General features: G+C 52.9%; 39 protein-coding genes and 1 pseudogene (1 of these 40 running past the window's edge). 38 read left to right on the top strand and 2 right to left on the bottom strand.

Annotated features, from left to right (window positions below):
* The 13 genes from BMX45_RS27995 to BMX45_RS27935 all read left to right on the top strand — a co-directional run.
* A protein-coding gene (locus BMX45_RS27995) for an ABC transporter substrate-binding protein (RefSeq protein ID WP_090913727.1) crosses the window boundary here: on the top strand, window positions 1-574 show its 3' end. The gene continues 818 nt to the left of window position 1, outside the view; only the last 574 of its 1,392 coding nucleotides appear in the window; its start codon lies beyond the left edge, outside the window; its stop codon occupies window positions 572-574.
* 96 nt (window positions 575-670) lie between these two features.
* Window positions 671-3,562 carry an extracellular solute-binding protein gene (locus tag BMX45_RS27990; protein ID WP_090913726.1) on the top strand — a complete coding sequence of 964 codons (2,892 nt, stop codon included), beginning with the start codon at window positions 671-673 and terminating at the stop codon, window positions 3,560-3,562.
* Between the two features lie 98 nt (window positions 3,563-3,660).
* A complete protein-coding gene (locus tag BMX45_RS27985) occupies window positions 3,661-4,542 on the top strand; it encodes a carbohydrate ABC transporter permease (RefSeq protein ID WP_254778330.1) in 882 nt (293 codons plus the stop codon).
* 14 nt (window positions 4,543-4,556) lie between these two features.
* Window positions 4,557-5,420, top strand: a complete 864-nt coding sequence (locus BMX45_RS27980; protein WP_175495229.1) for a carbohydrate ABC transporter permease — start codon at window positions 4,557-4,559, stop codon at window positions 5,418-5,420.
* Between the two features lie 18 nt (window positions 5,421-5,438).
* Entirely contained in the window at window positions 5,439-6,899 is a 1,461-nt protein-coding gene (locus BMX45_RS27975) for a hypothetical protein (protein ID WP_090913723.1), read from the top strand.
* Window positions 6,896-7,522, top strand: coding sequence for a YIP1 family protein (locus BMX45_RS27970; protein ID WP_090913722.1), 627 nt, complete (start codon window positions 6,896-6,898; stop codon window positions 7,520-7,522). The genes BMX45_RS27975 and BMX45_RS27970 overlap by 4 nt, the downstream gene beginning before the upstream one ends.
* 12 nt (window positions 7,523-7,534) lie before the next feature.
* Window positions 7,535-10,093 (top strand): DUF5696 domain-containing protein, encoded by a 2,559-nt coding sequence (locus BMX45_RS27965; RefSeq protein ID WP_090913721.1) that lies wholly within the window; start codon window positions 7,535-7,537, stop codon window positions 10,091-10,093.
* Entirely contained in the window at window positions 10,090-11,007 is a 918-nt protein-coding gene (locus BMX45_RS27960; protein ID WP_090913719.1) for a carbohydrate ABC transporter permease, read from the top strand. Before BMX45_RS27965 ends, BMX45_RS27960 begins: the two co-directional genes overlap by 4 nt.
* 15 nt (window positions 11,008-11,022) lie before the next feature.
* Window positions 11,023-11,967, top strand: a complete 945-nt coding sequence (locus BMX45_RS27955) for a carbohydrate ABC transporter permease (protein WP_090913717.1) — start codon at window positions 11,023-11,025, stop codon at window positions 11,965-11,967.
* A 166-nt stretch (window positions 11,968-12,133) separates the two neighbouring features.
* Window positions 12,134-13,819, top strand: coding sequence for an extracellular solute-binding protein (locus BMX45_RS27950; RefSeq protein WP_090913874.1), 1,686 nt, complete (start codon window positions 12,134-12,136; stop codon window positions 13,817-13,819).
* Window positions 13,820-13,906: 87 nt separating this feature from the next.
* A complete protein-coding gene (locus BMX45_RS27945) occupies window positions 13,907-15,658 on the top strand; it encodes a sensor histidine kinase (RefSeq protein WP_090913715.1) in 1,752 nt (583 codons plus the stop codon).
* On the top strand, window positions 15,651-17,273 hold the full coding sequence (locus tag BMX45_RS27940; RefSeq protein WP_090913712.1) for a response regulator: 1,623 nt from the start codon (window positions 15,651-15,653) through the stop codon (window positions 17,271-17,273). The genes BMX45_RS27945 and BMX45_RS27940 overlap by 8 nt, the downstream gene beginning before the upstream one ends.
* Window positions 17,274-17,428: 155 nt before the next feature.
* Window positions 17,429-19,093 (top strand): glycoside hydrolase family 43 protein, encoded by a 1,665-nt coding sequence (locus BMX45_RS27935; protein ID WP_090913710.1) that lies wholly within the window; start codon window positions 17,429-17,431, stop codon window positions 19,091-19,093.
* Window positions 19,094-19,198: 105 nt separating this feature from the next.
* Here BMX45_RS27935 and BMX45_RS27930 read toward each other — a convergent pair whose 3' ends face one another.
* The gene (locus BMX45_RS27930; RefSeq protein ID WP_090913708.1) at window positions 19,199-19,972 is read right to left on the bottom strand and encodes a helix-turn-helix domain-containing protein; all 774 of its coding nucleotides are present in this window, start codon (window positions 19,970-19,972) and stop codon (window positions 19,199-19,201) included.
* 320 nt (window positions 19,973-20,292) lie between these two features.
* Here BMX45_RS27930 and BMX45_RS27925 point away from each other — a divergent pair, with 320 nt between their 5' ends.
* The 13 genes and pseudogenes from BMX45_RS27925 to BMX45_RS27870 all read left to right on the top strand — a co-directional run bounded on the left by BMX45_RS27925 (window position 20,293) and on the right by BMX45_RS27870 (window position 38,860).
* Window positions 20,293-21,579: an endo-1,4-beta-xylanase gene (locus tag BMX45_RS27925; RefSeq protein WP_368087185.1), complete on the top strand. Its 1,287-nt coding sequence runs from the start codon at window positions 20,293-20,295 to the stop codon at window positions 21,577-21,579.
* A gap of 95 nt (window positions 21,580-21,674) precedes the next feature.
* Window positions 21,675-22,712, top strand: a complete 1,038-nt coding sequence (locus BMX45_RS27920; protein WP_090913704.1) for an endo-1,4-beta-xylanase — start codon at window positions 21,675-21,677, stop codon at window positions 22,710-22,712.
* A 49-nt stretch (window positions 22,713-22,761) separates the two neighbouring features.
* On the top strand, window positions 22,762-24,282 hold the full coding sequence (locus BMX45_RS27915; RefSeq protein WP_090913702.1) for a glycoside hydrolase family 43 protein: 1,521 nt from the start codon (window positions 22,762-22,764) through the stop codon (window positions 24,280-24,282).
* Between the two features lie 19 nt (window positions 24,283-24,301).
* A complete protein-coding gene (locus BMX45_RS27910; RefSeq protein WP_090913700.1) occupies window positions 24,302-26,044 on the top strand; it encodes an SGNH/GDSL hydrolase family protein in 1,743 nt (580 codons plus the stop codon).
* A gap of 87 nt (window positions 26,045-26,131) precedes the next feature.
* Window positions 26,132-26,905 (top strand): alpha/beta hydrolase, encoded by a 774-nt coding sequence (locus tag BMX45_RS27905; protein ID WP_090913698.1) that lies wholly within the window; start codon window positions 26,132-26,134, stop codon window positions 26,903-26,905.
* A 72-nt stretch (window positions 26,906-26,977) separates the two neighbouring features.
* A complete protein-coding gene (locus tag BMX45_RS27900; protein ID WP_090913696.1) occupies window positions 26,978-29,275 on the top strand; it encodes an ABC transporter transmembrane domain-containing protein in 2,298 nt (765 codons plus the stop codon).
* Window positions 29,272-29,799: a DUF1854 domain-containing protein gene (locus tag BMX45_RS27895; RefSeq protein ID WP_090913694.1), complete on the top strand. Its 528-nt coding sequence runs from the start codon at window positions 29,272-29,274 to the stop codon at window positions 29,797-29,799. Before BMX45_RS27900 ends, BMX45_RS27895 begins: the two co-directional genes overlap by 4 nt.
* A 23-nt stretch (window positions 29,800-29,822) precedes the next feature.
* Window positions 29,823-32,036 (top strand): ABC transporter ATP-binding protein, encoded by a 2,214-nt coding sequence (locus BMX45_RS27890; RefSeq protein WP_090913692.1) that lies wholly within the window; start codon window positions 29,823-29,825, stop codon window positions 32,034-32,036.
* 724 nt (window positions 32,037-32,760) lie between these two features.
* Window positions 32,761-32,901 (top strand): annotated as a pseudogene (locus BMX45_RS32025) (sugar ABC transporter permease); the annotation flags it as partial.
* Between the two features lie 11 nt (window positions 32,902-32,912).
* Window positions 32,913-33,128: an ABC transporter permease family protein gene (locus BMX45_RS32020; RefSeq protein WP_254778320.1), complete on the top strand. Its 216-nt coding sequence runs from the start codon at window positions 32,913-32,915 to the stop codon at window positions 33,126-33,128.
* Window positions 33,129-33,165: 37 nt separating this feature from the next.
* The gene (locus tag BMX45_RS27880; RefSeq protein WP_090913690.1) at window positions 33,166-35,034 is read left to right on the top strand and encodes a beta-L-arabinofuranosidase domain-containing protein; all 1,869 of its coding nucleotides are present in this window, start codon (window positions 33,166-33,168) and stop codon (window positions 35,032-35,034) included.
* Window positions 35,035-35,229: 195 nt separating this feature from the next.
* Window positions 35,230-37,116, top strand: coding sequence for a family 43 glycosylhydrolase (locus BMX45_RS27875; RefSeq protein ID WP_254778318.1), 1,887 nt, complete (start codon window positions 35,230-35,232; stop codon window positions 37,114-37,116).
* A 352-nt stretch (window positions 37,117-37,468) separates the two neighbouring features.
* Window positions 37,469-38,860: an ABC transporter substrate-binding protein gene (locus tag BMX45_RS27870; protein WP_090913688.1), complete on the top strand. Its 1,392-nt coding sequence runs from the start codon at window positions 37,469-37,471 to the stop codon at window positions 38,858-38,860.
* Between the two features lie 97 nt (window positions 38,861-38,957).
* Here BMX45_RS27870 and BMX45_RS27865 read toward each other — a convergent pair whose 3' ends face one another.
* Entirely contained in the window at window positions 38,958-39,740 is a 783-nt protein-coding gene (locus tag BMX45_RS27865) for an AraC family transcriptional regulator (protein WP_090913686.1), read from the bottom strand.
* 133 nt (window positions 39,741-39,873) lie between these two features.
* Here BMX45_RS27865 and BMX45_RS27860 point away from each other — a divergent pair, with 133 nt between their 5' ends.
* The 12 genes from BMX45_RS27860 (at window position 39,874) to BMX45_RS27805 (ending at window position 57,515) form a co-directional block, all read left to right on the top strand.
* A complete protein-coding gene (locus tag BMX45_RS27860) occupies window positions 39,874-40,698 on the top strand; it encodes a sugar phosphate isomerase/epimerase family protein (RefSeq protein ID WP_090913684.1) in 825 nt (274 codons plus the stop codon).
* Between the two features lie 70 nt (window positions 40,699-40,768).
* On the top strand, window positions 40,769-42,049 hold the full coding sequence (locus BMX45_RS27855; protein WP_254778317.1) for a glucuronoarabinoxylan endo-1,4-beta-xylanase XynC: 1,281 nt from the start codon (window positions 40,769-40,771) through the stop codon (window positions 42,047-42,049).
* A 346-nt stretch (window positions 42,050-42,395) separates the two neighbouring features.
* Window positions 42,396-44,711: a helix-turn-helix domain-containing protein gene (locus BMX45_RS27850; protein ID WP_090913682.1), complete on the top strand. Its 2,316-nt coding sequence runs from the start codon at window positions 42,396-42,398 to the stop codon at window positions 44,709-44,711.
* Between the two features lie 270 nt (window positions 44,712-44,981).
* Window positions 44,982-45,956, top strand: a complete 975-nt coding sequence (locus tag BMX45_RS27845; RefSeq protein ID WP_175495225.1) for an ABC transporter permease — start codon at window positions 44,982-44,984, stop codon at window positions 45,954-45,956.
* A 23-nt stretch (window positions 45,957-45,979) separates the two neighbouring features.
* Complete coding sequence (locus BMX45_RS27840; protein ID WP_090913680.1) at window positions 45,980-46,906, top strand: carbohydrate ABC transporter permease; 927 nt, start codon at window positions 45,980-45,982, stop codon at window positions 46,904-46,906.
* A gap of 53 nt (window positions 46,907-46,959) precedes the next feature.
* On the top strand, window positions 46,960-48,618 hold the full coding sequence (locus BMX45_RS27835) for an ABC transporter substrate-binding protein (RefSeq protein WP_090913866.1): 1,659 nt from the start codon (window positions 46,960-46,962) through the stop codon (window positions 48,616-48,618).
* A 32-nt stretch (window positions 48,619-48,650) separates the two neighbouring features.
* Window positions 48,651-51,035, top strand: coding sequence for a glycoside hydrolase family 95 protein (locus tag BMX45_RS27830; RefSeq protein WP_090913678.1), 2,385 nt, complete (start codon window positions 48,651-48,653; stop codon window positions 51,033-51,035).
* A gap of 200 nt (window positions 51,036-51,235) precedes the next feature.
* Window positions 51,236-52,075 (top strand): amidohydrolase family protein, encoded by an 840-nt coding sequence (locus BMX45_RS27825; protein WP_090913676.1) that lies wholly within the window; start codon window positions 51,236-51,238, stop codon window positions 52,073-52,075.
* 18 nt (window positions 52,076-52,093) lie between these two features.
* Window positions 52,094-53,056, top strand: a complete 963-nt coding sequence (locus BMX45_RS27820) for an aldo/keto reductase (protein WP_090913674.1) — start codon at window positions 52,094-52,096, stop codon at window positions 53,054-53,056.
* Entirely contained in the window at window positions 53,056-54,075 is a 1,020-nt protein-coding gene (locus BMX45_RS27815) for a zinc-binding alcohol dehydrogenase family protein (protein ID WP_090913672.1), read from the top strand. Before BMX45_RS27820 ends, BMX45_RS27815 begins: the two co-directional genes overlap by 1 nt.
* A gap of 32 nt (window positions 54,076-54,107) precedes the next feature.
* Window positions 54,108-56,381 carry a glycoside hydrolase family 95 protein gene (locus BMX45_RS27810; protein ID WP_090913670.1) on the top strand — a complete coding sequence of 758 codons (2,274 nt, stop codon included), beginning with the start codon at window positions 54,108-54,110 and terminating at the stop codon, window positions 56,379-56,381.
* Window positions 56,382-56,630: 249 nt separating this feature from the next.
* Window positions 56,631-57,515 (top strand): sugar phosphate isomerase/epimerase family protein, encoded by an 885-nt coding sequence (locus BMX45_RS27805; protein ID WP_175495228.1) that lies wholly within the window; start codon window positions 56,631-56,633, stop codon window positions 57,513-57,515.
* Window positions 57,516-57,671 lie beyond the last annotated feature (156 nt).

The following is a 57,671-nucleotide window of genomic DNA, read 5'->3' as shown; positions in this document are numbered from 1 at the left end:
AAATCTCGATGATCCTGCAACATTGGATGCACTTCAATTCATTTCTCGTATTGCTACCGAGAAAATAGCAAGACCGACCGAGGGCGGCGACTGGACGGAGCCAGGGCAATTTTTTCGTAAAGGCAATACATTAATGTACGCCGGTGCCCTCTATGAGATGAGCGGCTTGCAGACGGATATGCCGGATTACGACATCGGTTTCGTACCTTTTCCAAAAGGGCCGAACGCAACGGAATACCACTCTGCCGAAGCACTCTTCCAGGCGCTTACCATTCCGAAAGCAGTCGAAAATCCGGAACAGTTGCTGTATATCTGGGAAAAAATCAACGACATTGATTCCGTATACGATTATCCGGACCAAGGTTGGTACGAAACGATATTCTCGAATGAAGACGACTTGAACAACGCCAAAATGGTGGCACCTAACATGATTATTCTTGACCATAATACATTCCCGAATTTGAAGTACTACGATTTTGTCGGCGAACTGAACGAGGGAATCTCCGTTTCCACCGTTGTCGAGAAATATAAGTCAACGTTTCAAGCGGCCATCGACGAAGTATATGGTCCTTGACCTTGAAAATTAGCCGAAGACCGATCGTCCCTGCGGAGCTCATAGCTGCGGCAGGGACGGTCATTGGATGGATTAACCGTGTGGGAGGGAGAGAAATTGAACACCCGGAATAAGCGTTTCGGCAGCGTCATACTCGTCATCGTCCTATTTTTTTTGTCTCTATGGGCTTTCTACCCTTCGAAATCGTCACACCATGGCTTCGTTCAAGCTACTGCCGACTTTGAAGCGATCACGGATACGGAAGGGCAGGAAGGGTACAGCCAGTATTTAGAAACTTATGCGTCGGCAAACCGGCCGGATCGTATCGTGCGCATCGAAGGCGAGTCCTATGCCATAACCGATGGGGAGGGATTCGAGATCGCCGAGAACTTGCACGGGGCTGAAGGAAAAGCCGTGATTACGCCGGAAACGGGTTCCATCTCTTGGGATGTGAACGTGGAAGAACCGGGTTTATACCATATTCGGATCCACTATTATCCGATTGAAGGGAAGAGTTCGGCGATCGAACGAGAGTTTTCCATTAATGGGGAAGTGCCTTTCAAGGGCGCGGATATCGTGCTGTTCGACAGGGTATGGGGAAACCGGGATGAAGAAATCAGGCAGGATAACCGCGGGAACGATCTGCGGCCAAGGCAGATCGAGCAGCCGGCGTGGCAGCTTGCGTCAATCTCCGATAGGTATGGTTACTTTGACGAGCCGTTTTCCTTTTATTTTGAGAAGGGCAAGCAGATACTTACGCTCACGTCCTTGCGGGAGCCGATGGCCATTGATTATATCGAGCTGTACCAGGATCATGCCTTGAAAACGTACGAGGAACTGGCGAATGACTATGAATCCGAAGGTTTGGAACCGGCCCGGGATCAGTACATTCTGATCCAGGCGGAAGACGCCAAGCGGAAATCGTCGCCGACCTTGTATCCAACCTCCGACAGATCCAGCCCGACCGTGGAGCCTTACGACGTTTCCAAAATCAGAATCAACACCATCGGAGGCGTCAACTGGAAGCTGCCGGGGCAATGGATCGAATTGGAGTTCGAGGTGGAAGAAGACGGTTTATACCAAATTGCCTTAAAGCAAAAGCAGGACCAGCTCCGCGGCGTGTTTGCCACCCGCAGCCTCATGATTGACGGGGAGTTTCCTTTTCAGGAAATGAAACGAATCCGCTTTCATTATGACCGCGATTGGCAGATGAACGTGCTGAGCGGGGAAGAACCTTATTTATTCCATTTCACCAAAGGCACGCATCGGATTCGGATGATGGTGTCGCTCGGCGAGATCGCGCCGCTCTTGCAGACGATTGAGTCCAGCGTGCTGGAACTGAATGAAATGTACCGCAAAATATTGATGATCACCTCCAATACGCCGGATCCGTTCCGGGATTATCAATTGGAGAAGCGGATCCCGGATATGGTGGAGGTGTTCACCGAGCAAGCCGAAATCATTCAAAGCGTGGCCGATTACCTGGAAGAGGCGACGGGCGAGCGAAGCGACAAGGTGGCCGTTTTGCATTCGATGGTACACCAGCTGAACGAACTCGCCGAGAACCCCGAAACCGTGGCCAAGCGCATGGATACGTATAAGGTGAACGTTGGCGGTCTGGGAACCTGGATGCTGCAGATTAAGGAACAGCCCATCTCGCTCGATTATCTTGTCATTCACTCGCCGGATCGCAAGCTGCCGAAGCCGGACGCATCGTTTCTCAAGGCCGCAGGCCATGAGGTTGGCGCTTACGTGGCTTCATACACGGAAGACTATGACACGATCGGCAATGCCGGCGACGAAGAAGACGCCATTACGGTTTGGGTTACGACCGGACGCGATCAGGCGCAAGTATTAAAAGCGTTGATCGACGACACGTTTACGCCTGATTCGGGCATCCCGGTGCATCTTCGCCTTGTTCCGGGAAATATTCTTCTGCCTGCCACGCTTGCCGGGGAAGGGCCGGATGTCGCCATGCAGATCGGCGAGGACGTGCCGGTCAATTACGCGATGAGGGGCGCCGCGGCCGATTTGTCGAAATTCGATGATTTCGAGCAGGTGGTCACCCGGTTCCGCGATAGCGGGCTGGAGCCTTACAAATATAACGGCGGGGTGTACGCTTTGCCAGAGCAGCAAACCTTTCCGATGTTGTTCTATCGCAAAGATGTTCTGGAGGAACTTGGTTTGGAGCCACCCGCGACCTGGCAAGAAATCTATAACATGATTTCTGTGCTTCAGAAACACAACATGGAGTTTTATTTGCCGCTGGAAGCCACCAATGCAAGCCTGGTGCCGAATGCGACCTTCGCGATGCTGCTCTACCAGAACGGCGGACAGTTCTACCGCGATAACGACACGAAGAGCGCGCTCGATTCCGACATCTCCATGGAAGCCTTCAAGAAGTGGACGCAGTTCTATACCAGCTACAAATTCCCGCTCCAAGCGGATTTCCCGAACCGTTTCCGGACCGGAGAGATGCCGATCGGCATTGCGGATTACACGACGTATAACATGCTGACGGTCATGGCTCCAGAGATTAAGGGACTGTGGGATTTCACGATCGTGCCGGGCACCGAAAGCGAAGACGGCACCGTGAACCACCAAGTTGCCAGCCATACGACCGCGGTCATGCTGCTTCAGAATTCGAAGAGCAAAGAGGCCGCCTGGGAATTTCTGAAATGGTGGACCGACAAAGAGACGCAAATTGCGTACGGGCGAGAGATGGAGGGCTTGATGGGAGAGGCGGCCCGCTATCCGACGGCAAACATCGAAGCGCTGGAGGAACTGCCTTGGCCGATGAAGGATTACCGTAATCTGGAGAACCAATGGCAGTGGGTGCGCGGCATTCCGCAAGTGCCTGGGGGGTATTTCACGGGCAGGCATTTGGACAATGCCTTCCGGAAAGTGGTCAATGCCAGCGAAAATCCGCGCGAGGCCTTGTCCGATTATATTTTGTACATTAACGACGAAATCGAGATCAAGCGGAAGGAGTTCAATTTGACATATTAACAGGGAAGGTGCGGTAGTCGATGCAAGGAGAACCTGTAATTCAAACCGTGAAGAGCCCCAAAGCGAATGTGCAGAAGAACAGCCGCTTTGTCTCCTTCATGCATGAGTTGAAACGCAATAGGCACTACTATGTGCTGATGAGCCCGTATATGATTATTTTCTTTCTGTTTACGGTCATTCCGGTGGTCTTTTCGTTTGCCTTGAGTTTCTTCTACTTTAACATGCTGGAATTTCCAAGATTCGTCGGATGGCAAAACTACTCCAGGCTGTTTCTGAACGACGATATCTTTATGATCGCCTTGAAAAACACCTTGATGTTTGCGGTCATAACCGGTCCTATCAGTTATATCGCCTGCTTTGTGTTTGCATGGATCATCAATGAACTGTCGCCTAAAGTGCGAGCCTTCATGACGTTGGTCTTCTATGCGCCTTCCATTTCGGGGAACGTCTACTTCATTTGGCTGATCCTCTTTTCCGGGGACAGCTATGGGTATTTGAACGGATTTCTCATGAAAGCCGGCTTTATCCTGGAACCGATTCAATGGCTGCTGAATGAAAACTATATTCTATGGATCGTTATCGTCGTACAACTATGGCTAAGTCTCGGCACCAGCTTTCTGGCTTTTATCGCCGGCCTGCAAACGATTGACAAGTCGCTGATCGAAGCCGGGGCGATGGACGGCATCAAAAATCGTTGGCAGGAGCTCTGGTACATTACGCTGCCGTCCATGAGGCCGCAGCTGATGTTCGGTGCCGTCATGCAGATCACGACCGCGTTTGCGGTTGCGGATATCTCCATCGCGCTCGCCGGGTTTCCAAGCGTGAACTATGCGGCGCACACGATCGTTACCCATCTCATGGATTTCGGCACGATCCGTTTTGAGCTCGGCTACGCATCGGCCATTGCAACGTTCTTGTTCTTGCTGATGGTAGGGACCAACAAATTGACGCAAAAAATGTTGAGAAAGATAGGTGAGTAACGTTGGCTGCAAAAATGATTCGATATTTCCGGCTGCCGAGAACGCTGAACCGTTCTTTGCCCGTAAGCATTTTGCTGTTTGCGCTGCTCGCCTTGTTCGGAGCCTTTATGGCATTGCCCTTGATTTACGCGGTGAACAACGCCTTCAAGCCGCTGGACGAATTGTTCATATTCCCTCCGCGGTTTTTCGTAAACAATCCGACGATGGATAATTTTCTGGATTTGATGGTGCTAATGGGGAATTCCTGGGTGCCGCTATCGCGATATTTCGCAAACACGCTATTGATCACCATCATCGGAACGGCCGGACATATCTTGCTGGCGTCCGCAGCAGCCTATCCGCTAGCAAAATATCGATTTCCCGGCTCAAAAGCGCTGTTTTCCATCGTGGTGCTCGCCTTGATGTTTTCCCCTCATGTGACGGCGATCCCCAACTATATGGTCATGTCTTGGCTGGGGTGGATTAATACGCATGCTTCCATCATCGTACCTTCCTTGGCTTTTCCGCTCGGGCTGTTCCTGATGAAGCAATTCATGGAGCAAATTCCCGATGCGCTGCTTGAGGCGGCCAAAATCGACGGGGCCAGCGAGTATCGGATTTACTGGTCCATTGTGATGCCGAACGTGAAGCCTGCCTGGCTGACGCTAATGATTTTGCAATTTCCGGCGCTTTGGGGCAGCGATGGCGGCAGTTTTATTTACAGTGAGCATCTGAAGACCTTGCACTTCGCATTGGGACAGATCACGGAAGGCGGAATAGCAAGAGCCGGCGTTGGCGCTGCCGTTGCGTTGCTCCTGATGATCGTTCCCATTACGCTCTTCATCATCTCCCAGAGCAGCGTCATGCAGACGATGGCCACCTCAGGGATGAAGGATTAGAAAGGAGGCATGACCCGATTGAAAAACAGCTTGCGCAAACTGAAAACGCCTCTCCTGATGATGATTTGCTGCTTATTGGGGGTTGGCGCCGGAGCGGGCAACGTAAGCGCCGAGGGCGCCTCAAATTCCTACAATTATTCCTACTGGGGCGATGCGGTCGCTGCGCCGGCCGCTTATGTGGCAACCGAATTGTTTACCGGCCCGGATCTGGGGACCGGGCCGTTCCAGGAACCGAACGATCTTCACGTCACCGCCGACAATCGCGTGTATGTGCTGGATTCCGGCAACAATCGGATCGTCGTGCTGGACCATGATCTGAAGCTTATAACCACCGTGGATTCCTTCACGAGCGAAGGTGGGCCGGACACGTTCCTTAACCCGCAAGGGATCTTCGTGACCGAAGACGGCGAGGTGCTCGTAGCGGATACGGGCAACAAGCGGGTAGTTCATCTGGATTCGGATTTTCAACTGGTCAAGCTCATCGATTCGCCGGAGTCGGAGCTTTTGCAGGATACGTTTTCCTTCGAACCCGTGCGCGTTGTGATGGACCAGGCGCAGCGAATTTATGTGATGGCGGGGGGCGTGTTTGACGGGTTCATGGAATTTAACGCCGAAGGGTCGTTTACGTCCTTCATCGGCGCGAACCGCGTCTATATCGATCCGATCGAATATTTCTGGAAGCAAATCTCCACCAAAGCGCAGCGCAGCCAGATGGTCATGTTTACGCCTACGGAGTTCACGAATCTGGATATGGATCCGGAAGGGTTCATTTATGCCACGAATGGAGACCAGTGGGGGGATAACATTAAGAAGCTTAACGCGCAAGGCAACGATATTTTGAGAAGAACGGGGTATTTCGACCCGCAGGGAGACATTCTTTACATGAGCAGCGAAGGCCCTTCCAGATTGATCGACATCGATGTGGCGGACAGCGAGATTTACTCTGTTCTCGATGCCAAGCGAGGCCGGGTGTTCACTTACAACGGTGACGGTCACCTGATGTACGTATTCGGCGGGCTTGGCAACCAAATGGGCCAGTTTCATACGCCGGCAGCCATCGATCGAATCGGCGAGGATTTTCTTGTGCTGGATAAAGCGCTGGGCGAAATCACCGTCTTCCGAACGACCGAATACGGGCGAACGTTGAATGAAGCGGTCAAGAGTTATTATCGCGGCGAGGAAATGGCGGCTTACGAGTTGTTTCATCGAACGATCGCCATGAATGCCAACCTGGAGTTCGCTTATGCCGGGATCGGCAAGGCTTTGCTGCGGCAGGGTGATTATAACGAGGCCATGCAGCATTTTAATCGCAGTTTGGATCAGAACAACTATTCCAAAGCGTTCCTGCTCTATCGCAAAGAAGTGATGAGGGAACATTTCCCGTTGATCATGACTTTGTTGGTTGTGGCCGTAATCGGTATTTTTGCCGCGGCAAGGATTCGGAACAAGACGAAACGAAGAAAGGGGGCTTCCGCATGAGCAGGGAATGGCTAAGATTACCCCTCAATCTCATCGTTCATCCGTTCGAGGGATATTGGGACCTGAAGTACGATCGCAGCCGAAAGTTTACGCTGATCATTTCGTTTTGCGTTTTGTTCCTTGTAGCGGCTACGAACATTTTGGGGAGCCAGTATAGCGGTTTTCTAGTCCATGTGTACAATCCCGAGACCATGAACAGCGTCATGGAAATCGTATATGTGATCGTGCCGGTGTTGTTCTGGTGCGTGGCCAACTGGTCGCTTACGACCTTGATGGACGGAGAAGGCAAGTTCGTTGAAATTTTCACCTCGACCTGCTTTGCGCTCCTGCCGCTCGTGATCATTCAATTTCCATGGATATGGCTCAGCAATCTCGTTTCGCTGCAAGAGACTGCCTTCTATTATTTTTCCAATTCCGTTGCGGCCCTCTGGTTCGTATATCTGCTGTTCGTCGGCAATATGACGGTGCATCAGTTTACCCCGTCCAAAACGATCGGAATTATGCTGCTGACCCTGGTTGCCATGGGGTTCATGGCATTTATCAGTTTGCTGTTTTTCAGCTTGGTCCAACAGATCGTGGCCTTTATATCCATCATTTATCAAGAATTGGTCATGAGAACTTAAGGAGGAGGAAAGATGGGCAATTTCGCTAGATACTTGCTGCTTGCTGCCAGTGTAATGACAGCGCTATTCATGGCCGGATGTACGGATATAGGACCCCATGAGGCAGCGGGCGACGATGGCAACAGGCGCACCGAAACTTTGGCGCCCGGACAGCCCCTTAAGGCATCTTTCGTCATTCCGGGCGTCGAAGGCATGAAAGGCATCGCAAAGAACGAGCAGCTGCAGCTCCTTGCGGACGATCAGACGGGGGCGATCGCCGTCGTGCATAAGGCAAGCGGTGAAGTTTGGCACAGCAACCCCCCTGGCCGCGAGTCGGATCCGCTGGCTGCGGGCGTGAATAAAAGTTTGTTGTCCTCGCAGTTGAGGCTCGATTTCTATAACAGTTTCGGACAGATCAACGCCGTCAATTCGCACGCCGATAGCGCGGCCTACAAGCAAATCGGCATGGAGCAAATCGCGAATGGCGTTCGTGTAAACTACCGGTTCGGCACGGACAAAAAAACGATCGACGACATGCCTATGAAAATCAGCAAGCCCCGCTTCGAACAGAACCTGTTAAGCAAACTGGACAGTGCGGGGCAGCGAACGCTGAAGATCGCTTACACCGAGGATGCCGAACAGGGGGTGTATGTCCGGTCCGACGGCGCGCTCAAAGGGCTTCAGCTTGAGCGGGCGCTGCAAGCCCTTGAAGATGCCGGATATACAGAGGAAGATTTGCTGATCGACATCGAGGAGAACCATCTGGATCAGGTTAAACCTGAACCGCTAGTGTTTCATGCTTCGATTGAATACACGCTGGACGGCGATAGCCTGCTCGCTAAGATTCCAGTTTCCAGCATCGATTTCCCGGCGGAATATCCGGTGAACACGATTTCGTTCCTGAGCTTTTTCGGTGCCGGGGGGATGGAAGACAAGGGCTCGATCCTCGTTCCGGACGGTTCGGGGGCGCTGATCCATTTTAATAACGGCAAGACCCGTTATCCCTCCTACCAGCAGAACGTGTACGGAATGGACCGAACCATGAGCCGGATTGAAACGGCGGACAGCAGCCAATCAGTCAGGCTGCCGGTGTTCGGTATGATCAGGGAAAGCGGGGCGTTTATCGGCATCATCGAGGAAGGGGCTCCGGTGGCGACGATCAATGCCGATGTCAGCGGCAGGCTGAACAGTTATAACTACGTCTACCCGACGTTCACGGTGATCAACAAGGGCGACTTAAGCCTGGATGCCAACGGTCAGCAGCGCTCGCTCCCGAAATTCCAGGAACATCCGATGCGAAGCGATTTTACGGTCCGCTATGCATTCGTGGGTAAGCAAGCGGCTTCCTATCAAGGACTCGCCGAGTATTATCGGCACTATTTGGAGCAGCATGGCGGGCTCCCCCAATTCACCGAGAAGAACGGAGGAGATATGCCGTTCTATCTGCAGCTCGTAGGAAGCATTTCTAAGAAAAAGCATTTTGCAGGGATTCCGTATCGGGCCCTGGAGCCGCTGACGACTTTCGAACAAGCGCAGAGCATCCTGACGGATCTTAAGGAACAGGGTATCCAGGACATCAAACTGAAATACAGCGGCTGGTTCAACAAGGGACTCGATCATCAAGTTCCGGACAGCGTCTCCGTTGACGGAAAGATCGGGGGAGAGAAAGGGCTTCAGCGTCTCCTATCCTATGCGAACGAGAATCGGGTTACGCTGTATCCGGATGTCGCCCTCCTTACCGCGCTGTCAGGTTCCGGGTTTAATGAAACGAAGGAGGCAGCCAGAACGCTGCGGGGCGTTCCCGCGGAGCTTCATTCATTCAATCCGGCGTTGAATCGCCGGGATCGGACCGGTTCGCCGGCCTATGTCATATCGCCGCGGCTTATAGGAGGCTACACGGAAACTTTCTTAAGGGACTATGGCAAATACGGCGTAACTGGCGTTTCGCTGAGTGATCTCGCCGCCGAGCTCGATAGCGATTTTCGCAATCATCGTCAAATTGACCGGACAGAGTCCGAGCAGTTGTCACAGGATGCGCTGAGCAAGATTACAGGCGCCGATCTTCAGGTCATGGCTGACGGAGGAAATGCTTATGCGCTGCCATTCTTAACCGATATCACCCGCGCGCCCATGTCCAGCAGCCGCTTTAAAATCGAAGACGCGGAAATTCCGTTCTATCAAATGGTCGTGCGCGGGTATGTCGATTACACCGGCGCCCCTTTCAATCTGTCCGCGTACACCGACGCCAGACAATACATTTTGAAGTGTTTGGAGTACGGATCGGGCGTATACTTCGAATGGATCCATGAACCTAACCACAAAGTTAAAGACACGGAATACAACGATTTGTATTCCGCCAATTACGAGTTATGGATCGATGAAGCCGTCCGGATCTACGAGGAAGTGAATGCTTTCCTGAAACAGGTGCGCCATGAGCGCATCATCGGGCATGAACCATTGGCCGACCGCGTGTTCAAGACGGTGTATGAGAACGGCGCTTACGTCATCGTCAATTACAACCGCGAACCGGTGACGATTAAAGGCGTGACAATCGAAGCCGAAAGCTATGTGACGGGTGGTGAAGCGCCATGAAATCCTTAACCCGGCGATTATCGGGAAAACCACGGAGTTACGGGAAACAGAAGGCTTTATGGGGCATCGTCTACGTGCTGCCCTGGCTGCTCGGCTTTATCTTTTTCTTCCTGATCCCATTGTTGACTTCCTTGATGTACAGCTTTAGTACGGTGACCGCGAATTCCGAAGGAATCGGCATTACGCTGACGGGGATGAAAAATTACGTGACCGCCTTTACGGTCAACACCAGCTTTAACCGGATGCTGACCGAGGCCATTGTCAATATGGTTGTGAACGTGCCCCTCATCGTCATTTTCAGTCTGTTCCTGGCCGTCGTCCTGAATCAGAAATTTCTTGGCCGTTCCTTCGCCAGATCGATTTTCTTTCTGCCTGTCATCCTCGCTTCCGGGGTCATTCTAACCCTTGAGAGCAACAGCCTCGTTCAGGCGATTAATGATCAGAATGCCGGTTCCGGCGGGCTGATCAACGCATTGGGGAGTTTTGAACTTGAGCGGTTGATGCTTCAAGCCGGCGTCAGCGAGACGATCGTAAACTATTTGACGGGAGCGGTGGATCGCATCTATGAGATCGTAAGCCAATCCGGCGTGCAGATCCTCATATTCCTGGCCGGCATACAGACGATATCCCCTCAGCTGTACGAAGCGTCGAAGATGGAAGGAGCTACGGGTTACGAAGCCTTCTGGAAAATCACGTTTCCGATGGTCAGCCCGCTGATCCTGGTCAACATGATTTATACGATTATCGATTCGTTCTCCCGAAATGAGCTGACGGACTTGATCCGGACCACAGGTTTCGTCCAATTCGATTTCGGTCTTAGCTCGGCAATGGCGTGGATTTATTTCGCCGCCATTTCCATCATCCTGTTGATCAGTACGTACTTTGTATCCAGGAAGGTCTTTTACCATGAATAGAAGAAGGTGAACGCAATGTCGGTTTCCCGGTGGCTATCGCTCGAACATTGGAAAAGATGGCTCTGGTCTTTCATCCGTTTAACATTGATCGCAGGTTTGTCCTTTGTCATTCTGTATCCGATTCTGCAAAAAATCTCGACGGCCGTCAAAGACAAGGCCGATCTTTATTCACCGGTCGTCGTATGGATTCCGGAAAATTTCACGATGAGCAATTTCATTGATGCCATTCGCATCATGGATTATTGGGAAACGCTGTTCAATACGTTTGCGCTGTCGGCGACAACGACGGTCCTGACCGCCGCTTCTTGCGCGCTGGCAGGTTACGGCTTCGCCCGGTTGAAATTCAAGGGCAGCCAGTTGTTGTTCGCCGGTGTTGTCCTGACGATCTTGGTGCCTCCAACCACGATTCTCATCCCGATCTACTTGAATCTGAAGGATTTTACGCTGATGGGCCTGATCCCGCTCCTTACCGGCAAGTCTGTCAATCTGTTGAACAGCTATTGGCCGTTCATTCTGACTTCGCTGACGGCCAACTCGCTGAAAGCCGGTCTGTACATTTTTATTTTCCGGCAGTTTTACCGCGGCATTCCGAAGGAAGTGGAGGAGGCGGCTTATATCGACGGCGCGGGCGTCGGAACGACCTTTACCCGCATCATGATGCCGAACTCGATTCCTGCCGTCATTACCACGACGTTGTTCTCCTTCGTCTGGCAATGGAACGACAGCTTCTACACGACGACGTATCTGACTTCAAGCAAGGTCATGTCCACCCAGCTTTCATCGTTGCCGTACAATCTGTCCATCATGCTGGGCGGCGATCCGTCGAAGGCAGACCCTTTTTATTTGAGTATGGTGCAGGATACCGGCATCTTGCTGGCCATCCTTCCGTTGATTGTCATTTATTTGTTCGTCCAGCGATACTTCGTGGAAAGTATCGAGCGTACCGGTATCGTAGGCTAACGTTTCAAGATGAAAACCGCCACCCGGAATCTAGTGGATGGCGGTTTTTGCGTGCATGCAGCAACAAGTAAATAACGGGATATAAAGTAAAAAAATGTTTATTGTGGGTCGGGGCCTTTAAAGTATAATAATACAATTAATCGATAGGAAAGGGTGTTATCTGTTGCTGATCATCATCGTAAAGAACTTCTCCAAGGTCATGCTAAGCGCTTTACTGGTTGGTTCAACACTGGCGTCTTGTCACCAAAGCAGCGGTATCGACCACAATCGGGGGCCGGAAACACGCGGGGAAGGCGTATACAACGATAAGTCATTAAGCGTTTATCATCCGCCGATCGAAGTCACGCTTGTGAGAGAAATCGGCGACGGCTTGGAAGATATTCTGAAGGCATTGCCTGATGAAACGCTGGAGGACAATCGCTGGAGTCAGTTGTACGAACAAGTTCTTGGCATTCAAATCAAATATAAATGGGCTGTGAGAAGCGAACAATACCACAAAAAGCTGGATATTATGCTGGCTTCAGGGGACATTCCGGATGTCGTCAAGGTCAATGCCCAACAGCTCAGGCAATTGAGTCATGCCGGTCTGATCCAGGATCTGACGCAGGCTTATGAGGAATATGCTTCAGCGTTGACTCGGCAAGTTCATCGTCAGGAAGGGAGCGGCACCCTGGAATCCGGCATAATCGGTGACAAGCTGATGGGCATACCAGAGACCGATTCCTCTATCGAAAAGGCGATGTTTCTGTGGATTCGAACGGATTGGCTGGACCGATTGGAACTGTTGCCTCCGCAAACGATGGATGATGTCCTGGAAATTTCGAAAGCGTTTACAGAACAGGATCCCGACGGAAATGGCCAACAGGACACCTATGGAATAGCGGCTACGCAATATTTGTGGGACCCTGTCATGGGCTTAACCGGATTCATGGCCGGTTATGGAGCTTACCCGAACATATGGCTTGAAGACGAGAGCGGCAAACTCGTATACGGAGGCATTCAGCCCGAAGTGAAACAGGCGCTCAAAGCGCTTCAGGATATGTATCGCAACCATGAAATCGAGAGTGAATTCATTTTTAAAAACGGAAGCAAAGCAAAACAGCTCATAGCCGATGGGAAGATCGGAATGGCCTATGGAGAGCAATGGGGAGCGTTCTTGTTTCAATCCAGCCGAAGCGGCGATCCGGATGCAGAGTGGCAGGCTTTTCCCATTGTTACTGACTCCGGCAAGGCGCCACAGGTTCCGCTTAAATTTACCACAAGTTCTTTTTACGCCGTAAGAAAGGATTTTGCTCACCCGGAAGCGATTCTGAAAATGTTCAATTTGCATCTTGAAAAAAATTGGGGCAAAACGGCCGAGTATGGGACTTACTACAACGATTCCTCGCCCGTGTGGGGTCTATCTCCCGTGACTCCTTTCCCTGCTGATAAAAACCTCGAAGCCTACCGGCAAATCGCCGAAGCGCGTCGACAAGGCTCGACGTCACAGTTACAAGGTGAGTCCGGATTCATACAAGACCGAATTGATCGATATATGGATAAGAAAGAAGACAGCGAATCCGGCTGGGGATGGGAAAAAATCTACGGGTCCTCCGGTGCGATGAGTATCCTGGACCAATACGAGAAAAACGATCAGTTGTTATTCGATGCATTTGCCGGCGCTCCGACCGAAACCATGATCGAAAGAAGAAACATTCTGGACAATCTTCAGCATGACTACTTCGTTAATATCATCCTCGGCGAACCCGTCGACCAATTCGACCGGTTTGTCGAGGAATGGTATCGGCTTGGCGGCACGGACATTACGGCCGAAGTGAATCAATGGCATGAGGACAAGAAAGACCGTTCATAGAACCATGAGCCCCGCAAGCATGATTGGCTTCAAAGGCCATCAGGCGGCTAATCATCAAGCATATTCACACGCATCGGAGGAGTTTAATTGCTTAAGTTACCCGTGAATTCCATTCGTAATACCATCTTTATTCGATTGGTTGCTACCTATCTATTTGTTATTCTTCCGCTTATCATTCTCGGTGTTTATCTGTATAACTGGAGTTACCAATACGCTAGCCAGGAAATATCCAAAAATTCACAAGCGCAGCTTTCGGCTTACCTGGACGGGTTGAACCGGGAAATCGAATGGTTGGAAATTCAGCAATACGACATTTTGCAGGACGGGGAACTCAACAAAATGGCGCTCACATGGGAGATGATGAGCACGGTCGATAGAAAAGCAAGCCTCCATTATTTGCTGCCTCGACTGGTCTCCATCAAAAACAGCAGTGTCTACATAAAAGACGTATTCGTTCATATCCGCGGCATGGATAAAACGATTTCAGCCATGACCGGGATGAACCCATTCGACTCGAGACGGTATAACAATGTCCAAGTAGGAAAGGCGCGCGGCAATGCGAGACTCTTGCAGATCGACGATACGCTCCATCTTGTAGCGGCTAAATACGGAGCTAGAAAAGGGGAAGAGCCGTTCCTGATCGTTCAGATCGAAATGGATCCGAGAAAACTCAGGGAATCCCTGATGCAAATCAGTGTATATCCGGAAAGCGGGGCTTTTATCGTCTCCGAGCCGTCCGGATTTGTTCTGGCCAGCCATGAGGAGGCGGATCGTTTAATGGGAGGGGCTATGCAGGCCATCCAAAATGCGAATCGCCAACTGACAACGATCGGTTCAAGCAGGTATCTGATCGATAAGGCGTATTCCGACAAGCTGAAATTATCCGTGTTCACCTACTTGCCTACCGAGGTGGTGAAGCGGCCGCTAAGTAAATTTTATGTCTGGGCCTGGCTGTTTGCAGGCACGACGCTCTTAGCCATCGCCATCTATGCCGTATCGACATACAAGCTGGTTCATAAACCGCTGCTCCTGCTTGTCCAAAGCTTCAGGAAAATGGAAGATGGCATGTTTAATGTCCGGATCAGGCACGGACAAAGGGATGAGTTCGGCTATTTATACGATCGATTCAATCATATGCTTATCAAGCTGCAGCATTTGATTGATCAGGATTTCAGGCATAAGCTCATGATGCAAAGGGCGGAGCTGAAACAGCTCCAATCCCAGATCAATCCCCACTTTTTATATAATAGCTTCTTCATCTTGAGCTCCCTGGCCAAAACGGGGGATGTCGCGCAAATCGAGTTGTTCACGAACATGCTTGGAGAATACTTTCGATTTATTACCCGCAATGATGCGGACAACGTTCCATTGCTGGAAGAGACAAGGCATTCCCGCATTTATACCGAGATTCAAAAGCTCAGATTCTCAAGGCGGATCCGCGTACAATTCGGGGAGCTGCCGAAGGAAATGGAGACCATCAAGGTGCCGCGATTGATCATTCAGCCTATTATCGAGAACGCCTATGAGCACAGTCTCGAAAAAATGCAGGATGAAGGTTTGCTGCATGTAGCGTTTCATTTGGATAATGACGAAGCCTCCATCGTGATTGAAGACAATGGGAACGGGTTGACGAATAACGAAATCGAAGCGCTAAACAGGCGGCTTGAACGGACGTCCGAATCCGCTGAATCCCCTGAAGTGACGGGCCTTATCAACATCCATCGGCGAATTGCCTTAACATACGGGGAAAGCAGCGGATTAGTTCTTTCAAGAAGTCCATTGAATGGATTGCGGGTCCAGATTCGAATCAGGCTGACGGAGGGGAATGGACATGTATAGATTGCTGGTCGTTGACGATGAAGAGATTATTACGAACAGTTTGTTCGAAGTATTTCATCAATGGATACCCGAAAAGCTTGATGTTTGCCGGGCCTACTCCGGCAAGGAAGCACTGAATTGGATGTCGCGCACGAGAATCGACATCGTTCTGACGGACATACGCATGCCAGGCATGAGCGGATTGGAATTGACGGAGAGCATCCGCGCTCTCTGGCCAAGGTGCAGAATTATCTTTTTGACCGGGTACAGTAATTTCGATTACGCTTATCAAGCGATCCAGATGCCCAATATTCGCTATTTGTTGAAGACGGAAGGTTTCGATAGGATCATGGAGGTCGTGAAGGAAGTTATCCATGAAATCGAGAGCGGCAACCGCATGAAAGAATGGCTCAAGCAATCTCGCATGCAGATCGAAGCGCTGGAGTGGATGGAGCAGGGGGAGTACTTCCGGCAATTCGTAGCGGACAGCAGCTTGCTTGGAGCGGATAACGAAGCGATGATTGACGATTTCCAATCCTTGAACATTGGGTTGGATCCTAAACTCCCTGTACTGTTAGCGCTTGGCCGCGTAGCGTATTCAGCAGGCAAAGCATATGCAGAAAAGAAAAATGGTCATCGATCGGTAAGATGGATATGGAATTCTTTTATGGAGGAGCATGTCCGCAGCATCGGCGTCGTGGACAAACACGGGGATTTATTATGGTTGCTCCAGCCGCGGTCCGAGAACCCAATCGGGGATCGTCTGGTTCTTTATTTGGAGGGTACGCTTGAACTCATCCAGGAAGCCTGCCTTGATTCTCTTGAACTTACCGTATCATTCACCATAAGCGGCTTCCCGTGCCGGTGGGAGGATGTGACACCACAGTATGAAAGGCTGCGAAGGCTGCAGCAGCTAAAGATGGGCGACGGAATTCCGATGATTCTGAAGGATCAAACCGACTCTGACAAATCGCCGTACTGCAAGGATGGAGTGGAGGCGAGTCATAAGGCGGACATCTTGGAAGCGCATTTGGAGGCCGGAAGGGAAAATGAATTTATGGAAGAATTGGAGCAGATGTCGGAATTCGTGCTGACCATGGACGATCTTTATCAGCACGCTGCCCAAGCTTATTATTCTATTGCGCTGGTGCTGTATGCGAAGCTGACCAGGCTAGGTCTTCAGGATCCTACAGGTGAACGGGGAAAGCTTCTGGACTTGGAAGGCCATGATTCCATGAAGGAAGCTTTTCGGTATTTGAGGCGAACGGCCGAAGATATCTTCGCTTTCAAACGTATGGATGAACGAGGCAAAACGGCGCATGTCATTGATCGGGTATGTCAATATATCGAGGAGCATTTGGATCAGGACGTGACCCTTGTGCATCTTGCCGAACGCTATTATTTCAATCCGTCCTATCTATCGCGCTTGTTTAAGCAAGAACGGGGAATCAACATCTCCGAATATATCGAGAAATGCCGAATACGAAGAGCCAAGGAGCTGCTTAAGGAAGGGGATTTGAAGGTAAGGGACGTGGCTCCTCTTGTCGGATACGATGCCGCCCATTCCTTCACCCGCTTCTTCAAAAAGGCGACGGGGTTAACGCCGCAGGAGTACAGGGACAATCTCGTGAATTAGGCCGGCACCTACCATTAGTCCGGTGTTTTCAGATGGAATGTCGGGTTGTTGCCTTGCTTAGCAAGAGGTACACTTTTTACGACCACTTCCGGAATGTCGACCCGCGATGGGAATGACAGGTCCCCAAGTAACGATGGAGGAGGGCGTGTTCAGGGGTGAAGCCCGTAAAGCCGTTACTGGTCATATCTACCGTATTCGCGTTCGTTTGCATACTGTGTGTCTTTGCAAACCTTGCGAATCGTGACCAAGACGATCCAAAACTGTTAAACCAGGAGTTGAGTGACAAGGTGACTGATGATATCAAAGCAGGCAAGGCGGGAACTGAAACGATGGACCAGAGCAGCAGCATGGATACGATTCGGGATGCGGACAGCACCCGCAGCGAGCCGTACGCGGTCGCGATCGGCAAGATTCCTCCGAATGGGAATCCGGTCGTCTCCCATAAATTCGGCGCGGATCCCTATGCGCTGGTAGTAGACGGGCGAGTTTATTTATATAACACGTACGACGCACTAGAGTATGACGATGACGGGAACGTCAAGGACAACAGCTACAGCACGATCAACAAGCTGTCCGTCATCTCTTCATCGGATTTGGTCAACTGGACTGATCACGGCGCAATCCAGGTTGCAGGACCGACCGGCGCTGCCGCATGGGCAACGCAATCGTGGGCACCAGCGGCCGCGCACAAGGTGATTCACGGGGAAGATCGATTCTTCCTCTATTTTGCCAACAATGCCAGCGGCATCGGTGTACTGACGAGCGACAGCCCCGTTGGCCCGTGGATAGATCCTATAGGAAAGCCGCTGATCACAAGAAACACGCCGGGCGTGGAAGGAGTCACGTGGTTGTTTGATCCCGCCGTGCTCGTTGACGATGACGGGAAAGCTTATATCTATTTTGGCGGCGGCATTCCGGAAGGCAAAGCCGAAATGCCGGATACGGCTCGCGTCATGCAGCTTGGCGAAGATATGGTCAGCGTGCTTGGAGAAGCCGTCACGATTCCAGCTCCTTATATGTTCGAGGATTCAGGAATCAACAAGTTTGGTGGAAGGTATTACTATACATACTGTTCCAATTTCTCCGGAGGAACGCGGCCGGAGAACAGTCCTCCTCCAGGCGAGATCGCTTATATGGTCAGCGAGCACCCGATGGGACCCTGGACGTATCAAGGGACTATTTTGAAAAATCCAGGGCATTTCTTCGGGGTTGGAGGGAATAATCATCACGTCATCTTTCAGCTCCGACAAAACTGGTATATTGCCTATCACGCCCAAACGTTGTCGAAGTCCATGGGGGTTCCCAAAGGCTATCGCTCAACCCATCTGAACCGGGTTTATTTCGAGCCGGACGGTACCATCAGGGAGATTGAAGCTGACATGGAAGGCGTGAAAGGGATCCAGCCGCTCAATCCTTTCCAACGAACGGAGGCGGTAACGATGGCATGGAATGCCGGAATTCAAGCCAATACATCTATGGCCGCTGAAGACTCGCAGGGCGGCCCGATATTGACGGTCACGGACATCCATGACCGGGATTGGATCGCAGTGGACAATGCTGATTTCGGGAAAGGAGCATCTGCGTTTACGGCTTGGATCTCGGGTATTGATGCGGGAGGGCGGCTGGAGCTTCGGCTGGATCGTCCGGATGGAGAACGGATCGGCACGGTGGACGTACCGCCTTCATCCGGTACGGAACAGCGTATGGAATTCTCCATGGAGGTTTCGGGCGCATCCGGCATCCATCATCTTTACTTCGTATTTACCGGGCAGCGGGATCAGAGGCTATTTGATTTCGAAGCATGGAAATTTCATCATTGATTGCTGACATTGCCTGTTTGTTAATAACATGATTGCAATCTAAAAAGGCGCTCCCGAAAAAAGCAGCGCCTTTTTTAGGTTTCGAGGTTATAATGTACGTACAAGTTAATGCTGGCCAGAGGCGATCTCAACTGTCTGCGATCCATGCATTTTTCTAAACATGTTAGCGCTTACTCCGGCATAGGACTTGAATTTTTTATAGAACCAGTCCATATCGTTATAACCCACCATGTCAGCGATTTCGTATATCTTCATGTTGGTGTGCACGAGCAAGAATTTCGCTTTCTCCATCCTCTGCTGCAACAGATATTCGTTAAACGTCATCTTCTCGTGGAACTTGAATTTTTGGACTAAATAGGAGTAGTTGAAATGCATCCGCTCGGCAATTTCTTTCAAGGTGACGTTTTGATACTTCGAATCTTCCAAGTATTCCTTCACCTCTTGAATGATCTGATCCTCCTTTTCCGCATGGACATGGGACACTCTAAGACACGGATTCCCGTCACCGGAATTGGTTGTCGGCGTGATCATCTGCAAGCTGGAGCTGAGCTCTTTGATCGTGAACGGTGCTGGCAAATAATCGTTGACTTGCAGCTGCAAGGCTTTCCGGGTCCAATAAAAGTCCGTGCTGCCTCCGGCAACAATGATAGGGACTCGGCTTACGCACCGGATTTGTTCGCATAACTCCATGCCTGCGGAATCTGAACCGAACGCATGGATAATCACTACCGTGTAAGGCTCCAAGGCAACGAATTGCATAGCGGACGAGGAGGACCTGACGCAGCGGCACCGCGAGCATCTCAAATCATTCCAATCCGGCGGGCTTCCCGGTGTTTCTACATCATGAGTTTCCAGATCAACAAGCAGAATATCATGCACAATGCTTCCCCCTAACTTCTTTGTAATAACGCTTACATTCGGTTTGATAACATTATGGGGAACAGAAGGCCGGATCACAATGTGCCGATCTTTATATTTCTAACCGATATTTACTTCTTACTGAATATAACCGGTATGTGAACGCCTGAGAAATTTTGACAACCTGAGATTGGACGGGTGAAGGACCCCAATTTGGCAGGTTGTTGCAAAAAAATGTAAGCGCTAATATGGAGTTATGACCATTCGGGCGGGTTCCGGGTTCCGTACCGGATTTCTGTTTTTTTTGCTCGAAGCGGAAAGGAGGTAATGCTTTGCTTCGCATGCCTAAACGCGGCCGATGGGCGGCAACGGCAGTGGCGGCGTCCGTCGTTCTCGTGTTGATCGTGTCCTATATGGGCAGCCGCGACAAGCCGGTCACCGAAAGTCAGGCACCTGAAAAACTGGAGGAAGGAGTCGCGGAGCTAAAGGGGAACTCCGAAGCGCCGAACGGGAAGTCGAATGCCGAATCCCCTGCGGGCATTAACCAGCCTGCTCCAACTGAGCCGCAGGCACAACAGTCCATAGCTCAAGATATTCCCTCGCTGTATGAACTCTTCGAGGAAGACTTTCCGATCGGCGCCGCGATCGAACCGAATCAGACCATCGGCCCATCAGCGGAATTGCTGAAGAAGCATGTCCGCTGGCTGGTGGCCGAGAACGTCATGAAGCCGGATGCGATCCAACCATCGGAAGGCCGATTTATATGGACAAATGCCGACCGAATCGTGGAATTTGCCAAGGTGAACAACATGCAAGTCCGTTTCCATACGCTGGTCTGGCATACCCAAGTTGGCGAGTGGTTTTTCCAAGATGCGGAAGGCAAGCCGATGGTGGATGAGACAGACCCCAAGCGCCAGGAAGCGAACAAAAAATTGCTGCTGGAACGCCTGGATACCCACGTAAGGACGATCGTCAGCCGATATAAGGACGAGATTACGTCCTGGGACGTGGTGAATGAAGTCATTGAACCGGGGGATCCGGACGGGATGCGCGCGAGCGAATGGTACAAAATTGCCGGTACCGATTACATCGCAACGGCATTTCGAGCCGCTCGGGAAGCCGGAGGACCTGAAGCGAAGCTCTATATTAACGATTACGGAACGGATAACCCTGTGAAAAGGGACCGTTTGTTTCAGCTCGTGAAAGATTTGCTGGAGCAAGGTGTTCCGATCGACGGTGTCGGACATCAGACGCATATTGACATCTATGGTCCATCGGTGGATTCCATCATCGCGTCGATGCGAACATTCGCGGAGCTTGGCCTCGACAATCTCGTCACCGAGCTCGACATGAGCATGTATGCCTGGAACGACCGCAGCGATTACGGCCAAGATCTCCCGCAAGAAATCCTAAACCTGCAAGCCGAACGATATGGCGAGTTGTTTAAGGCATTCCGCCAAAACAAGGACATTCTTAGCGGCGTCGTGTTTTGGGGCATCGCCGACGATCATACCTGGCTTCATGGTTTTCCGGTCGCACGTACCAATGCGCCCTTGCTGTTCGATCAAAGACATCAACCCAAACCGGCATTTTGGGCCGTTGTTGAGGCGGCGAAGACCGAGTTATAAACAGACGTTACCGCAGAGTCGAGCAAGCATTATGGATAAATAATTTTATAGCTCAATGCCGCTTACCGAAAAAAACGTGATAAGGAGAAAGCCGAATGATGAGAATGAATGTGGAGAAGCTGCCCAAGCTTCATGAAGCCTTTGGAAATGGCTTCAACATCGGAGCTGCCGTGAATCCGATCACGATGGTGACTCAAAAGGAATTGTTGACGCACCATTACAACAGCGTTACGGCGGAAAATGAAATGAAATTCGAGCGATTGCACCCATCGGAAGAGGTATATACATTCGAGCAAGCCGACCAGATTGTATCGTTTGCCAAATCGAACGGAATGGCGGTGCGAGGACATACCCTCGTATGGCATAATCAGACGCCGGAATGGGTGTTTCAAAACGGCTCCGGCGGTAAAGCCGGCCGCGAGCTGCTGCTCGCGCGGATGAAATCGCACATCCATGAGGTCGTTGGCCGTTATCGTGGAGACATCTATGCATGGGATGTCGTAAACGAAGCCATTGCCGACAGTGGAAGCGATCTGCTTCGTTCCTCCCCGTGGCTTGCGTCAATCGGGGAGGATTTTATCGCAAAGGCATTTGAATACGCGCATGAAGCGGATCCGCAAGCGCTGCTGTTTTATAACGATTACAACGAATCCGTACCGGAGAAGAGGGAGAAGATTTACGCGCTCCTTAAATCGTTAAAGGAGCAGGATGTGCCGATTCACGGCGTCGGGCTTCAAGCTCATTGGAATCTGGAGTTCCCTTCGCTTGACGATATCCGCAGGGCCATCGAAAGATATGCAAGCCTTGACCTGATGCTCCATGTAACGGAGCTTGACGTATCCGTTTTCGCGCATGAGGATAAGCGGACCGATCTGGCGGCGCCGACGGAAGAAATGCTTGAGCGCCAGGCGGAGCGTTACGGACAATTGTTCCGGCTGCTTAAAGAGTACAGCGGCAGCATAACTTCCGTAACCTTCTGGGGCGCGGCGGACGATTATACCTGGCTGGATCATTTCCCGGTAAGGGGCCGCAAAAATTGGCCGTTTGTCTTCGATGAGAATCATCATCCGAAGGAATCTTACTGGAACCTGTTGAAGGAAGCCAAGGCGGATCAGACATTTCAGGATGTTTGATCGCGTACCGTTCCCAGCAGTCTCCATTGGTTGAAGGGAGAAACCATCTATGAACAAGACATTGATCACAAATCCGATCATATGGGCGGACGTGCCGGATGTGGATGTCATCCGCGCAGAGGATGCTTATTATATGATCAGCACCAGCATGCATTCGATGCCGGGCTGCCCGATCATGAGGTCCGAGGATCTGATGCATTGGGAAATCGTTAGTTACGTATACGATACGCTCGAAGATAACGAGGCCCATCGTCTGGAAGGCGGCAGCAATATCTACGGGAAAGGCTCTTGGGCGGCCAGCCTGCGCCATCATCAGGGGAAATTCTATGTCTGCTTCTCCAGCAACGATACCGGACGGTTTTATGTGTACCGCACAGATGATGTCATTCAGGGACCATGGCAACGATCCGTCATCGATGGACTGCGGCATGATCCGGGCCTGCTTTTTGATGATGACGCAGTGTTCGTGATCTACGGCAACGGGGATATTTACATCACCGAGTTGACCGCGGATGCCACGGCCCTTAAGCCGGACGGAATCCACCAGCGGTTGTTCGAAACGGAAGCGGAGGGCATCGGATTGCGCTGCGAAGGCTGTCATGCCTACCGCATCAATGGTTACTATTATTTGCTGTTCATTGAGTGGCCGAAGGCAGGCGTCGGCAACGGCCGGCGTAGACAAATCTGTTACCGGTCTCGGGAATTGCTCGGCCCCTATGAAAGAAGAATCGTATTGGATGACGATCTCGGCTACCATAACAAGGGAATCGCCCAAGGCGGGATTTTTGATACGCCGGATGGCAAGTGGTACGCGATGCTGTTCCAGGATCATGATGCCGTCGGCAGAATCCCGTGCTTAGTGCCGGTGGCTTGGGAGGAGGATTGGCCCGTGTTCGGCATGGAGGGCAAGGTGCCGGAACGGTTTGAGGTCGACTTGCCGCAAGCTGCGGCCAAGCCGCTCGTGATCAGCGACGAATTCGAATATGAATCGGATAAGCTGGCGCTGAATTGGCAATGGAACCACAACCCGGATCATCGGCTGTGGTCGGTGACCGAACGCCCCGGTTTCCTGAGACTGACGACAGGCAGCTTGGCTGCAGGCGTGCTTCAGGCACGCAATACGCTGACGCAGCGTACGGAAGGGCCGGCGTGCACGGGGATGGTATTAATGGACACGGGACAAATGAAGCCCGGCGATCATGCGGGCCTTGTTGCGCTGCAAAACCATTTCGGCACCATCGGCATCAAGGTGGCAGAGAACGGCGACAAATTCATCGCGATGTGCGTGAACGACGGGAACGGCCTTGAGAAGGAGCTGGAAACGGTTCGTTTTCAAGGCAGGGATGTGCATTTGAGAATTCATTTTGATTTTGAGAACAGCAAAGATGTGGCTTCCTTTTCTTATTCGTCCGACGGGTTGGAGTGGATGCCGATCGGTGGAGAGCTGAACATGCGGTATACCTTGGATCACTTTATGGGTTATCGGATCGGGCTTTATTATTATGCGACCGGGCAAATCGGCGGCCATGCCGACTTCGGTTATTTCCGCTACGAGAAAGCCGAACGGTAGAGCAGGAGGATGACGAGTCATGGCAGACCATTGGACGACAGCCGTAAATGAAACGGAAGGCCCAGCCGCGCCGCGGGATCCGGTAGTCAAACGCCGCGGACTGTACATCCTGTATGAGACGATCATCGAAGCGACGATTCGTCCCGATGGGAAGTACACACAAGAGATGTACCTGGACGGGAGCCAGCTCGTCGATAAAGCCCGGTTTAACGGGGGTGTAACGGATGAAGCCATGCTGGAGCTTCTAAGAAGCTCCAGCGGACTTCGCCGACTGGTGGACCGTATCGGAATCTCTGTTCGTGCGCATGAGCCCGGCATATCGACCGTACAGTTTACATATTGGAATTGGGGGAAAACGAATCCATACGAAACAGGATCCCGCCTGAGCATAACCTGTCCAACTGACGGCACGGAAGCGCTCCTGGTTCTGGATGACGACGAAGGGCGATATCAGGATGACAACGTTCCCGGAAAATTCGTATTTGAATTCGAGCAAGAGGGCGCATTGGCAACGGCCACCATTGTGTTCTATCTTCGAGATGGTTTCCTAGCTCCCGACGTCACGGCCGACCCGCCTGTCGATGTTGAATCGCAAGCGTATCGAGACATGATCAAGAAATCACTCGTAAGCCCAGGCAACAACATCAGATTGAAGAAGGCGATCGAAAAAGCGAAGCGAGGCGAATACGTTTCCATTGCCTATATCGGTGGTTCCATTACGCAAGGCGCCGGCGCTGTGCCGCTCGATTCGCAATGCTACGCGTACCAATCTTATGACCTCTTTAAGCGAATGTTTGCACCAGCCGCCGATAGCCCGATTCGTCTCATCAAAGCCGGCGTAGGCGGCACGCCGTCGGAGCTGGGCATCGTCCGCTATGATCGGGATGTGCTTCGAGAAGGGGCGGTAGAGCCGGATATCGTGATCGTTGAGTTTGCCGTCAACGACGCCGGCGACGAAACGAAAGGAAATTGTTACGAGAGCCTGGTCCTCAAAGCTCTTCGTGCCGATCACAAGCCGGCGGTGATTTTGCTGTTCAGTGTATTCGTGAACGACTGGAATCTTCAAGACCGGCTAGCTCCCGTAGGCTGGCATTACAACCTTCCGATGGTCAGCGTGAAGGATGCGGTCACGGAACAGTTCCGATGGACCAGGGAACAAGGCAACGTGATTACGAAAAGACAGTTTTTCTACGACATTTATCATCCGACCAATGCAGGACATCGGGTGATGGCCGATTGTTTGGGTTGGTTATTCGAAGTAACCGACCATTCCAACGTTGACGAGGAAGATTTCGCTGATGTACTGCCTCCGTTAATCGGAAATGACTTCGTCGGGATTAAGCTGCTCGACCGACTGAATGGCGACCGTTTCGCCCGAATTGATGCTGGCGGTTTTTCGGACATCGACACGGATCTGCAGATGGCGGAAATGGGTGATCATGCATACGGGACGCCGCAATTTCCGCACAACTGGATGCATACGGCCGATTCCGGCAAGCACAGCTTCAGGATGACCATTCGGAGCAAGAGTCTCATCCTTGTTTATAAAGACTCCGGACGCCGGGAGTTCGGAACTGCGAAGATATGGGTGGACGGGAAGCTGAAGAAGACCGCCGATCCGCATGAAGTGAACTGGACCCACTGCAATGCTGTGATTTTATACAATGATCCAAATGCGGAAGAACATGCGGTAGAGATCGAAATGGCGGAAGGCCACGAGGATAAGCGATTCACGATTCTGGGCTTCGGCTATGTTCCATAGGGTTGTATTAGAGCACAGCTTGCCAAAGCGGTGAGATTGCTTGGATATTGCCCAGCGCTAAACCTATGAACTGAAGGGGAGAGGAACATGAAGGAGAAGGCCCCGGCCGGATTCGACCGGCAACGGGAACATATCGCCAGGGGAATAATCGAAACGGTGGAATATGCATCTGAAACGGTAGGCAACTTTCGAAAGGCGACGATCTATACGCCACCAGGGTATGGCGATGATAAAACGTACAACGTGCTTTATTTATTGCATGGGATCGGTGGTGATGAGTCGGAATGGCACCGCCATGCGGATCCGCAGACGATTCTGGACAATCTATGCGCGGATGGGAAACTCGCGCCGATGATCGTCGTTTTTCCCAATGGCCGTGCGATGCCGAACGATCGGGCTGAAGGGGACCTGTTTGATCCGGACAAAGTGAAAGCATTCGTGACGTTCGAATTCGATTTGCTAAACGACCTGATTCCCTTTGTCGAGTCGCGTTATTCGGTATCGACAGGTCGGGAAAACCGTGCGATTGCGGGGTTGTCCATGGGCGGGGGGCAATCCTTGAATATCGGCTTGAAGCACCTCGACCGTTTCGCATGGATCGGCGCTTTTTCCCCGGCTCCCAATACGAAATCTCCGGAACAGCTCGTCCCGAATCCGGACGAAGCATCGGCCCTACTCAAATTGCTGTGGCTGTCATGCGGCGATGAAGACAATCTTAAGCCGATGAGCGATCGGACACATGCGTATTTATCGGAGCATCGCGTTCCTCATGTGTGGTATGAGGAAAGTGGGGGACATGATTGGTCCGTATGGAAGAACGATTTGTATCATTATTCGCAACTCCTTTTTAAAGATAACTAATGTAAGAAGGAAGCCTTGCGCCTTATTGGCCGAGCTTTTTACTTTCAGCCAAATGAACGAAAGGGTAAAAACATGACGATATTGCCGAAGGAAATCATGTCCATGCTGGACAGAAACGGTACAAAAGCCGCTGATCTGGTGCACTGGATGGAGTGCGACCGGTTGCCGGACGGCGGCTTTGCGGACGGATATCTCGTCTTGTCCCGGGAATCACTCCACATCTTCCGTAGCAGCGGCATTTCGAAGGAGAAGACGTTTTCGGGTTATGCAGCCGGCCGGCATAAGGACGCTGGCAAGCTGGTGCAAGACGGTTCCGTCGATTGGGCATGGGAGCGCATTCCCCTTGAACGACTTGAAGCCTTGACCATCGTCAATCTGGTCGCTTCCGGCATGGTCGTGGCCATGGAGCAGGAGGAACGAGTGATCGGCGCATTCACAAGCGGTCAAATGAAACAGGCCGTCCGATTTGCGCAAGCCTTCGACAAAATGAAGAAGAACGAGCCCTTTGAAGCCTTCGAACAGGACGAGGAATCGCATGGAGCTTACTGCCCGACATGTGGATTGATCTTCCCTGAAGAAGGCAGGCCGTTCTGCCCGAAATGCATGAAAAGACATGCCGTCTTCGCACGTTTGCTGTCATTTGCAGGCAAGTACAAGCGGTCCATCTTTTTTATCGTGTTGTTTATGCTGCTGAACTCGGCGACCGGTCTCGTCATTCCTTATTTTCAAGGCACGGTGCTATTTGATCAGGCGCTTGCCGGCAATGGGGCTTTCGCGGGGCGGATCGGCCTCGTTATTGTGATCATTCTGGCATTCCGTACGCTATCGCTGTTATTCGGAATCTTGTTCGGCACCATCATCGCAAAGCTGGCGGCAAAGGTCGCATTCGATTTGAAATCGGCCGTATTTACCGCGTTGCAGCGGTTGTCGCTCGATTTTTTCATGCGTAGGCAGACCGGTCATCTCATGACCCGAGTGAATAATGACGCACAGGAACTACAATATTTCTTCGTAGACGGGCTTTCTTATTTCATCGTAAATGCGTTGAACATCATCGGCATCACCGCCGTGCTTCTGTGGATGGATTGGCGGCTTACGCTGATTTGCCTGCTGCCGATGCCGCTGGTACTATGGCTTGTCCGGAGCGCGTTTCCGAAACTGTGGCGCTTGTCCTGGCGGAGACACCGCAAGGTAAGCGCTCTGAATTCGATCATCAGCGATTCGGTTCGCGGCTCGCGGGTCGTCAAGGCATTCGGTAAAGAAAAGGTGGAGATCCGCCGCTTTCAGCGGTCGAACGATGCATTCTCCGTGGCCGAACAGCGTTTCAACAAATTGAGCGGAACGGTGTTCCCGATTCTCAATTTTCTGACTCAAGCGGGCGGGATATTGATTTGGGCGTTCGGCGGCTGGTACGTGATGCAAGGCCGGATGTCGTTCGGCGCCGTGCTGACGTTCGTCAACTATATGATGATGCTGTACGGGCCGATTCAGTTCATGAACAATATCGTCGGCTGGTGGTCCAATTGCATGGCGGCGGCGCAGCGTATCTTCGAGATCCAGGACGCCGTGCCGGATGTAGCAGAGCGTCCTGGCGCCGTTACGTTGCCGGCCATGAAAGGCGATATTGAAGTCGATAACGTCACGTTCGGCTACGAGCCGAACAAACCGATTTTGAAACAGGTGTCCTTGCGCGCGAGGCCGGGGCAGATGATCGGCATCGTCGGCCATTCGGGAGCTGGGAAATCGACGCTCGTCAATCTGGTGTCGCGATTGTACGACGTAACCGAGGGAGAAATCCGGATCGACGGCGTCAATGTCAAGGATCTTTCGACAGCTTCATTGCGGCGTCATATCGGGATCGTCTCTCAGGATGTCTATGTATTCTCGGGCAGCATCGCCGAAAATATCGCATACGCTGATCCCGATTGCTCGGTTGAGGACATCCTGCATACAGCCAAGATCGCGAACGCGCACGATTTCATCGAGAAGCTGCCCGACGGCTACGATACGGAGGTCGGTACGGGCGGCTATAGCTTGTCCGGCGGGGAGAAGCAGCGGCTGTCGATCGCCAGAGCCGTGCTGCACAACCCGAAGGTGCTCATTCTCGACGAGGCGACCGCATCGCTTGATACGGAGACGGAGCTGCAAATCCAGCAGGCGCTCGATTCGCTTGTCAAAGGACGGACGACGATCGCGATCGCCCACCGGCTGTCCACGCTAAGGCAAGCCGACTATTTGGTCGTGATGGATAAAGGCGTTGTCGTCGAAGCGGGCACGCACGAAGAGCTGATGGCGATGGAGGGCGTCTATCGGGAACTCGTCCGCAAACATGATGAAGCGCTCAGAATGAAGGGAGAAATCATCGCATGAGGATGGAAGAACATCGGGGAATGGAGCTGGCGGATGCGGCGGGCATCCGATATTTAACGCCGGGCAATTCGGAGTTTATGGAGACAAGCGGCCGCATGCTGTCGGTCCAGACCGGAGGTGAGATGCATTCGCCGGTATACGTGCATTGCTCCTTCCCGCATACGAACCAGCGCTCATTCTTGTCGATTCGAACGGCGAACAACAAGGAGATCGGCATGATCCGCCATCTTGACGATTTTCCGCAGGGGACGTCCTCCCTGATCGAAAGGCAGATGAAGATCCGTTATTTTACGCCGGAAATTACGAAGGTCATTGCCGTAAGCGAGGAGTTCGGCTATTCCTATTGGGAAGTAGCAACGACGGCCGGACTGTGCCGGTTTACGGTGCGAAACGGCAGCGGCAACGTCAAGTTCGCGGCGGAGAACCGCCTGCTGATCACCGACGTCGATGGAAACCGCTTCGTCATCCCGCAGGTGGATCAGTTGAGCGACAAGGAATACCGAATGATCGAAATGAGAATGTAAACGGCGGCAACGGAGGAAAATCGATGAATTTGAATTTCACGCTTTCAGAGCAGGATCTAGCGGCGGTACGGCAAGTTGTCGGAGCGGAGATCGCTTATTGCGTCCCGGCCGACCTGTCGCTGGAAGGGCGGCGGGTGGAAGGCTATCTTGCGATCGGCGGTGGCAGGTGGGCGTATGTGCAAGACGGCCAGGTGCGAGACGAGGGAAACATCGCGGACGCCAGCGATTATAAGCTGGTGCCGTTCGTTGGCAATGCGGTGCTCGAAGCCACGGAGAACGAGACGAAGCGAATCGTCGTCAGGGTGACGATGCAGCATGCGGCAAGGTACGGCTATATCGCCCAAATCTTGAACGACATGGCCGCCAGTCGCCCCGTCCGTATTTATCATGACGAAGCGGACCCGGTTTGTGCAGCATGCGGACGATCGCTCGTCCCGGGTACGCGGGTATGTCCCCGCTGTATGAGCAAGGCAGCCGCTTTCAAACGACTGCTTCTCGTATCGAGAAGGCACTGGCGTAGCTTGATGCTCGGGCTTGGCGTCCTGATCGCCGCTTCGGCGCTGGCGATGGCGGGACCTTATTTCCAGAAGCAACTCGTCAACGCTGCGCTGGTGCCCCCTGCCGGGCAAGAAGCGAGCGTTAGAGTGTTCTTCCTTGCACTTGCGGGGATGTTGTTCACCCTGGCCTTCGGCGAGCTGCTCGGCATCGCCAGAAATCGGATCATGGCCAGCGTCAGCACGGGCATTGCGGCCGATTTGCGCAAAACGGTATTCGATCGGATTCAGAACATGTCGCTCGGATTTTTGACGTCGCAGCGGGCGGGAGACCTGATGAACAGGGTGACGGCCGATACGGACCGCATCCGTCATTTGATTCAGGAGATGTGCACAACGGCCATCTACCAACTGATCATCCTGATCGCTTCAGCGACGCTGCTCTTTTCGGCGGATTGGCGGCTGGCGCTGATCGTGCTGCTTCCGGCGCCATTCGTTGCTTATCTGCACTACTATATTTGGAGACACGTGCTGCACAAGCTGTTTCACAAGCAGTGGCGTATCTCCGACAAGGCGAACTCGTTCCTTCATGACGTCCTGAGCGGCATTCGGGTCGTCAAGACGTTCGGCCAGGAAGAGCGGGAGATCCGCAGATTTCGGGAATACAACGGTGAATTCGCCGCTGCCGCGATCAAGAGCGAGAAGTTGTACAGCATTTTATCTCCCATCTCAAATTATTTGATTCAGATCGGGCAATATCTCGTTCTCATGATCGGCTGTTACATGATTATCGGCCGGGAAATGAACGTGGGCGAGCTGATCCAGTTCAGCGCCTATGCGGCAATGATATTCGGGCCGATCTCCTGGTTGATGTTCATGCCGCGCTGGATAGCGAATGCCGTCATTTCGATGCATCGCGTATTCTCGGTGATCGACGAACAGCCGGAAGTCATCGATGCAAAGGACGCAGTGGGGCACCGGATTCGGGGCTCGATCGAGTTCTCGGGCGTTTTTTTTGGTTACCGATCGTATGAGCCTGTTCTGAAGGAGATTAATCTCACCGTAAAGCCGGGGGAAATGATCGGTCTCGTCGGTCATTCCGGTTCGGGAAAATCGACGACGATCAACCTGATTTCCCGTTTTTATGATGTCAATGAAGGAGAGATACGGATCGACGGCATCGATATCCGGATGATCCGGCAGGAGGATTTGCGCTTGCAGATCGGCGTTGTGCTGCAGGAGACCTTCCTGTTCAGCGGGACGATTGCGGAGAACATTCAATACTCGAAGCCGGGCGCGAAACCGGAAGAGGTAATCGAGGCGGCCAAAATCGCCAACGCGCATGATTTTATCATCAACTTGCCCGACGGTTACGACACGAGGCTGGAAGAGAACGGGAACAATTTGTCGGGAGGCGAGCGACAACGCATAGCGATCGCGCGCGCCGTGCTGAACGATCCCCGAATCCTCATTCTGGACGAGGCGACGGCTTCGCTAGACATTGAGACGGAAGCGGCCATCCAGGAGGCGCTGAAACGGGTGACGAAAAACCGCACGACGATCGCGATCGCGCATCGTCTCTCTACGCTGCGCAATGCCGATCGTCTTATTGTCCTTGACAAGGGGCGGATCGCCGAAATCGGCACGCATCGCGAATTGATGGAGAAGCGGGGGATCTACTACAATCTGATCTCCGCCCAGCGCGGCATGTCCCGCAAGAGCGACCCTTCCGTGGTGGTATGACGCCGCCAGATGCTTACTGTGAAAAAGACGATATGGAAAACACAAAGATGGATCTTTATGAACGTTGGAGAAATTGAGCCAAGTTTCCTATTCTGAGCTGCTGCCCGACATAGTAAAGATTACACTGAACTGTTCATCCGGGTGACCCTTAGTCTGCAAGATAGCTGGGAAAAAAAACACGCTGTCGACCGGAGACAGGCTGAAACGGTTTAAGGGAGGGCTGAGAGGATAAGGGGCTGATCGAACCTATTTTCAATTCGGCCGATATTTACTTATTACCTCCAGCCAGCCGGGAGTGGATGGATGATTATGAGAAAGTGGTGCCGGGTCATCGCACATTTCCCATTTGTTTGCGTTTTATCCGGGCGAAGGTATTAACGTGAATTCCACGCCCGAGCTGACTGTGCAGCGGCTCGAACGACATGGATCGCAAGCTGGCTAACGGCGTCGGACATACCGGCTGGAGCCGAGCGTGGTTCATCAACTTCTGGGTACAACCGTCGGATGCCGACAAAGCTTACGATACGTAAGAGCGATGCTCCACCAATCCACGCTGATTTGATCCGTCTGCTGTCCGCTTTGCGTAACAGCTGGAGCGATGGGAAAGTTAGAGGGCTGCTGTCACGCTTATCCCGTTTCCCGGTTGGAAAATGGTGGTCGAATCCAGCAGTTATTTGCTCTTGATTTTGCCAGCCTGGTTCGGTGGCGGAGCGTTTAACATTTTATTAATAAGGCAGTTCATAGAACGATCCCCAATTCACTTGACGAAGCAGCTCTTGTTGACGGAGAAGGTTATTTTTACATTTTCACGCATGTTATTTTTCCTTTATCCAAATCGGCCGTCATTGTGGTTGCGCTGTTTCAGTTTCTGGGTGTGTGGAACGATTTTTTGGGCCCGCTTGTTTACATCACAACAAGGAATCTAAGTTCACGCTGGCGCTTGGCCTGCAGCAATTTATTGGCTATTACACAGCTCAATGGGAGTTGTTGATGGCGGCGGCCACGATGGTTCTCGTTCCGCCTATTATGCTGTTTATGTTAGGACAAAAGGACTTTATTAAAGGCATTGCGGTATCCGGGCTGAAAGATTAAAAGCTCGTTCTGCCAACATATCGAAGGGAGGAACTCAATGAAAGCATTGAGAGGCAAACAGGTCATTTTGAAAGAGCAAGAACTGATTCGCAGGGAAAGAGCGAACAGAAGCTATCTGATGAAGCTGGACAGCGGTCATCTGTTGTTTAATTATCATTTGGAGGCCGGAAGATTTCATGGGAGAACGATTCCCGAAGGTGCGCACGGCGGTTGGGAAACGCCGGTCTGCCAATTGCGCGGCCATTTTCTTGGTCATTGGTTGTCTGGTGCGGCGTTGCATTATGAAGAAAGCGGCGACATCGAATTAAAGGCCAAACTGGATGCTATTGTGCATGAGTTGCATGAATGCCAACGCGATAACGGCGGTCAGTGGGTCGGTCCGATTCCCGAAAAATATCTGCACTGGATTGCAAGCGGAAAAAGCATCTGGGCGCCCCAATACAATTTGCACAAAATATTAATGGGGTTGGTCGATGCCTGGCAATATGCCGGTAATCGGCAGGCCCTGGATATCGTGGATCGGTTCGCGGACTGGTTTGTCGAATGGAGCGGCACATTCACAAGAGAGCAATTCGACGATATTCTCGATGTGGAGACAGGCGGAATGCTTGAGGTTTGGGCCGATCTGTTGCACATAACCGGAGCGGACAAATATCGTGTGCTGTTAGACCGGTATTATCGCAGTCGGCTGTTTCAACCCTTGCTGGAGGGCAAGGATCCGCTTACGAATATGCATGCTAACACTACGATACCGGAAGTGCTCGGCTGTGCGAGAGCTTATGAGGTTACCGGAGATGACAGGTGGCTGTCCATCGTCCAAGCGTATTGGAATTGCGCTGTAACGGAAAGGGGAAGCCTTGCGACAGGCGGTCAAACCGCTGGAGAGGTCTGGATGCCGAAGATGAAGATGAAGGCCCGCCTAGGTGACAAAAATCAGGAGCATTGTACTGTCTATAACATGATCCGACTAGCAGATTTCTTATTTCGTCAATCTGGCGACCCTACCTACGCGCAATATATCGAGTACAATCTATACAATGGCATTATGGCGCAAGCCTATTATCAGGAATATGGTTTGACTGGTAGTCAAAATAACTATCCTAGAACCGGCCTGCTGACCTATTTCCTCCCCATGAAGGCCGGTCTGCGCAAGGAGTGGAGCACGGAAACCGACAGCTTCTTCTGCTGCCACGGCACGATGGTTCAGGCGAATGCGGCCTGGAACATGGGAATTTATTATCAGGACGGGGATATCGTCTATATCAATCAATATTTCGATTCCGAGTTGGACACAAGTATCGCTGGAACCCTCATACGGATCGTACAGACGCAGGACAAAATGAGCGGGAGCCTCCTATCTTCGTCTAACACGGCCGGGTACCAAGCTATTAATGATACAGCGTCGATAAATGAAAATATACCTACTTTTCGCAAATACGATTTCATTGTATCTGCTGCTGCACCGACAACATTCACGCTCCGCTTCCGCATACCTGAGTGGATCATGGCGGGAGCATCCGTGTACGTCAATGACGTTCTGCAGGGGACGACTCTGGACAGCGAGAACTTCTATGACATTCACAGAGCATGGAAGGAAGGCGATACCGTCTCGATTATGCTGCCAATCGGCATTCGGTTTGTTCCGCTACCGGACGACGAACGAACAGGTGCCTTCCGATACGGGCCAGAAGTGTTGGCAGGCTTGTGCGAATCAGAACGGCAGCTCTATATGAAGGATGAGGATATTGCGTCCGCTATCGAGAACGAAAATGAACGTGAATGGGGGAGTTGGCGGTATTTCTTCAAGACAGTCAACCAGGAACCTGCCATCACGTTCAAACGAATTCGGGATATCGGGTACGAACCTTATCAAATTTACTTCAAAGTAACGCGTACAAAATTATAGTGAAGAGAGAAAATAAAATATTCTGTGTGTCCAGCCGATCAACATCCATTCCTGCGATAGATCTAGGCTGAGGACTAGTACGATCAAACAGGCGGATACTGAGATCGGTAAAATTGGCATTTCCGTAATGAAGATTTGAGAGATGTAAGCTGTCGGAGGTCTCATATAACGTTCCTGTTCGGGGGGACGATCGGAGTGAATATTCATTACTCGAAGCCGGGTGCAAAGCTGGAAGAGATTATTCTTGAAAAGCCTTATCCGTTAGGAGGGAAGGAGCAGCGTATGGTAAATGAAATTCACAGCGTTCTCTGCTATACGAGAGAACCACTTGAACCGGAAATCTATTCCCCGAAGCTTGCATATAGCATGCATCTCGCTTACACCGATGACGGGATGAGTTATCGGGAGCTTAATCACAACTCGGGGGTGCTGTTCGCTAAAGCCGCCGAGCTCTCAAACGCCACGCTGTCCGCCAAGAGTTTGAAGAATCCGTACCTGTTCCACATGGCTGACGGAAACTTTGGCGTACTGGCCATTCAGACGGAAGCGGACGGTTCTCCCGATCAGCAGAGCAAGGGCTCGGTGCTTTTGTTCACTTCCCCGGACTTGCTGCAGTATCGGGAGCTCGGTCTGTTGAACCTAACGAACGGGCTTCATGTACAAGATATCATGTGCGAATATGAACATGCTTCACGAAGGTATATCCTTCGTTGGCGTGAAGAAGACGGTAGGTATTATCAAAGGGAAATGGCGGACGTGACATGCCCGGACGACGCTGCCAAGCCGAAGCCGTGCGAAGCTTTCACGCTAAGCCCGAGACGCGTCGACATTGAAGGAGCAGTGCCCCGCAATGCGATTCGTGTATCGCGAGGCGTGGCTCAGAGGCTGATTCATAAGCTTACGGTACCGGTTCATGTGCGTAATGAACTGCCGGAGCGTGTGGCCGTTACGTCCAAAGAACAGTTACAAGCCGTTAAAGTGACGGCGATATACAGTGATGGCACAACCGCGATCAAGCCGATTGAGTGGGATGCGTCCGAGATCGATTGGAGCCGTCCCGGAACTTATCGCATTTCTGGAAGCATTCGGCAGGATCGCTATACGTTTCCGATGGCGATGAACCGTGCCGACCCTTGCATTGCGCAGTGGGACGGAAGGTATTATTTTGTCGCGACCAATGATGTCGACGGCAACCATACGATATCGATCCGGGAGGCGGATTCCATATTCGGTCTGGTCTTGGCAGAAGAAACCAAAATCCTGGATACAGGCATGCATGATCATCTGAAGCGATTTCTGTGGGCGCCTGAGCTTCATGGCATCGGCGGCGATCTGTATATTTTTCTTGCCGGCAGCAGCGGCGAATTCAAAGACATTCAATCGCATGTTATGCGGTTAAAGAATGGCGGCAATCCGAGAATGGCTGCGGATTGGGGGACCCCGATCCGGGCCGTCAGGCATGACGGAAGCCCGCTGTTTCAAGCCGGCATAACGCTGGACATGACCGTATTAGAGCGGAAAGGCCGTTTATATGTGCTCTGGGCGCAAAGGGAATTGGTACCGCATGACCTGGGCTCGTGGATCTATATCGCCGAGGCGGATCTGAGGGAACCGTGGAGACTGATATCGGAGCCTGTCCTGCTGTCCAAGCCCGATTACGGCTGGGCGAACAATCAAACGTTCGTGGAGGAAGGGCCCTTTGCACTCATGACAGACCGGAAGATCTTCGTTACGATATCCGGTGCTCTGGTCGATGCCACGTATTGCGTCGGCATGCTCAGCGTCAATTCTGACGCTGATTTGCTTGACCCGAACCCATGGACGAAGCGAAATTACCCGCTGCTAACCTCCAGAAGCGTGCCGGGCGAATACGGGCCAGGACACAATTCTTATATGAAGGACGAGGAAGGAACGATCTGGAGCGTATATCACGCTCGTCCAGGCATCGGCCAACCCCGCTGCTCGGGTCTCCGTCGCGTGCATTTCGACGTTGACGGTGAACCGATGCTGGGCTTGACGGAAGAGAAGGACCTGAATCCAGCGCTTGCGTCCGTATACCTGGATGTGCAGGTGGAAGGCTGACGGAACAACAACTTTTCTGGGTTTGTGCGAATTGTTGAACATGAAGAACAAAAGAAGCGCCGTGTTCCCGTGTGCGGGTACGCAGCGCTTCTTTTGCGTTTTGACGACGTGAACCCGAGGTTAATCCTTTGCCAATGATGGATTCAGATTGGGCACACCGTCTAGCCGACGCTCATGCGCTTTCCACTTTCCGGCCCTTTACGTTACCCAGAGCATCAACACGTTTAGAACTTACAAATCATGTTTAGTTTCTCTCTGGTCCGTTAACGCAAGCAGTTATATGATCTTGGTAGCTACAAAATGTAAGCGCTGCAACATGAATGCAGCCATGACCAAGGGAGGGGAATAACGCATGTGGATGCGAAAGATCAGCCTGCTGTTCTGCAGTCTGATTCTGGTGTTCATGATGGCATGCAGCAGCGGTTCGGGCGGTGATCTGAAGTCGAGCGAACCCGGCATAGCGAATGAGGCCGTCAACGAGCCTGCAGTGAAAGACGAGGAACCGGCAGTCGAACCAAGCGGCCAGGAAGACATATCCGGTACGCCGGAAATGGATTTTGATATGGGCGGCAGCACCATCAAATGGGTGTCCTGGTATGACGAGTCCATTCAGGAAGACAACCCTGACAACATTAATCGGAAACGAAATTTGGAAGAGTTAATGGAAAAGCATAATTTTAAAATGGAATACGTAACCGTGGATTTCGGCGAGTATCAGGACAAGGTGACAGCTTCGCTGGTAGCGGGCGAACCGATCGGCGATATCATCCGGGTTGCAAGGCCATGGATGATTCCGACACTGGTCAATCAAGGTTTGTTCGCGCCAGTGGATGAATACACCAAGAATGAGAAGGTATTCATACAGCAGTACACGAACGAGTACTCCCAATACGAAGGAAGAGGCTACGGATTTCGGACCGGCATCAACGGCGCATCATCCGGCATTTTCTATAATCGCACGCTAATGAATCAATTGGGCATAAAGCCATTGCAGGAATACGTCAACGAAGACAACTGGAACTGGGACACGTTCATTCAAGTCGCGAAAGAAGCGAACAAAGATTCAAATAACGACGGCAAGTTGGATATTTGGGGGCTTGCAACCGCTTCCCTGCTGGTTCCTGCCATGGCTTCGAACGAGGCGAATCTGGTCATTCTCGATCAGCAAGGACTCGAGGATCCAAAAACCTTGGAAGTATTGAACTTCTTATCGCGACTTGCAACCGAGGCGGTTGGCAGGCCTACGGAAGGAGGGGACTGGACTGAGGCGGGCCAATTTTTCCGCCAAGGCAACACATTGATGCTTGCGGGCAGCGACTATGAAATGGAGAACTTCAAGCAGGACATGCCGGATTACGATATCGGCTTTCTTCCATTCCCGAAAGGGCCAAGCGCCACAGGGTATCATTCGCATAATACGATCCCGAACTATCTGACGATACCAAGCGCGGTAGAACACCCCGAACGCCTGGTTTACATTTACGAGAAAATCAACGATATCGACTCAATCTACGATTATCCGAAACAATCCACGCTAGAAACACTATTCAGCAATGAGGACGATATTCAAAATGCCAAGATGGCCGGTGAGAGCATTAAAGTAATCGATACCGACAACGGATATCCATCGATGCCTTATTACGAGTTTATCGGGGAAATCATGGAAGGCATCCCGGTATCAACGGTTGTCGAGAAGTACAAATCGCCGTTCCAGGCTGCGATTGATGCGATTTGGAAAAAGTGAGCAGAGACCGTCAAGCATAAAACAGCTGCCCTCGCATCCTCTTTCGATTAGGAGGGCGGCTTCAGGTAAAGCCATTCGTGTTGGAAATCGATTTCGATTAATTCCACTTAATGGCAGAGGGAGGATAGCCTTTCGATTCCTTGAACACTTTGCTGAAATAGGAAAGGTCATAAAAACCGCAGCATTCCGCGGCTTCCGTAACAGTACAATTGCCGGTCGCCAGCATGATTTCAGCATTATTTACGCGAACGCGCTGCAGGTATTCCTTGTAGGTCGAACCGGTGTTCAGCTTGAATAGTTTTCCAAGGTAGACGGGGTGGAGATTGAGCTGCTCGGCAAAATCGTTTAACGTCAAGTCTTCCGCATAGTGCTCTTCGATGAATGTGGTCAGTTTCTTGATCCGGGGATCCATCAGCATCGTCGTTTGGCGATGCATGCAGCGGAGCAGCCGATGGAGAATGAGTTCGAACAATGCGCGCGCATGGATCATATAAAACGGTTGTTTATTCATCCACACTTGGTTGAACTCCCGGATGTAGGCAAGAATCTCCTTGGTGATCAATTTCTTTGTGACCACGCCAAACGGAAGCTGAATATGATTATGCGGCTCGGCCCAGAAAAAATTGAACGGATAAGCATGCATGGGCGACTCCTTACATGTATGGGCTTCTCGTACGCTTCCTCCGGGAACGTATACCAGGTCGCCTGCTTCGACTGCAAATTTTTTGCCGTTAATGTAGTAGTTTGCCCGGCCTTCAACAACGAACGTCAAATCATGAAATCCGATTCGGGACTTCTGAATTTTCCAATCCGGATAACATCTGCGGTCTACGAACAGAAAGATATTCGGTACGAGATAAGGGTGATATTCAAGCTCCAAGCGAAGATCGCCTCCTTTTAAAAAAATTGTAACGTCCTAATGAACTTTTACAACCTGTGATTGGATTGTAATTTTACCATGGAATCGCCGCATGCGATTATCGAAATTATCAGCTAAGAAAGGGAATGGTCGAATGATCACGTTAACCGGGTTTGCGGATGAGATCTCCCCGGATTTGGAGGAACAGCTGGATGTCCTTGAATCCGAAAGCATCCGTTATCTTGAGCTTCGAGGCGTATGGGGGAAAAACGTGCTGCAGTTGACGGAAGAGGAGTTGTCTGGCATAAAAGAACGATTATCGCAGCGGGGGGTCGGAGTCTCCTCAATCGGATCGCCGATCGGGAAAATCCAAATCACCGACGACTTTGAACCTCATCTCGAACATGCCAAGTATGCCGTTCGTTTGGCTAAGTATTTCCAGGCGCCATATGTCCGCGTGTTTTCCTTTTACATTCCCTACGGAGACCATGAGAAGTATCGGCCAGAGGTAATACGGCGCATGCTTCGGCTCGCTCAGTTGGCAGAGCAGGAAGGCATTGTACTGCTTCATGAAAACGAAAGCCATATTTACGGAGACACCGGCGAGCGATGCTTGGAGTTGCTTCAATCAGTTTCGTCCCCCCATTTGCGGGCGGCATTCGATCCAGCGAATTTCGTGCAGTGTGGCGTGAAACCCGTAGGCGAGGCCTACCCATTGTTCGGCGACTATACGGCGTATATCCATGTCAAAGACGCCATGATGGGGAAGGGGATGGTCGTGCCCGCAGGCGATGGAGACGGCGAGCTGCGTCTGCTCCTTCAAGAGCTTAGCCGCAGGCGGTATTCCGGCTTTCTGTCTTTGGAGCCGCATCTGCGGGCCGCCGGAAGGTTCGAGGGATTCACCAATCCCCAACTATTCGTCGAGGCTTCCAAAGCGATAAAGCGATTGCTAGCTGAGGAAGGGATGGAGTGGAATTGAAAGGCCGGATATGAATTCACCCCGAGTACATCCTGACACGAATCCAAAAAAAATTGGGAGGAGCAGTCTCATGAATCGTTTCTTGATTTCACGTTATAAGAAAGCCATAAGTGCATATTTGGCCCTTGTCCTTGCGTTGTCCCTTTTGCCGGCACCTGGCGATGTTGCCGCAGCCAGCGACGCCGTTGTGAATGTATCGTCGGAGAAACAAGTGATACGCGGTTTCGGGGGCATCAACCACCCGGCATGGATCGGAGATTTGACGGCAATACAGAGGGAAACCGCATTCGGAAACGGAAACAGCCAGTTAGGATTCTCGATATTAAGAATCTACGTGCACGAAGACCGAAATCAGTGGTACCGTGAACTGAATACGGCCAAACGAGCGATTGCCCTTGGAGCTATCGTATTCGCTTCGCCATGGAATCCGCCCGCCGACATGGTCGAGACCTTCAACCGCAACGGCGATACGTCGGCCAAGCGACTTCGTTACGACAAGTATGCCGCGTATGCCCAGCATCTTAACGATTTCGTAACCTACATGAGAAACAATGGCGTGAATCTCTACGCGATTTCCGTCCAGAACGAGCCCGATTATGCGCATGACTGGACGTGGTGGACGCCGCAGGAAATGCTTCGCTTTATGAAAGAAAATGCCGGATCGATCAACAGCAGAGTGATCGCACCGGAATCGTTCCAATATCTGAAAAATATGTCGGACCCGATTCTAAATGATCCCCAGGCGCTTGCCAATATGGATATTCTTGGCGCTCATCTGTACGGAACCCAAGTTAGCAATTTCGCGTATCCACTATTCAAACAAAAAGGAGCGGGAAAAGACCTCTGGATGACCGAGGTGTACTACCCGAACAGCGACAACAACTCGGCAGATCACTGGCCCGAAGCCCTGGATGTGTCCTACCATATCCACAACGCGATGGTTGAAGGAGAATTTCAAGCTTATGTATGGTGGTATATCCGGAGATCATATGGTCCGATGAAAGAGGACGGCACGATCAGCAAACGCGGCTACAATATGGCTCATTTCTCCAAATTTGTCCGTCCCGGCTATATCAGGGTGGATGCTTCGAAAAATCCAGAAACGAACGTTTACGTATCGGCCTATAAAGGTGACAACAAAATCGTTATCGTTGCCATAAACCGGAGCAGCTTCGGGGTCAATCAGAACTTTGTCCTTCAGAATGGATCCGTTTCGCAGGTATCCCGATGGATCACGAGCAGCAGCAGCAATCTTCAACCCGGAACGTCTCTCAATGTAACAGGGAGCAATTTCTGGGCTCATCTTCCCGCGCAAAGCGTAACGACTTTTGTCGGTGAACTCGGACGGTAACACATTGTCTACGGTACTGTTAACAAAGCGTATGATAAGGGCTGTCTTCAAGTCACAAGGGTGACTTGGAAGGGCAGCTCTTTGTTCTTGGCTGGTAATCAGTAAGGAAATCTACGAAGTGCCTACACATAGCTCGCAGTGGTTCCTGCCAAACCTCTTTAATGTTTATATTAACTCCGAATGATCATATTGCCTCGTAAAGGATTTTGCGTCCTTTCGCTCCTAGCCTGCCATATCGTATAAAATTGTACTCCGAGGAAGGAATTGTACCTTTTTCTTGCGAACAGTCAAGTGTATCATCGAATTGCTTCATATTTGAAAACGCTTTCTATTGAGGAGGGTACGTATGCAGCGTTTATGGTCCAAGTTCTCCCCGGTGTTCCGCAGATTTCTGATTTCCTACCTGATTGTGCTGTTAATCCCCCAAATCGCAGGTTATGCATCGTACAGGGCTTCGATTGAAGTAGCAAAATCAAGCTCGATCGAAAACAGTCTGAGTTCATTGAATCTGGGAAAAGAGATCATCGAGCGGCATCTGGTGGAGGTGGAGGCATTCACGAAGCAGCTTGCGATTAATCAGGATTTATATCGTCTGATCGCCGATCCCAAGCCGCTCGACAGCAACAACGTTTACGGTTTGGGACGCATGCAGCGCAGCTTGTCCATGTACAGCAGTACGAACGACTACCTGTCCAATTTCTTCATCTACATACGCAATTACAATGCCATTATTACGCCGAACACCGTCTATTATCGGCCCGAGCATTATTACGCGGCGAATCGGCTTGAAGGGTGGACGTTCGAAGAGTGGGAGGAGGCCGTATTGAAGAAACCGCATCTAAACGAGATGATTCCGCTTAAGAAATATAGGCGGGAAATCCGCGATACGGTGTTCGTCGAGACGCCGGCCATCACGTTTCTGCAGTCGATTCCGCTCAACAGCTTCAACAATCCGCAGGCAATGATCGGCGTCCTGATCGATGAGGATCATATGGGCAGCCTGCTGCAAAATATCGTAGACCAATACGGCGGCTGGGCACTGGTTGCGGACCGGGAAGGCAGCCTGATCTTATCCAGGGGAATCGGCGAAAGCGAAGCCAGGAACTATATCGAGACCACGGGAGGCGAGAACGGCGAAGTCAGCCCGACGGGAGACGGCCGGCTGTTGATTTCCATCCGGTCCGACCTGAACGGGTGGACCTATATGGCCGGAATCCCCGAGCAGGCGCTGATGACGAAGGCCGACAGAATCCAGCAGGTGACGATCACGTTTACGCTGGCTGCGCTGGTCATCGGCTTGTTGATCGGACTGCTGCTCGCGTACCGGCACAGTGCTCCTATCCATTCGCTCTTGTCCGCGTTTCGCGAGTTAAATCACACTTCCAGGGAGAAGATCGGCAACGAGTATGATTTCCTGGCCGGCAACATAGCGGCTCTGATCGCAAACAACAAATTGCTGGAGTCCTCGCTGAACGATCAGCTCCCGCTGCTTCGGGATGCGTTTATCAAACGGCTGCTGACAGGCGATTTCTATACGCTGCGCGAGCTCGAGGCGGTCTCTGGTCAAACGGGCGTCCCGCTCTTCGGCGAGCACGGCCGCGCAGGCATTCTAAAGGTCGCCGGATACGGCAGCGCCGACAGCGAGGAAATCATTCAGGAACTCAGTGTTGCCCGTCTGATCGTCCGGCATGCGTTGAGCCGGCTGGATCCTGATGTGCTGGTTACGGACTGGGGTTCGGACCAGATCGCTTTCGTGCATCCGCTGGTCGGAGAGCCGCTGGACGATTTACATCGTCGCCTGGAAGCCGGTTTGCTCGAACTGGTCGATACCGTATATCGGCAGCATCGATTGTCGATCACGATCGGGCTGGGTTCGGTGTTCGACGCGTGGAATGACGTAGCTGACTCGTTCAACGAAGCGCAGCAAGCGTTGGAATATGCCGTCTACACTCGAGCAGCCGGCATCACCCGATTCGAGGATGCGATGAAAGCAACGGAGCTGTACTATTATCCGATTGAATCCGAACAGCGTATGCTCAATACGCTAAAGGCGGGTGAACTGGAGGAAACAAGCCGCCTTCTTGACCAGCTGTTCAGCCGTAACTTTGAAGAGAGGGAGCTGTCGTACGATATGACGCAGCAGTTTGTGACGGAGCTTAAGGGAACCTTTTTGAAGCTGGCCGAACAAAAAATATTCCACGACGAGTCGTTGACCGACCATATTAAGGAACAGATCGCTGCCGTTTCGACGACGGACGGGGTCGATCAGCTCAGGGGCAGATTCGGGAAGCTCATTCATGATATCTGCATGGACGCCCGGAAGAAAAAATGCGATATGCATGCCGAGACCGTGGGTGAGATCATCCGCTACATCCATGAGCGATATTCCGACGCGGAGCTGACACTGTATCGGATCGCAGAGCATATCGGCAAGCCCGAAAAGTATATCTCCCAATTGTTCAAGGAACATACGGGGAAGAATCCTTCGGACTACGTTGAGCTGGTGAGGATTGGCAAGGCGGCCGACCTGCTGCAGGAAAATCTGTTGACAATTGACGAGATCGCCGTGCAGGTGGGGTATAACAGCGCCCATTCATTTCGGAGGGCCTTCAAGCGGGTTCGCGGCGTGTCGCCAAGCACGTTTCGGCACATGGCCGATTAAGGAGACAGCGATTCCGCCGTCTGATACGGAAGGGGAGGTCAGCTCTTGCTCTGACGAACCGATCGAACGTATCGACTGACGTTTTTTTAAAGAATTCGCCAAGTGAAAAAACGAGGAAAATCAAGGCTTGGAAGCCATCCATTTCCGAAATTGTACGGTGAGGGAGCAAGTGTGTCTTTACGACGCCGAGCGTGCAATTTTATGATTACGCACAAGAAAGCGCTGCCAAGTCTTCCTTGATTCAACGGCAGCAACCACATCGAAGGAGGGATGGAACTGAGTACCCTATTTTCCAAGTCCAAAACGGTCAGAGCTCCGAACGGCAAACGCTCGGAAATCGGAAGAGCCGCCTACCGAAGCTTCCGAAGACATTGGCAGCTGTATCTGCTGGTCATTCCGCCGGTCTTGTACTTCATCATCTTCAAGTACTTGCCCATGGCAAACGCCGTGCTTGCTTTCAAGAACTATAACGTGGTGAAAGGGATTTGGGGGAGCCCATGGGTCGGCACGCAGTATTTCGAGATGTTTTTCCGCAATCCGGCATTCGCGACATTGATCAAAAACACGCTGTACATCTCGTTCTATCAATTGATCGTCGGGTTTCCCATCCCCATCCTGCTGGCGTTGGCCTTGAACGAGGTGAAGAGCGCACGCTTCAAAAAAACCGTGCAGATGGTCACCTATGCGCCATATTTCATCTCCACGGTGGTCATGGTGTCCATCATCATGCTGTTCTTGTCCCCACGCCTCGGGATCGTGAATACGATCGCGGGTGCGCTTGGCTTCGAAGCGATCAATTATCTTGGAGAGCCGGGCATGTTCCGTACGATTTACGTGCTGTCCGACGTATGGCAAACGATGGGCTATTCCGCCGTAATTTATCTTGCTGCGCTGGCGGGAGTGGACCCGTCATTATACGAAGCGGCCAAGGTGGACGGCGCCAATCGGTTCCAGAAGATTCTGAACGTCGATCTCCCCGGCATTCTGCCGGCCGCGGTCATCATTCTTATTCTCAGCGTAGGCAACATCATGGCGCTCGGCTTCGAGAAAATGTACTTATTGCAAAATCCGCTGAATTTGTCCACGTCGGAAATCATCTCCACGTATGTGTACAAAATCGGGTTGCTGAACGCGAACTACAGTTTCGCCACGGCGGTCGGACTATTCAATTCCTTGATCAATCTGGTGCTGCTCCTGGTTGTCAATGCCATTGCCAAGCGGGCTTCCAATACCAGTCTCTGGTAAATTTCGCGAAAGGGGGGAGTGACATGAACTCATTGCAAACCCATCAAGGAAGCCGGCGGAGCACGAGGATCAAGATCAAGGAGTCGCTGGGGGACCGCATCTTTCTAGCCGTGACCTACATCATACTGACTTTGGTATTAATCGCCGTGCTGTATCCGCTGATTTACATCGTAAGTTCTTCCTTGAGCAGTCCAAGCGCCGTCTCCGCGGGCAAGGTATGGCTATGGCCGGTCGACGTGACGCTGGCAGGGTATGAGGCGGTGTTCCGGAACAGCCAGGTGCTGACCGGTTATGCCAATTCGCTGTTTTATACCGTTGCCGGCACGTTCATCAGCGTATCCTTGACTATCATGGTCGCATACCCGCTGTCAAAAAAGTCGTTCTTCGGCCGCACGCCGCTTATGATTTTCATTACATTCACCATGCTGTTCTCCGGCGGCTTGATCCCGACCTATCTGGTCGTCAAATCGATGGGCATGATCGATACCCGCTGGGCGCTGCTCATTCCGAATGCCGTTTGGGTATGGCAGGTCATTATTGCCAGAACCTTCTTCCAGACCTCGATCCCGGATGAGCTTTCCGAGGCGGCAGACATCGACGGGTGCAGCGACATCCGCTACATTTTCAGCGTCGTTCTTCCGCTTGCCAAACCGATTATCGCCGTGCTCTCGCTTATGTACGCGGTGGGGCAGTGGAACGCTTACTTCGATGCCTTGATCTACTTGAAATCACAATCGCTCTATCCGCTCCAGCTCATTCTCCGCAGCATTCTCATCCTGGGCAGCGGAACGGGCAATATGGACGCCGGGGAGATGGTGAAGCAGCAGCAAATGGCCGAGCTGATGAAATACTCGCTCATTGTGGTGGCAAGCCTCCCGGTGCTGGTGATCTATCCGTTCGTGCAGCGCTATTTCGTGCAGGGCATGCTCATTGGCTCCGTGAAGGGCTGATCGTGGGCAGAGCCCGTTATGTTGCATTACCAATTCATGAGGGGGAGATTGATTTGAGAAAAACAGCAACTCGTCTGCTTGTTCTCATACTGATGCTTAGTTTCGTGCTTGCCGGATGCTCCGGCGGAAATGACAACCCGGGAAGCGCAGGGAAGGAAGTCGGCATGCCGGATTCCGGCGAGAAGGTAACGATCAACGTATTTGCCCATCAAGGATCGGATATGGATCTGAAAACGAACAAATTTACGAAAAAAATGGAAGAGCAATTCGGCATCAAATTCAATTGGACAACCGTTCCGTTTGACGGCGCGGCCGAAAAACGGCAAATCTCGCTAGCGTCCGGCGACTATCCGGACTTGTATATGCTTATTCCTTGGGTAGACCGTTTCTCGCAGACGGACTTATTGAAGTTCGGACAGCAGGGGGTGATCATCCCGCTGAACGACCTGATCGATGAGCATGCTCCGCACATAAAGGAAGTGCTGGAGAACAACGAATATTATAAAGCGATGAACACCGCGCCGGACGGCAACATTTACGGATTGACCGGCTTAAACGAATGCTTCCACTGCTCCTACCCGAATAAAATGTGGATCAATACGAAGTGGCTTGATCAGCTCGGACTTGAGCAGCCGACGACGCCGGAAGAATTCAAAGCGGTTCTCCAGGCCTTCAAGACACAGGATCCGAACGGCAACGGCAAGGCGGACGAAGTGCCGCTCAGCGGATCCGTCGAAAATTTCGGCGTTCACGTAATTCCGTACCTCATGAATGGCTTTATATACAACGACGACAGAACGTATCTCATCATGAAGGAGGGCCAGGTAGACACCGCCGCGAACAAACCGGAATGGAAGGAAGCGCTGGCCTACATCAAATCGCTTTATGATGGGGGGCTCATTGACCCGGGAGCCTTTACGCAAAATGCAGGCGCGTACAAAAAAATCGGGGATAACGCGGACGCACAGCTGTTGGGCGCCGGGGCCGGCATGCATCCCGCCTTGTTCCTGACAACGGGAGAAGACGCGCCGTACAGCAAGGACTATAACCCGCTTCCGCCTTTGCAAGGACCGCATGCCGATTATGCAACATTCAACTATCCGATCGATCCGGGCGCATCCTTCGTCCTGACGAATAAAGCGAGCAAAGAAGCCCAAATCGCCGCCATTCAGATGCTGGACTATTTCTACACGCAAGAAGGCGCGATGCTTTCCTACCTCGGTGAAGAAGGCACAAGCTGGCGCAAGCCGCAGGATGGAGAAATCGCGCTGAACGATAAAGTGGAGCCGCTTTATAAAGCGATCCCGCTTGAATCCGGGGAACAGCCCCGCAATGACAATTGGGGAGCATTAACCCAATATAACCATCACCGGGCATACCGCGATGCCGAGGTTCAGGGCACGGATATTTACGCCGATGACGGTTACGAACGCCGCCTGTACGAGGCAACACTATTGATGGAAGGCAAGGAGCCGCAAGATATCTTCCCGCACTGGGCGCTATGGGTCGACCCGCTGGTTGCCGACGAAGCCAGCATGATGCAGACGAACATCAAGGACTATATTGACCAGAACGCCTTGCTGTTCATCACCGGTGCCAAGAGCCTGGATAAGGATTGGGATGATTACGTGAAAGGGCTGGAGGGTCTGAACATGCCGCGTTATATTGAAATCATGCAGGCTGCCTACGATTCATCGACAATATCGAAATAAATCGTTGAGTACCCGGGAGGAATGAACAACCTATGAAACTACAGTATGACAAGCCTGCCCGAGCTTGGACGGAGGCGCTGCCGCTGGGGAACGGCAGGCTTGGCGCGATGGTGTTCGGCGGCGTGGAGCGGGAACGCATTCAACTCAATGAGGACACGCTGTGGTCCGGATATCCGCGCGATGGAAACAATCAGGAAGCGAAGGCGTTGCTTGCGGTCGTTCGGGAGCTGATTCGCGAAGAGAACTATGAGGAAGCAGACCGGGTGTCGAAGCGTATGCTGGGGGCTTACAGCCAATCCTACATGCCGCTGGGAGATCTGCACATTGTGATGGAGCATGGCAATTTGCCTGGCCAGCATTCCTACAAGCGGGAACTCGATATTGCAAAGGCCGTATCCAAGGTTTCCTACTCGGTCGGGGAAACGGTCTACCATCGGGAGGCGTTTGCCTCCCATCCGGATCAAGTGCTTGTCGTCCGCCTTACGACAAGCCGGCCCGGGGCGCTCAGCTGCCATGCGAAGCTCGACAGCCCTCTTCGCCATACCGTATTCGCAGAGGAAGGGGAATACGTGATGAGGGGAATGGCGCCGGAGCAAGTTTGGCCTAATTATTATTCCAGCAGTCGCCCGATCGTGTACGGCACGGCAGGCAAGTCGGAAGCCATGCGATTCGAAGGAAGGCTTGCTGTTCGTGCGGAAGGAGGCTCGGTGTTGGCCGATACGTCCGGGATCCATATTGTTGGCGCCACGGCCGCAACGTTGTTTTTCAGTGCCGCGACATCTTTTGTCGGTTTTGACAAGCCGCCGGGGAGCCAGGGGAAAGATCCGGATACGGCTTGCAAAGCCCCGCTTGCGCGAATCGCCGAACGTGATTACATTTCCATTCGGAACGCCCATACGGCTGATCACGGCAGCTTCTTCGACCGAATCGAGCTGTCGCTAGGCGAGAGCGCATCCGGCGACTGGCCGACCGACAGGAGGATTGCCGAGCTGGGCGGACGGGATCCGGAACTTGTCGAACTGCTGTTCCAGTACGGCCGGTATTTGCTCATTGCCAGTTCGCGCCCCGGCACACAGCCGGCAAACCTGCAGGGGATCTGGAACGAGGAGACCCGTCCGCCCTGGAGCAGCAATTATACGCTCAATATCAATACGGAAATGAATTATTGGCCAGCCGAGACAACCAACCTGGCCGAGCTTCACGAGCCGCTTCTGACCTTCATCGGCAATCTTGCCAAGAATGGGAGCAAGACGGCAAAGGTTCACTACGGCACAAGAGGGTGGACGGCGCATCATAATTCGGATATCTGGGCATTGTCCAACCCGGTCGGCGATTTTGGCCACGGCGATCCCGTCTGGGCAATGTGGCCAATGGGCGGCGTATGGCTATGTCAGCATCTATGGGAGCATTACGCTTTCGGACGCAATGAACGATTTTTGCGCAATCAAGCCTACCCGATCATGAAGGAAGCCGCCCTGTTCTGCCTCGATTGGCTGCATAATGATGGGAGCGGGCGGTTGATCACCTCCCCGTCCACCTCGCCGGAGCACAAGTTTGAAACGGCGAATCGCGTATTCGCCGGCGTGGGCGCAGCATCGACGATGGATCTGTCCTTGATCTGGGATCTGTTCACCAACCTGATCGAAGCTTCCGAAGCGTTGTCTGTGGATGAGGATTTCCGCCGGGAGCTGGCCGCCGCACGAGGGCGCTTGTTTCCGCTGCAGATCGGCTCGGAAGGTCAACTGCTTGAATGGTCGAAGGATTTTGTGGAGGAGGACCGGCATCATCGCCATGCCTCCCAGATGTTCGGCATTTACCCTGGACGGCAGTTGACCGAAGGAAAGACGCCGGAGCTGTTCACGGCTGCCCGGCGGTCGCTTGAGCGCAGGGGAGACGAAGGAACGGGTTGGAGCCTAGGCTGGAAAATTTCGCTCTGGGCCCGATTCGGCGAGGGCGACCGGGCGCTCGGGCTCATTCGCAATCTGATGAATCTCGTTCGGGATGACGAATTGGAGAACTATTTCCGCGGAGGGGTATATCCGAACTTGTTCGACGCGCATCCACCCTTTCAAATCGACGGCAATTTCGCTGTCACGGCCGGCATCGCCGAGATGCTGCTCCAGTCGCATCAAGGCTTCCTGCAGCTGCTGCCCGCGCTGCCGGGCGATTGGCCGAAAGGCCGCGTAAAGGGCTTGCGCGCCCGCGGTGCTTTTGAGGTCAGCATGCGATGGGACGATGGGAAGCTCACGGAAGCCCAAGTCGTCTCGCATGGAGGCAATGCCCTTGTATTGAAGGCCCCTCATGCACCGAGTGTAACATTGTTGCCGGCTGGCATCCTCGTCGAGATTCAGTCCGGAAGGGAAGATGTCTATACGATCCCGACAGAACGAGGGGCGACTTACGGTATCTCCTATTGAGATCTATGGCTGGGTTTTCAGCCCCTGGTCCGCTGCCTGACGGATTTAACCATAGGCCGACAAGCTCGCGCTGCGGGCTTGTCGTTTCGTGATTGTTGATCCGGAGGCTAGACATCAAAAAAAGGTACAAATATGCGGGATTCGGCAATTTCTATTCTGTTATCGGATGTTACAATAAGGTGGAATGGAGGTGGTGTTCGATGCGCATTGACGCCCATCAGCATTTTTGGAAAATCGAACGCAATGATTACGGATGGATTACGCCCGAAATTCCGGTGCTTTATCGCGACTATTTGCCTTCCGATCTCAAACCGCATTTGCAGAGACACGGCATGGGCCATACGATTCTGGTCCAGGCGGCGCCGACGATCGAGGAAACCGAATTCATTCTGAAATTAAGCGAAACGGCCGATTTCGTCGCCGGCGTGGTCGGCTGGCTGGATCTGGAGAACCCTGCGTTTAAGGAACAGTTCCTCCGCATTAACAGGCATCCGAAATTCATCGGGTTTCGCGTCATGATCCAGGATATGGCGGATCCGAACGCCGTTTTATCGTCCGCCTATATAGAAGCGCTTTCATATTTTGCGGAACAAGACGTGCCGGTCGATTTGCTGGTGCTGGCGGACCAACTGCCGCAGCTGGTTCAATTGCTGGAGCGGGTGCCGCGGCTTCGAGGCGTTGTTGACCATTTGGCGAAGCCGCCGATCGCATCTGGAGTCATGGAACCCTGGAGAAGCCATATGGCGGAAATCGCCCAATACCCGAACATCTTCTGCAAGCTTTCGGGGATGGTAACGGAGGCCGACCGTCAGGGCTGGAACAAGGACGATTTCCTTGCATACGTCCATGAAACGCTGGACCTGTTCGGTCCCGAAAGGGTGATGTTTGGCAGCGATTGGCCCGTCTGCCTTCTGGCAGCCACCTATGAAGAAGTCGTTGACGTCTTGCGGCATGCGCTTCAGGATCGGCTGACGCCGGAAGCGATTGAAGCCGTTTTCGGCGCCAACGCCGCCAAATTTTATAAATTGAATGAACATTAACAATGGAGGAACCAGGCGATGAAATACAGAAAGTTGGGGAACACGGGGCTGGACGTATCGGCGTTAAGCTTTGGAGCGTCTTCGCTGGGCGGCGTATTCCGGAACGTTCGGAAGGAAGAAGGGATCCGTACGGTTCATGCCGCCGTTGACATGGGCATCAATCTGATCGACGTTTCGCCCTATTACGGCTTGACGAAAGCGGAAACGGTGCTGGGCGAGGCGCTGGGGACGATTCCGCGGGACCGGTATATGTTGTGCACGAAAGCGGGGCGTTACGGACAGGACGAGTTCAATTTCTCGAAGGAGCGGGTGATCCGGAGCGCGGAAGAAAGCATGCGGCGTCTGGGGACGGATTATCTCGACATTTTGCTGCTGCACGACATCGAATTCGGTTCGCCGGGGCAGGTGGTGGAGGAAGGGATCCCGGCGCTTGAGGAGTTGAAGTCATCAGGGAAGATCCGCTTCTTCGGCGTATCCGCCTTGCCGCTTCATGTCTTTGAGGCGGTGTTGTCCCATACCGCTCCGGATGTCGTCTTATCGTACTGCCACTATTCCCTGAACGATACATCGCTGCTTCGGATCCTGCCGGCGCTTGAGCGGAACGGAACCGGACTGATCAACGCGTCGCCGCTGTCCATGGGGCTGCTGAGCAACCGCGGCGTGCCGGATTGGCATCCCGCCGGCGAGGACATCAAGGCAGCCTGCCGGCGCGCGGCCGAACATTGCCGGAGCCGGGGCGCGGATATCGCGAAGCTCGCGGTCCAGTTCTCGACGGCCGATGAGCGGATTCCGACGACGCTGGTCAGCACGGCGAATCCTGCTAATATCCAGAGCAACGTGTTGTGGACCGAAGAACCGATGGACGAACAGCTGCTGCGCGAAGTGCTGGAGATTCTGAAGCCGATCGACGGCGCAACGTGGCCGAGCGGGCGTCCCGAGTGGGGCGGGGAACCGGCCTTGCAGCGCGAGGAGCGATCCTGATGAAGGGCATCATCTGCGAGGATATTGGGCGGTTCGTCGTTCGGGAGGATCTGCCGGAACCGTACATGCGGGAGGGCGAAGCGATCGTAAGGGTTCGGCGCATCGGTATTTGCGGGACCGACCTGCATGCGTACCGGGGCAATCAGCCTTATTTTACGTACCCGCGCGTGCTCGGCCACGAGCTTTCCGGGACGATCGAGCAGATTGGCGACAACCGGGAGGGGCTTCAGGCGGGAGATCCGGTCAGCGTGATTCCGTACCTCTATTGCGGTAATTGCCGGGCTTGCCGCCGCGGCAAAACGAACTGCTGCCAGGACATGAGGGTGCTCGGCGTCCATGTGGACGGCGGCATGCGGGAGCGGATTGCCGTACCGATCCGAAATCTCATCAAGACGGATGGGCTGACGCTCGATCAGGCGGCGATGCTGGAGCCGCTGGCCATCGGCGCGCATGCCGTCCGGCGTTCAGGGATGGGCGCCGGCGAACAGGTGCTGGTCATCGGTGCCGGACCGATCGGGCTGGGCGTCATGGCGATGGCACGCTACGCCGGCGCGCAGGTGATTGCGATGGACGTGAACGAGGAGCGGCTAGCATTTTGCAAATCCCGGGCTGCAGCCGAGCATACGGTAAGCGCGCTCCGGGAGCCGAAGGAACGGCTGGCCGAGCTGACGGACGGCAGCTTTCCGGCATGCGTGATCGACGCTACAGGCAGCGCCTCGTCGATGGAAAGCGCCTTTGGGCTCGTCGGCCACGGCGGTTCCTTGACGTTTGTCGGGTTGGTAAAAAGCACGATCACCTTTAACGATCCCGATTTTCACGCGCGGGAAATGACGGTGCAGGGCAGCCGTAATGCGACGCGGGAGGACTTCGAGCGGGTCATTGCGGCCATAACCGACGGCTGCATTGACATCGGCGATTACATTACCCACCGCAGCTCGCTCGAGGACATGATCGACAGGTTCGACAGCTGGCTCTTGCCGGAATCGAAGGTGATCAAGGCGTTGGTGGAGCTGCACTAGTTCAAATAGCGATAGCGGATTGGAGGAGAAGCATGACAAGTTGGAATGGCATGGAACGGAAGCATCGCTTGTGGTATAGGAAACCGGCGGCCGAATGGAACGAGGCGCTGCCGATCGGAAACGGCCGGCTGGGCGCGATGATCTTCGGCGGCACGGCCGAGGAGAAGCTGCAGCTTAACGAGGATTCGGTATGGTACGGCGGCCCGCGCGATCGCAACAATGAAGATGCGCTGCCCCATTTGCCCGAGATCCGCAAGCTGATTATGGAAGGCAGGCTGCGGGAAGCGGAGGAGCTGGCGGCGATGACGATGGCGGGGCTGCCCGAAGCGCAGCGGCACTATGTGCCGCTCGGCGATCTGCTGCTGTCGTTCGGCCAGTATGGCCAGCCTGCCGAGGATTACGTGCGGGAGCTTGATTTGGAGCGCGGCGTATCCCGGGTTAGCTACCGGATCGGCGAGATCAGATATACGCGCGAGCTGTTTGCCAGTTATCCGGATCAGGCGATCGTCATCCGCATCACCGCCGACAAGCAGGAGGGGGTCACGTTCAAAGCCCGGTTCAACCGCCGGAACTGGAGGTACGTGGAGAAGACGGACAAATGGGAGGCAAGCGGGCTGGTCATGCGCGGGGATTGCGGCGGCGAAGGAGGCAGCTCCTTCAGCGCCGTCTTGAAGGCGGTCCCGGAAGGCGGCGTCTGCCGCACGCTTGGCGAGTATTTGCTGGTGGACGGCGCAAGCTCGGTCACATTGCTGCTTGCCGCCGGAACGACGTTCCGGCATCCCGACCCGGAGCTTGACGGCAAACGGCGGCTGGAGGAGCTGAGCCGAGTTCCGTATGCCGAGCTGTTAGCCCGGCATGTCGCCGATTACCGCGAGCTGTACGGACGGGTCGAACTGAAGCTGCCCGAGAATCCGGACAAAGCCGCGCTCCCGACCGACGAACGGTTGAAGCGGTTCCAACAGGGCGAGGAAGACCACGGCCTGATCGCGACTTATTTTCAATTCGGGCGCTACCTGCTCATTGCCTCAAGCCGGCCGGGCTCTTTGCCCGCGAATCTTCAGGGCATCTGGAACGACAGCTTTACCCCGCCGTGGGACAGCAAATTCACAATTAATATCAATGCGCAGATGAATTATTGGCATGCGGAAAACTGCAATTTGGCCGAATGCCACGAGCCGTTGTTCGAGCTGATCGAACGGATGCGGGAGCCCGGGCGGGTTACGGCCGGCGTCATGTACGGCTGCCGGGGCTTCACCTCACATCACAATACGGACATTTGGGCGGATACGGCCCCGCAGGATACATACCTTCCGGCTTCCTTCTGGCCGATGGGCGCCGCCTGGCTGTGCCTGCATCTGTGGGAGCATTACCGGTTCGGTCAGGACCGATATTTTCTGGCGCGGGCATACGAGACGATGAAGGAGGCGGCGTTGTTCCTGCTCGATTATTTGATCGAGGACGGCGAAGGGCGGCTCGTGACTTGCCCTTCCGTATCCCCGGAGAACCGGTACAAGCTGCCAAACGGCGAGACAGGGGTGCTGTGCGCCGGGGCCACGATGGATTTTCAGATCATCGAAGCGCTGTTTAATGCCTGCATGCAGAGTGCGGAAATTATCGGGCGGGATGAGGCGTTCCGCGAGGAGCTCAAGGACGCGCTGAAGCGGCTGCCCCAACCGCAAATCGGCAAATACGGCCAAATTCAGGAGTGGATGGAAGATTACGAAGAGGTAGAGCCGGGGCACCGCCACATCTCCCATCTCTTTGCCCTTTACCCTGGCGAAAGCTTTAGCGTGGAGCGCACTCCGGAGCTGGCCGAGGCCGCCAAGACGACATTGGAACGCAGGCTGGCCAGCGGCGGGGGGCACACCGGCTGGAGCCGGGCGTGGATCATTAACTTCTGGGCGCGCCTGCAGGACGGAGCCAAAGCTTACGACAACGTGAAAGCGCTCTTGGATCACTCCACGCTGCCTAACCTGTTCGACGACCATCCGCCGTTTCAGATCGACGGCAATTTCGGCGGCACGGCGGGGATTGCCGAGATGTTGCTGCAAAGCCATGACGGTGCGATCCGGCTTCTGCCCGCTTTGCCCGACGTCTGGAGCGACGGAAGCGTTAAGGGGCTGCGGGCCCGGGGCGGTTATACTGTCGACTTCGTCTGGGCGCAGGGACGGGTTACGGAAGCCGTCGTAACCTGCAGTGTTTCCGGCCCATGCCGGTTGGAAGCCCCCGGTTTCGATCCCGTATCGTTTGCGGGCGAGGCCGGACGTTCCTATACGTTCGGCAAAAAGGCGGTTTTAGATCGTTAAGCGCGAGGGACTTCCTCGAGACCGTTCCATGACGCAAATGGGTGCAGCTATTGGGTGCAACGATCCAATGCAACGAACCAATTATTATGCCCACGTTCCGGATTGGCTGGGGGAGTCAAGTCCGATAAACTCCCGCAAAATTCAACTAGTATAGCACAAGATACGACGAGAAAAGGCGTGAGAATCCGGCTATACTAAAGTTGCTTAGGCATACCAAACGTCAAAATGGGAGTGGTAATCAACATGACGATGAATTCATTGCGCATCGGGACGCTGGTCGGCGGCGGGGACGCTGTCCGCATCATCCCCCAGATTGCGCCGCACGGTTTCGAATCGTTCAGCCTTACCTTCTGGCAGACGACGGGCGCAACCGATCTTGCGGAGACGGCCAAGCGGGTTCGCGAGCTGCAAGCTGAACACGGTTTCATCGTGTCGACGCTCGGGATCTTTGGAAATCCGCTGACTGGAACAGGCGATAATGCAGATACTTTGGCAAGCTGGGAGCGTCTGATCGATCAAGCCCATCTGTTCGGCACCGATATCGTATCCGGATTTACTGGACGGCTGACGGGCGAATCCATTGATGCATCGATCCCGCAATATGCGAAGGTGTTCGGCGAGCTGTCCAAAAGGGCGGCGGATCAAGGCGTCCGCATTGCGTTCGAGAACTGCGATATGGGCGGAACATGGGCGACGGGGGATTGGAATATCGCCCATAACCCGACGGCGTGGGAGATGATGTTCAACGCCATCCCGTCGGACCATATCGGCCTGCAGTGGGAGCCCTGCCATCAGATGGTGTCTTTGATCGATCCGATTACGCAGCTGCGGAAATGGGTGGATAAAGTATTCCACGTCCATGGCAAGGATGCGACGATCGCTTGGGATATCGTGAGGGAATACGGCATTCACGGGCCGAAGCCTTACGTATGGCACCGTACGCCGGGATTCGGCGACACCGACTGGACCGATATCATTACGATTTTGCGCCAGGCGGATTATCAGGGCACGATTGATATCGAGGGATGGCATGATCCCGTCTATAACGGGGAGCTGGAGATGACCGGACAGGTGCATGCGCTCCATTACTTGAAACGGTGCCGCGGCGGAGATTTCGTGCCGAATCCAGTGTGATTTCTACTACTTTAACCTTTGTCGGGTGACAAAAACATAGTAACATTAGAAGCCGCTGATTTGATATTATCCCCTTTAAGTAGACAGTGTGTAAAAAGCGCATTAACGTCTACTTGGAGGGGATTTTTTTCATGGGCGAAATACGTAAGACATATG

It is taken from the genome of Paenibacillus sp. cl141a (assembly GCF_900109305.1).
GTDB lineage: Bacteria > Bacillota > Bacilli > Paenibacillales > Paenibacillaceae > Paenibacillus_AQ > Paenibacillus_AQ lautus_A.
The sequence above is the reverse complement of the archived record's forward strand: the minus strand, read 5'-3'. Positions and strand labels throughout refer to the sequence as shown.

Coding starts and splice junctions, on each gene's coding strand:
- BMX45_RS27985 (WP_254778330.1), top strand. CDS start 3,661: ATGCATGAGTTGAAACGCAATAGGCACTACTATGTGCTGATGAGCCCG.
- BMX45_RS27980 (WP_175495229.1), top strand. CDS start 4,557: ATGATTCGATATTTCCGGCTGCCGAGAACGCTGAACCGTTCTTTGCCC.
- BMX45_RS27970 (WP_090913722.1), top strand. CDS start 6,896: ATGAGCAGGGAATGGCTAAGATTACCCCTCAATCTCATCGTTCATCCG.
- BMX45_RS27965 (WP_090913721.1), top strand. CDS start 7,535: ATGGGCAATTTCGCTAGATACTTGCTGCTTGCTGCCAGTGTAATGACA.
- BMX45_RS27960 (WP_090913719.1), top strand. CDS start 10,090: ATGAAATCCTTAACCCGGCGATTATCGGGAAAACCACGGAGTTACGGG.
- BMX45_RS27955 (WP_090913717.1), top strand. CDS start 11,023: ATGTCGGTTTCCCGGTGGCTATCGCTCGAACATTGGAAAAGATGGCTC.
- BMX45_RS27940 (WP_090913712.1), top strand. CDS start 15,651: ATGTATAGATTGCTGGTCGTTGACGATGAAGAGATTATTACGAACAGT.
- BMX45_RS27925 (WP_368087185.1), top strand. CDS start 20,293: ATGCCTAAACGCGGCCGATGGGCGGCAACGGCAGTGGCGGCGTCCGTC.
- BMX45_RS27920 (WP_090913704.1), top strand. CDS start 21,675: ATGATGAGAATGAATGTGGAGAAGCTGCCCAAGCTTCATGAAGCCTTT.
- BMX45_RS27915 (WP_090913702.1), top strand. CDS start 22,762: ATGAACAAGACATTGATCACAAATCCGATCATATGGGCGGACGTGCCG.
- BMX45_RS27910 (WP_090913700.1), top strand. CDS start 24,302: ATGGCAGACCATTGGACGACAGCCGTAAATGAAACGGAAGGCCCAGCC.
- BMX45_RS27905 (WP_090913698.1), top strand. CDS start 26,132: ATGAAGGAGAAGGCCCCGGCCGGATTCGACCGGCAACGGGAACATATC.
- BMX45_RS27900 (WP_090913696.1), top strand. CDS start 26,978: ATGACGATATTGCCGAAGGAAATCATGTCCATGCTGGACAGAAACGGT.
- BMX45_RS27895 (WP_090913694.1), top strand. CDS start 29,272: ATGAGGATGGAAGAACATCGGGGAATGGAGCTGGCGGATGCGGCGGGC.
- BMX45_RS27890 (WP_090913692.1), top strand. CDS start 29,823: ATGAATTTGAATTTCACGCTTTCAGAGCAGGATCTAGCGGCGGTACGG.
- BMX45_RS27880 (WP_090913690.1), top strand. CDS start 33,166: ATGAAAGCATTGAGAGGCAAACAGGTCATTTTGAAAGAGCAAGAACTG.
- BMX45_RS27870 (WP_090913688.1), top strand. CDS start 37,469: ATGTGGATGCGAAAGATCAGCCTGCTGTTCTGCAGTCTGATTCTGGTG.
- BMX45_RS27860 (WP_090913684.1), top strand. CDS start 39,874: ATGATCACGTTAACCGGGTTTGCGGATGAGATCTCCCCGGATTTGGAG.
- BMX45_RS27855 (WP_254778317.1), top strand. CDS start 40,769: ATGAATCGTTTCTTGATTTCACGTTATAAGAAAGCCATAAGTGCATAT.
- BMX45_RS27850 (WP_090913682.1), top strand. CDS start 42,396: ATGCAGCGTTTATGGTCCAAGTTCTCCCCGGTGTTCCGCAGATTTCTG.
- BMX45_RS27845 (WP_175495225.1), top strand. CDS start 44,982: ATGGAACTGAGTACCCTATTTTCCAAGTCCAAAACGGTCAGAGCTCCG.
- BMX45_RS27840 (WP_090913680.1), top strand. CDS start 45,980: ATGAACTCATTGCAAACCCATCAAGGAAGCCGGCGGAGCACGAGGATC.
- BMX45_RS27830 (WP_090913678.1), top strand. CDS start 48,651: ATGAAACTACAGTATGACAAGCCTGCCCGAGCTTGGACGGAGGCGCTG.
- BMX45_RS27825 (WP_090913676.1), top strand. CDS start 51,236: ATGCGCATTGACGCCCATCAGCATTTTTGGAAAATCGAACGCAATGAT.
- BMX45_RS27820 (WP_090913674.1), top strand. CDS start 52,094: ATGAAATACAGAAAGTTGGGGAACACGGGGCTGGACGTATCGGCGTTA.
- BMX45_RS27815 (WP_090913672.1), top strand. CDS start 53,056: ATGAAGGGCATCATCTGCGAGGATATTGGGCGGTTCGTCGTTCGGGAG.
- BMX45_RS27810 (WP_090913670.1), top strand. CDS start 54,108: ATGACAAGTTGGAATGGCATGGAACGGAAGCATCGCTTGTGGTATAGG.
- BMX45_RS27805 (WP_175495228.1), top strand. CDS start 56,631: ATGAATTCATTGCGCATCGGGACGCTGGTCGGCGGCGGGGACGCTGTC.